This window comes from Micromonospora sp. DT227 (genome assembly GCF_049841835.1).
Taxonomy (GTDB): domain Bacteria; phylum Actinomycetota; class Actinomycetes; order Mycobacteriales; family Micromonosporaceae; genus Micromonospora.
On sequence record NZ_JBNCLA010000005.1, the window covers coordinates 576,045 to 628,610 of the forward strand.

The following is a 52,566-nucleotide window of genomic DNA, read 5'->3' on the forward strand; positions in this document are numbered from 1 at the left end:
ATCGCCGAGGACGAGGCGCTGATCCGGCTGGACCTGGCCGAGATGCTGGTCGAGGAGGGCTACGAGGTGGTCGGCGAGGCCGGCGACGGGGAGACCGCCGTCAAGCTCGCCGAGGAGCTCAAGCCCGATCTGGTCATCCTCGACATCAAGATGCCGATCATGGACGGGTTGGCCGCCGCCGAGCGGATCGCCGGCGCGCGCCTCGCCCCCGTGATCATCCTGACCGCGTTCAGCCAGCGTGACCTGGTCGAGCGGGCCCGGGCGGCCGGTGCGATGGCGTACCTGGTCAAGCCGTTCCAGAAGAGCGACCTGGTGCCGGCCGTGGAGATCGCGCTGTCCCGGTACTCGGAGATCTCCGCCCTGGAGGCGGAGGTGGCCGGCCTCACCGACCGGCTGGAGATCCGCAAGACCGTCGAGCGGGCCAAGGGCGCGCTGATGACGACGTACGGCATGACCGAGCCGCAGGCGTTCAAGTGGATCCAGCGCACCGCGATGGACCACCGGATGACCATGAAGGAGGTCGCCGAGCGGATCCTCGCGGAGACCGCCGGCGGCGAGGTGGCGCAGCAACCCGCCTCCTGACCCAAGGGGCGGGGGAGCGACCGATCGATAGGATCGGATGCATGCCTTCTCCGCGCCTCCGGTCGGTCCTCGCCGTGGTCGCCGGCGTGGCGGTGCTGCTGACCGCCTGCCGGTCGACGCCGGAGCGGCCCGCTGATCCGGCCCCGGTGCGTCCGGCCTGGCGGGCGGTCGAGTTGCCCGTGCCGGCGGGCGTCGCGGGTCGGCCGCTGCTGCGCGACGCGGCGCACTGCGGGAGCCGCTGGTACGCGGTCGGCGGGCTGGTCGACGGCGCGGGGGAGACCCGGCCGGCGGCCTGGTCCAGCGCGGACGGGCTGAGCTGGTCGGCGTTGCCGGTGCGGGCGCAGACGTTCTACGGCCGGCAGCACGTGCTCTACGCGGTGGCCTGCCGCGACGACGGAATGGCGGCGCTCGGCGCGAAGACGGGCGGCGTGCACGGCAATCCGCGTACCGGAACGTGGGTGTGGCGTCCGGGCGGGCCGGTGCGGGAGGTGCCGGCGGCGTTCGAGTTGTTCGGCGGGCCGCGCGCGGTGAGCGCGGCGCGGCTGGCGGCCGGGCCGGCGGGCTGGTTGATCGCCGGGGCGCGCGCCGACGGGGCGGCGGTGTGGTCGTCGCCGGACGCCGGCGGGTTCGTGCTGCGCGACGGGGTGCCGGAGCTGGCCGGCGATGCCCGGGGCCGGACGACGGCGTACGACGCGGTGGCGGTGGGTTCCGGCTGGCTGGTGGTGGGGTCGTTGCTGCCGACCGGCGGCGCCGCCCTGATGCCGTTGGCCTGGTCGTCGGTGGACGGCCGGTCGTGGCGGCGGTCGGCGCTGCCGGTGTCGGCGGGCGGCGGGGCGGCGGAGCGGGTGGTGACGCGCGACGGCGCGCCGACCGTGGTGGGTCCGGGCCGGGACGGCTTCGCGGTGTGGCGCGCGCCGGCGGGGTCGTCGGACGGTTGGCGGCGGGTGGGCGGGTTCGGCGCGGCCGGTCCCGGGGTGCTCTCGGTGGCGGGTCTGGTGGGCGTCGACGGCCGGCTGCTCGCGGCGACCGGGGACGGCGCGGATCGGCGGCTGTGGATTTCGGGTGACGGTGGCGCGTCGTGGCGGCCGGTGATCGTCCCGGCGTCGGTGCCGGACCGTGGGGACGCCGCGCTGGCGGTGGCCGCCGGTGATGCCGGAATGCTTGTGGTCGCCGACGACGGGAAAAGCTCCCGTGCCTGGTGGGCGGCGTTGCCGGCCGTCGATGAGTAGCGGGTGATGGCGGGTTGACCCGTTACCGATGAAACCTCGGTGAACGCCTTGTGCCGCCTTCGGTTCTTACGGGAAGCGTCGGGAATCCGCCACGGCGTGTAACGGTTCGGTCAACCCCGCTTTCCGGGTCTTACGCCACCGCTGGCCGGTGGGATAACGTCCCGGCCCAGACCGGCGACGACGGTCTGGTTCGTCCGCCCCCGCAAGTGCCAATCAGCAGCGGGTGGTTCGGACCATGGACGGAGGAGGGTTCGGGCCTTGAGGCAGAAGCTCGCACGCGTGATCGGCGGGGTCGCCATGCTGGCGCTCGTCGCCGGTGGTACCGCTTGTTCCAGCGGCAGCGACGACGAAGCGTCCGGGGGCAGCGCCTGCGGGAGCAAGATCGCTTTCTTCGGCGCGCTGACCGGTAGCTCGGCCGCGCTGGGCATCAACGAGAAGAACGGCGTCAAGCTGGCGGTCGACAAGTACAACAAGGAGAACGCCGACTGCAAGGTGGAGCTCGCCGAGCTCGACTCGCAGGGCAGCCCGGACCAGGCGCCCGGTCTGGCCCAGAAGGCGATCGACGACGCCAAGATCCTCGGCGTGGTGGGTCCGGCCTACTCGGGCGAGTCGGAGGCCGCCGGTCCGCTGTTCAGCGAGGCCGGCCTGGTCACCATCACCCCCTCCGCGACCCGGCCCAGCCTCGCCGAGCAGGGCTGGAAGACGTTCTTCCGCGCGGTCGGCAACGACTTCAGCCAGGGCCCGGCCGCCGGCAACTACATGAAGAACGTGATGAAGGCCGACCGGGTCTACGTCATCGACGACCAGTCGGCGTACGGCGCGGGCCTGGCCGACGAGGTCAAGAAGGTGCTCGGCCCGGCGGTCGTGGGTAGCGACAAGGTCCAGGGCGAGGGCAAGCAGACCGAGTTCTCCGGCGTGGTCACCAAGGTCAAGGCCGCGAACGTCAAGGCGGTCTTCTACGGTGGCTACTACCAGGAGGCCGGCCTGATCCGCAAGCAGCTCACCGCTGCCGGCGTCACCGCCCCGCTGGTCGCCGGTGACGGCGTCAACGACGGCGCGTACATCACCTCCGCCGGCGCGGCGGCTGCCGAGGGCACCATCCTCACCTGCCCCTGCCAGCCGTCCACCGAGGCGCGCGGCACCTTCGCCGCCGACTACAAGGCGCTCAACGGCGCCGACCCGGGCACCTACAGCGACACCGCGTTCGACGCGGCGAACATCCTGCTGGCGGGCATCAAGGCCGGCAAGTCCTCCCGCGCCGACCTGCTGGAGTTCGTGAAGGGCTACAGCGGCGAGGGCGTGGCGGCCAGCTACAAGTTCGTCGAGGGCGGCGAGCTGGACCCGGCGCAGGTCAAGGTCTGGGCGTTCAAGGTGCAGGGCGGCAAGGTTGTCCCGGACCAGGAGATCCCCAAGTCCTGATCGGTCGATCGCTGCGACTGGCGATTGAGTTGTGAATCGCGGGTGCGGCCGGGAGCTGGCTCCCGGCCGCACCCCCTTTTTCTCTTCAGCGACGGAGCGTCCCTCCCTTGAACTTCGACGGACTGTTCTCCAACTTCGGGGAACTCACCACGACCGGCCTGACGCAGGGCGCGATCTACGCCCTGGTCGCGCTCGGCTACACGCTTGTCTACGGCGTGCTCAGGCTCATCAACTTCGCCCACTCCGAGGTCTTCATCGCCGGCGCGTTCGCCGCGATCTGGACCTGGAACGGCTTCGGCCTCGACCAGGACTCGCAGGTCAGCGGCGTCGGCTCGATCCTGTTCTACCTGCTGGTGGCGATGATCGTGGCGGCCATCGCCTCGGCCGGCACCGCGACGGTGATCGAGCGGGTGGCGTACCGGCCGCTGCGCAAGCGCAACGCGCCGCCGCTGGCGTTCCTCATCACCGCGATCGGCGCCTCGATCGCGATCTCCGAGGCGTTCGGCGTCTACACCCGACGCCTGCCGCAGGGCGCGCCGTCGCTGGTCAGCTCCAAGCCGCTGTTCCACATCGCCGGGGTGCCGATCGACAGCATCCAGCTACTCACCATCGGCGCCGCGCTGGTGATGATGTTCGCGCTGGACCAGTTCATCAACCGCAGCCGCACCGGCCGCGGTATCCGGGCGGTGGCCCAGGACGCCAACACGGCGGCGCTGATGGGCGTCAACAAGGACCGGATCATCCTGATGGTCTTCATCGCCGGTGGCACCATGGCCGGTGTCGCGGGCCTGCTCTACGACGTCCGGATCCAGACGCTCACCTACAGCGTCGGCTTCCTGCTGGGCCTCAAGGCGTTCACCGCCGCGGTGCTCGGCGGCATCGGCAACCTCCGCGGCGCGCTGATCGGCGGCCTGCTGCTGGGCGTCGTGGAGAACTACGCCTCGGGCCTGTTCGGCAGTCAGTGGAAGGACTTCGCCGCGTTCGCGGTGCTGGTCGTGCTGCTGATGTTCCGGCCGACCGGTCTGCTGGGCGAATCACTGGGGAGGGCACGCGCATGACGACCACCATTGACCCGCCGGAGCGGCGGGAGACGGCGGTGGACAAGCTGCGGCACGGCCGGGCGGCGATCTCGGATCGTTGGCACCACGCCCCGCGCTGGGTGCGCTGGGTGCTGCTGGCCGCGGTGATCGTGTTCTTCTACGCGTTGCCGAACAAGGAGTTCTACCAGTACCTCGGGCCGATCCCGACGCCCGGGGCGAACTTCACCCAGGTGCTCTTCACCGTCTCGATCTACGTGTTGCTGGCGGTCGGGCTGAACATCGTGGTCGGCTTCGCCGGCCTGCTCGACCTGGGCTACTTCGGCTTCTTCGCGGTCGGCGCGTACACGGTCGCGGTGTTGACGTCGCCGAGCAGCAACGTCAAGACGCTGTGGCCGTGGCTGCTGGTGGTGCCGATCGCGATCGCCCTGACCATGGTCTCCGGCGTCATGCTGGGTACGCCGACGCTGCGGTTGCGCGGCGACTACCTGGCGCTGGTGACGCTCGGCTTCGCCGAGATGATCCGGATCGCGGCGGTCAGCTCCGAGTTCCTCAAGGGACAGCGGGGCTTCAACCAGATCCCGCACCCGCCCGGCAAGTACGCCGACGGCAAGCCGTTCTTCGGTGTGCTCGACGCCCGCCCCTACTACTGGCTGGTGCTCACGCTGATCATCCTGGTGGTGATCGGGGTGCGGAACCTGACCCACAGCCGGGTCGGCCGGGCCTGGATCTCGATCCGGGAGGACGAGGACGCGGCCCAGCTCATGGGCGTGCCGACGTTCAAGTTCAAGCTGTGGGCGTTCGCCTCCGGCGCGGCGATCGCCGGCCTGGCCGGCGCGTTGTTCGCCGGCAAGCAGAACTTCGTCAACTCGCAGAACTTCGAGCTGCTCAACTCGATCATCATCCTGGCCGCGGTCATCTTCGGCGGCTCCGGCAACATCGTCGGCGCGATCGTCGGCGGCGGCCTGGTGGCGTACATGATCGAGCGGTTCCGCGGCATCGAGCTGTTCGGCGTCGAGCTGTACGAGTACCGGTTCCTCTTCTTCGGTCTGGTGCTCGTGGTGATGATGATCTTCCGGCCGCAGGGCCTCATCCCGAACCGGCGACGAGCGGCGGAGTTCAAGGACCGTCGCAAGGAGGTGATCGTCGGTGAGTGACACCGAACAGACCCCGGCCGTTCCGGCCCAGGCCGCGGCGCCCGCCGTCGAGACGGTGGACAAGCGCGAGCCGTTGCTGGAGGTCGACCACGTCACGTTGCGCTTCGGCGGTGTGGTCGCGCTCAACGACGTGGACTTCACGCTCTACAAGGGCGAGATCCTCGGGCTGATCGGGCCCAACGGCGCGGGCAAGACCACCTGCTTCAACGCGATGACCGGCATCTACCAGCCCACCGAGGGGCAGATCCGGTTCCGGGGCGAGAAGATCAGCGGCAAGAAGCGCCACCAGATCACCCGGATGGGCATGGCCCGCACGTTCCAGAACATCCGGCTCTTCCCGGAGATGACCGCGCTGGAGAACGTCCAGGTCGGCGCGGACGTGCACCACAAGACCAGTGTGATCTCCGCGCTGCTGCGGCTGCCGCGGCACTGGCGGGAGGAGCGCGAGGGCCGGGAGAAGGCCGAGCGCCTGCTGGAGTTCGTCGGCATCCTGCCCCGGATGCACGAGTTCGCCCGCAACCTGTCGTACGGGGAGCAGCGGCGCCTGGAGATCGCCCGGGCGTTGGCCACCGACCCGGTGCTGCTCTGCCTGGACGAGCCGGCCGCCGGCTTCAACCCGGCGGAGAAGGAGGAACTGCTCCAGCTCATCCGGCAGATCCGCGACACCGGCGTGACGGTGCTGCTGATCGAGCACGACATGCGCCTGGTGATGGGCGTGACCGACCGGATCGTGGTGCTGGAGTTCGGAAAGAAGATCGCCGAGGGGCTGCCCGCCGAGGTGCGGGACAACCCGAAGGTGATCGCGGCGTACCTGGGGGTGCCGGACGATGCTGCTTGAGATCGAGGACGTGAGCCTGCTCTACGGGCGGATCCAGGCGCTGCACGGCATCAGCCTGACCGTGGACGAGGGCGAGATCGTCGCGCTGATCGGCGCGAACGGCGCCGGCAAGTCCACCACCATGCGGGCGATCTCCGGCATCCGGCCGATCGCCACCGGCAGCATCAAGTTCGCCGGTGAGGACATCTCCAAGCTCCGGGCCGACCTGCGGGTCCGGCGCGGGCTGTGCCAGGCGCCCGAGGGCCGGGGCATCTTCCCCGGCATGACGGTGCTGGAGAACCTCGACATGGGCGCGTACACCCGGCGGGACCGGGCCGGCATCGCGCAGGACCTGGCGCGGGTGCTGGACCTGTTCCCCCGGCTGGCGGAGCGGCGCAAGCAGGCCGGCGGCACGCTCTCCGGCGGCGAGCAGCAGATGCTCGCGGTCGGCCGGGCGCTGATGAGCCGACCGAAGCTGCTGCTGCTCGACGAGCCGTCGATGGGTCTCGCGCCGATGCTCATCCAGCAGATCTTCACCATCATCACGGAGATCAACCAGCAGGGCACCACCATCCTGCTGGTGGAGCAGAACGCCCAGCAGGCCCTGGCCCGCGCGCACCGGGCGTACGTGCTGGAGACCGGCCGGATCGTCAAGAGCGGCACCGGCGCGGACCTGCTGCACGACCCCTCGGTCAAAGAGGCCTACCTCGGCGTGGCCTGACCGACGCCCCCCTCGCAAAAGGAGTACCCCATGTTCCACTCCAGCCCCGGCCGTCGGGCGGCGCTCGGCGTCGCCGGCGCGGCCGCCCTCCTGCTCTCCCTCGCCGCCTGCGGTGAGGAGGAGCAGACCGAGCAGCCCGGCGGCGGCGCGAGCGTGACCGCCACCGCGGATTCCTCGCTGGCCGCCAAGGTGCCCGACGCCATCAAGTCCGACGGCAAGATCGTGGTCGGCACCGACTCCACGTACGCCCCGGCCGAGTTCCTCGACTCCGACGGCAAGACCGTCATCGGCTTCGACGTCGAGCTGTTCACCGCCGTGGCGGCCAAGCTCGGCCTGAAGGCGGAGTTCGTTTCGGCGCCGTTCGGCGACATCATCAACGGCGTCAACTCGGGCAAGTACGAGGTCGGCGTCTCGTCGTTCACCGTCAACGACGAGCGCAAGGGCCAGGCCAACATGGTCAGCTACTTCCAGGTCGGCACCCAGTGGGTGACCAAGAAGGGCAACCCGGCCGGGGTGGCGCTGGACAACGCCTGCGGCAAGAAGATCGCGGTGCAGAAGGACACGGTCCAGGTCGAGGACATCCAGAAGCGTTCCAAGACCTGCACCGACGCCGGCAAGCCGGCCATCACGATCGACCAGTTCCCGGGCCAGGACGCCGCCACCGCCGCGGTCGTCTCCGGCAAGGACGACGCGATGCTCGCCGACTACCCGGTCGGGGTGTACGCGGTGACCCAGTCCAAGGACGCCCTGGAACTGCTGGACAAGCAGTACGAGGCGGCCCCGTACGGCTACGTGGTGGCCAAGGAGCAGGCGCAGTTCGCCGAGGCGGTGCGCGACGCCACCAAGGCGCTGATCACCGACGGCTCGTACAAGCAGGTGCTCGACAAGTGGAAGGTGGGGGACGGCGCGATCACGGATCCCGCGATCAACCCGTGACGACATGACCACCGAGGAAGCGACAACCGCGCGGGCACGGCCGGAACCGATCAAGGCCGTGCCCGTGCGGCACCCGGGGCGCTGGATCGCGGTGGCGGTGCTCGCCGTGCTGACCGCGATGTTCGTCCATCTGTTGGTGACCAACAAGGCCTTCAACTGGCCCTTCATGGTCGACAAGATGTTCCGCCCGCCGATCATCGAGGGGCTGCTGCGCGGCACTGTGCTGATGACGGTCAGCGCGATGCTGATCGGCGTCACGCTCGGCGTGGTGATCGCGGTGATGCGGCTCTCCGACAACCCGATCCTGCGCGGCGTGGCCTGGCTGTACACCTGGTTCTTCCGGGCCGTGCCCCGGCTGGTGCTGCTGGCCGTCTTCGGCAACATCGGCATCCTGTGGAGCCGGGTCGAGTTCGGCGTGCCGTTCGACACCCAGCTCGGCCAGTTGTTCGGCATCGACAACCTGCAACTGCGGTTGTTCGGGTTCTCCTCCCGGGACATCCTCACCGGCTTCATGGCCGGCCTGCTCGGGTTGGCGCTCTCCGAGGCCGCGTACATGGCGGAGATCGTCCGGGCCGGCATCCAGTCGGTGGACCCGGGGCAGACCGAGGCGGCCCAGGCGCTCGGCCTGAGCCGGGGCCAGTTGCTGCGCCGGGTGGTGCTGCCGCAGGCGATGCGGGTGATCATCCCGCCGACCGGCAACGAGACCATCGCCATGCTCAAGGACACGTCGCTGCTGCTCTACGTGCCGGTGAGCGTGGAGCTGTTCTTCCAGCTCGACGCCGTCGGCAAGCGGACGTTCCAGATCTTCCCGATGTACGTCGCCGCCTGCCTGTGGTACCTGTTCCTGACCAGCATCCTGCTGGTCGGGCAGTATTTCCTGGAGCGACACTTCGGCAAGGGCTACGGGACCACGCAACGGGCCCGGGCGCGGCTGCGCACGCTGGCCGCGGAGACCGGTGGAGGCGGCGCCGGAGGGGCGGGGACACCATGACCGAGTTGATCGTGCCCACGCAGGCCACCGCGCCGACGGCCGGGTCCGACCTGATGGTGCGCGCCGAGCAGGTGCACAAGTCGTTCGGGCCGCTGGAGGTGCTCAAGGGCATCGACCTGGAGGTCCGCGCCGGCGAGGTGTGCTGCCTGCTCGGGCCGTCCGGATCCGGCAAGTCGACGTTCCTGCGCTGCATCAACCACCTGGAGAAGATCGACGCCGGCCGGATCTGGGTGGACGGCGACCTGATCGGCTACCGGGAGCGCGGCGGGAAGCTGCACGAGATGCGGGACAAGGAGGTGGCCGCGCAGCGCCGGGCGATCGGCATGGTGTTCCAGCGGTTCAACCTCTTCCCGCACATGACCGTGTTGCAGAACGTCATGGAGGCGCCGCTGCTGCTGCGGCAGGCGAAGAAGACGCAGGCCCGGGAGCACGCCGCGCAGTTGCTGGAGCGGGTGGGGCTGGGCGACAAGCTCGGCGCGTACCCGGGTCAGCTCTCCGGCGGCCAGCAGCAGCGGGTGGCGATCGCCCGGGCGCTGGCCATGCGGCCGAAGCTGATGCTCTTCGACGAGCCGACCAGCGCGCTCGACCCGGAGCTGGTGGGCGAGGTGCTGGACACGATGAAGGACCTGGCCCGCGACGGCATGACGATGATCGTGGTCACCCACGAGATCGGCTTCGCCCGGGAGGTCGGCGACCACCTGGTCTTCATGGACGGCGGGGTGGTCGTCGAGCAGGGCGACCCGCGCGAGGTGATCGCCGCGCCGAAGCACGAGCGGACCCAGGCGTTCCTGGCCAAGGTGCTCTGACGGGTCCGGTGCGGCGTGCGCCGCACCGGACCCTCCGGTCAGTTCACGAAGCCCCGGAGCAGCCAGCCGGGACTCTGCGACTCGCAGACGTAGGTCTGGTAGATGCCGCTGCTGACCCGGGACTGCCCGACCGAGATGCACTTCGACTGGGTCGCGTAGACCCCGCCGCTGACCCAGCCGGCGAACGCGGGCGCGCTGAACGCGGCCACCATGCCGGCGGTGGCGAGCGCCGGCGCCAGGATTCGGACACCCCATCGTCGCATCGGGTCCTCCTTGTGGATGCCATCGACTGATCTCCATACCGTAGCGGTCCGGTCGCGATCCGTGGGGGCCGCTGGTGCCGGGGATGTCGGGGTCACGGACTAGAGTCGCTGCCGTGACAGCTACGACGCCGCGCCTGCTCCTCGTCGACGGACACTCCCTGGCATACCGGGCGTTCTTCGCCCTGCCGGTGGAAAACTTCTCCACCACCACGGGGCAGCCGACCAACGCCGTCTACGGCTTCACCTCGATGTTGATCAACGTGTTGCGCGACGAGCAGCCGACCCACATCGTGGTGGCGTTCGACGTCTCCCGCCGCTCCTTCCGGACCGAGAAGTACTCCGAATACAAGGCCGGTCGCAGCGAGACCCCGACCGACTTCAAGGGCCAGGTCAGCCTGGTCAAGGAGGTCCTCGCCGCGCTGCGCGTGCCGGTGGTCGAGAAGGAGGGCTACGAGGCCGACGACGTCATCGCCACGCTCGCCTGCCAGGCCCGCGACCAGGGCATGGACGTGCTGATCACCACCGGCGACCGGGACGCGTTCCAGCTCGTCGGCGACCAGGTCACCGTGCTCTACCCGCGCAAGGGCGTCTCCGACCTGGCCCGGATGGACCCGGCGGCGGTCGAGGCGAAGTACGGCGTCACCCCCGGCCGCTACCGCGACCTGGCCGCGTTGGTCGGCGAGACCAGCGACAACCTGCCCGGCGTGCCCGGGGTCGGCCCGAAGACCGCAGCCAAGTGGATCAACCTGTACGACGGGGTCGAGGGCGTGGTGGCGCGCGCCGACGAGATCAAGGGCAAGGCGGGCGACAGCCTGCGCGAGCGGCTCGCCGACGTGATCCGCAACTACGAGATCAACTGCCTGGTCACCGACCTGGAGCTGCCGGTGCGTCCCGAGGACGCCCGCTGGCAGGGCTGGGACCGCGAGGCCGTGCACCAGGTGTTCGACACGCTCCAGTTCCGCATCCTGCGCGACCGGCTCTACCAGTACCTCGAAGCCGTCGAGCCGGAGGCCGAGGCCGGCTTCGATCTGGCCGGCGAGGTGCTGACCGAGCCGGGCGCGCTCGCCGGCTGGCTCGGCACGCACGCCCCGGCCGGCACGTCGGTCGGCCTGGCGGCCACGCTCGACACCGGGCCCAACCGCCGGCACACCGCGACCGTGACCGGGATGGCGCTGGCCACCACCGACGGCGCGGGCGCCTGGTTCGATCCGAGCCGGCTGGCCGCCGCCGACGAGGCCGCGCTGGCCGGCTGGCTGGCCGACGCCGGGCGGCCCAAGGTGCTGCACGACAGCAAGCCGGCGGTGCTGGCGTTCGCCGCGCACGGTTGGGAGCTGCGGGGCATCGCCCGCGACACCCAGATCGCCGCCTACCTGGCCCGTCCCGACCAGCGTTCCTACGACCTCATCGACCTGGCGCTGCGATACCTGCACCGGGAGCTGCGCGTCGACGCGCCGGAGACCGGCCAGCTCACCCTGGACGGGTTCGGCGACGACGACGCGGCCGAGCAGAACCTGATGCTCCAGGCCCGGGCCACGCTCGACCTGGCCGACGCGATCGACGCCGAGCTGTCCCGGGACGGCGAGCAGTCCGCCCGGCTGATGGCCGAGGTGGAGCTGCCGCTGATGCGGGTGCTCGCCGCCATGGAACGCACCGGCATCGCCGCCGACACCGACTACCTGTCCGAGCTGGAGGCGCACTTCGCCGCCGAGGTGAAGGCCGCGGCGCAGAGCGCGTACGCCGTGGTCGGCCGGGAGTTCAACCTGGGCTCGCCGAAGCAGTTGCAGGAGATCCTCTTCACCGAGCTGGCGCTGCCCAAGACGAAGCGGATCAAGACCGGCTACACCACCGACGCCGACGCCCTCCAGTGGCTCTACGCGCAGACCGAGCACCCGCTGCTGCACCACCTGCTGCGTCACCGCGACGTCGCCAAGCTCAAGTCGACTGTCGACGGGCTGCTCAAGTCCGTCTCCGACGACGGCCGGATCCACACCACGTTCAACCAGACGGTGGCCGCGACCGGGCGGCTGTCGTCCACCGAACCGAACCTCCAGAACATCCCCATCCGCACCGAGGAGGGGCGGCGGATCCGGCGCGCGTTCGTGGTCGGCGAGGGCTACGAATGCCTGCTCACCGCCGACTACAGCCAGATCGAGATGCGGATCATGGCGCACCTGTCCGCCGACGAGGCACTTGTCGAGGCGTTCAACTCCGGGCACGACTTCCACGCCGCGACCGCCTCCTCGGTCTTCACCGTCGAGGTCGGCGACGTCACCGCCGACCAGCGCCGCAAGATCAAGGCGATGAACTACGGCCTGGCGTACGGGTTGAGCGCGTTCGGCCTGTCCCAGCAGCTCGGCATCTCCGCCGAGGAGGCCCGCGGGCTGATGGAGAACTACTTCGCCGGGTTCGGTGGCGTCCGCGACTACCTCCACGAGGTGGTGGCCCGGGCCCGGCAGGACGGCTACACCTCCACCATCCTGGGTCGCCGCCGCTACCTGCCCGACCTGGTCAGCGACAACCGGCAACGCCGGGAGATGGCCGAGCGGATGGCGCTCAACGCCCCGATCCAGGGGTCGGCGGCCGACATCATCAAGGTCGCCATGCTGCACGTCGACAGCGCGCTGCGCGACGCCGGGCTGCGTTCCCGGATGCTGCTCCAGGTGCACGACGAGCTGGTCTTCGAGGTCGCCCCGGGGGAGCGGGAGGCGCTGGAGGCGCTGGTGCGCAAGGAGATGGGCGCGGCGTACCCGCTGTCGGTGCCGCTGGAGGTGTCGGTCGGCGAGGGCCGCGACTGGAACAGCGCCGACCACTGACCTCTTCGGGCCGTCCCGTGCCGCCAGCGCCCGAGTCGGACCAGGGAGTTCCGTCAGCGGGGTCAGCCCTTGAGCGGGTCGTGCCCCCAGTTCATCAGCGACCAGCGCCACCTCGTGTCGCGGATGTCGCCGGACGGGCGCTGGGCCAGGTGCCGGTGCACGTAGCCGACCACCTTGCGCATGTGCTTGTAGTCGGCGGCGGTGAGCTGGTCGCGCTTGCGGCGCAGCAGGTCCACGATCCGGCGCCCGGAGTCGTGCCCGACCGATTCGCCGCCCTTGGTGCCCGGCTTGTGCCAGCCGACGTGCTTGGACTCGTCGGTCTCCAGCCAGCGGGTCAGCTCGGCGGGTTTCATGTTCACCGCGTCGGTGAACTCGCGGTACGTCTGCTGCGGGTCCTCACTGCGACTCATCGCGGAGCACCTCCGGTCGGTGGGCGACGTCGCGGCCGGAGTCGTCGTTGGTGATCCGGTACTGCGGCTGCTCCGGCGAGGCGTGCACCGGATGCCCGCGGACGTGGGTGCGCTCGGTCAGCTTCTCCTTGACCACGCCGTACGCCCGACCGCTGTGGCTGGCCCAGGAGACGTGGTCGCCGGCGCGGAACTCCTTCTCGGCCATGCCGGCGGTTACCCGCCCGCCGGACCGAGTAACGGTGCGGTCAGGGCCGGATCTCGGCGATCGGCAGCTTGATGTCGAACGGCTCGGCCAACTCGACCACCTCGCTGCCGTCGGCCACCAGCTCGTACTGGCGCTCGCCGCCGGGGCCGATCCGGTCACCGAGGCGGTACGCGTACAGGTGCACCGGGTCCTGCTCGATCCGCCAGTAGAACGGGATGCCGGCGGCGGCGTACTCGCCCGGCTTGGCGAACCGGTCCACCAGCCGGGTGCCGGGCGAGACGATCTCCACGGCCAGCACGACGTCCACGGGGCGGAGCAGGCGGCAGCCGGGCGGCAGCACGGCGTGGTGGAGCAGCACGTCCGGCCGACGGCTTGCGTCGACGTCCAGCTCGATGCTCACCGCCTGGGCGGCGCGTAGGTGGGTCGGGGCGCGGCGCCGTAACCACATGGTCAGCAGGCCGGTGATGTGCTGGTGGCGGGGAGTGGGGAGCGGGGTCACGTGGAGGATGCCGTCGACCAGTTCGACGCGGGGCGCATCGGGGGGCAGCGTCAGCAGATCTTCCACCCGATGGTCGGCGCGCTGTTGCCGGACCGGGTCCGGGCGCCAGGGCGCGGCTTCCGTCATCGGTTCGGTGCTCACCGGGACAGCGTGCCGCGCCACCGCCGGCCCGGGTCGGACCGACGGTGCGACGCGCGCTCAGGTCGCCGGCTTCTCCGTCACGAAGATGGCGGTGCCGGGGAAGAGCCGGCCACGCAGCGGGCTCCACTGGCCCCAGATCCCCTCGTGGCCGGCCGGCCACTCCGGCTCCACCAGGTCGAGCAGGCGGAACCCGGCGCCGACCAGCTCCCGGATGCGGTCGCCCAGCGTGCGGTGCTGCTCGACGTAGGTGGCCACGCCGCGTGCGTCCTGCTCGACGTAGGGGGAGCGGTCGAAGTACGAGTGCACGGCGGTCAGCCCGCCCTCGCCCGGGTCGTCGAGGAAGATCCAGCGCATCGGGTGGGTGACCGAGAAGACCCACCGGCCGCCGGGGCGCAGCACCCGGGCCACCTCGCGCATCGCCGCCGCCGAGTCGTCGACGAACGGGATCGCGCCGAACGCGGTGCAGACCGTGTCGAAGGCGGCGTCGCCGAAGGGCAACGCCAGCGCGTCGGCCTGGACCAGCGGCACGCGTACCCCGCTGCGGTCGGCGGCGTCGGCGGCGTGCCGCAACATGCCGGCGGAGAGGTCCAGCGCGACCGGCCGGGCGCCCTGGGCGGCGAGCCAGCGGGCGGCGGCGGCCGCGCCGGCGCCGAGTTCGAGGATCCGACGGCCGGTGACGTCGCCGAGCAGCCGCGCGTCGGCCTCGCGCAGCCCCTCCGGGCACCAGACGAAGTCGACGTCACCGAGGAACGTGCCGTGCTCGGCCTGGTAGGCGTCGGCGTCGGTGTCCCACCAGCCGCGGTTGGCCCGGCGGATCTCGGCGGCCCCGACCCGCCGGCGGGTCACCCTGTCGTCGTCCACGGAGTCCACGCTAGGGCCGGTCGGGCACCGCGTCGCGGGCGGGCCGGGCGTGTCGCGGGTGGGGCGGATGTGACGGACGAGACAGGAGTGGCCCCTTACCGCGCGAAATCTCCGCTTTCGCAGCGGATGAGGTCGCACGGACCCGGGAGGGCTTGCACGCTGTGGTAATGCAGCGGGTAGGCTAGACGATGCGCTCGCGGATCGTGTGCCTCGGCAGGGAGCAGGTGTGCGGTCACCGGAGCCACTAATGATCTTCTTGCGTCGATCGTTCGGTGTGCCCGGCGACGGATCCGCTGGCGCGGAAGAGTCACCGCGACACCCATGCCCGCTGTGACAACCCATCCGACCGGAGCAACCGCCCACATGACGAGCAGCATCGAGGCCACCTCGAGCGCCAACAAGGTCACGCACGACGATCTCGGCTCTGAGGAAGCATTCCTCGCCGCTATCGACGAGACCATCAAGTACTTCAACGACGGCGACATTGTCGAAGGCACCGTCGTCAAGGTCGATCGGGACGAGGTCCTGCTCGACATCGGCTACAAGACCGAGGGCGTGATCCCCTCTCGGGAGCTGTCGATCAAGCACGACGTGGACCCGGCCGAGGTTGTTTCGGTTGGCGACCACATCGAGGCCCTCGTCCTCCAGAAGGAGGACAAGGAGGGTCGGCTGATCCTCTCCAAGAAGCGGGCGCAGTACGAGCGGGCCTGGGGCACGATCGAGAAGATCAAGGACGAGGACGGTGTCGTCCGCGGCTCGGTCATCGAGGTCGTCAAGGGTGGTCTCATCCTCGACATCGGCCTGCGCGGCTTCCTGCCCGCGTCGCTTGTCGAGATGCGGCGGGTGCGTGACCTCCAGCCGTACGTCGGCCGCGAGCTCGAAGCCAAGATCATCGAGCTGGACAAGAACCGCAACAACGTGGTCCTGTCCCGCCGGGCCTGGCTGGAGCAGACGCAGTCCGAGGTGCGCACCGAGTTCCTCAACAAGCTCCAGAAGGGGCAGGTCCGCAAGGGCGTCGTCTCCTCGATCGTCAACTTCGGCGCGTTCGTCGACCTGGGCGGCGTGGACGGCCTCGTGCACGTCTCCGAGCTGTCCTGGAAGCACATCGACCACCCGTCCGAGGTCGTCGAGGTGGGCCAGGAGGTCGAGGTCGAGGTCCTGGACGTCGACCTGGACCGCGAGCGGGTCTCGCTGTCGCTGAAGGCGACCCAGGAGGACCCGTGGCGTCAGTTCGCCCGCACCCACGCGATCCAGCAGATCGTGCCGGGTAAGGTCACCAAGCTGGTGCCGTTCGGCGCGTTCGTCCGGGTGGACGACGGCATCGAGGGCCTGGTCCACATCTCCGAGCTGGCCGAGCGCCACGTGGAGATCCCGGAGCAGGTCGTGCAGGTCGGCTCCGAGGTCATGGTCAAGGTCATCGACATCGACCTGGAGCGCCGCCGGATCTCGCTGTCGCTCAAGCAGGCCAACGAGGGCTTCGTCGAGGGCGAGGAGCACTTCGACCCGACCCTCTACGGCATGGCCGCGACGTACGACAACGAGGGCAACTACATCTACCCGGAGGGCTTCGACCCGGAGACGGGCGAGTGGCTCGAGGGCTACGACAAGCAGCGCGAGACCTGGGAGAACCAGTACGCCGAGGCGCGTCAGCGCTGGGAGGCCCACACCAAGCAGGTGCAGACCTCCCGCGCCGCCGACGCCGAGGCCGCTGCCAACCCGGCTCCGCCGGCCACCAGCACCACCACCTCGACCTCGTCGGCCCCGAGCCGTCAGGCCGAGGAGCCGGCCGGCACGCTGGCCACCGACGAGGCGCTCGCCGCACTGCGGGAGAAGCTCGCCGGCGGCAAGTGACCGGTCGCTGACGCCGGTTCGTCCACCCGGACGCACCAGCGGCTGCCTCTGACGACGGGCCCCGTCCCCGCGTTCCGCACCAGCGGAGCGCCGGGGGCGGGGCCCGCGTCGTGAACACGTGCGGACGCCGTTCGCATGCCTTCCCCGGTCGGCGCGGAAGCGTCGGCCTGTTTGGCATGTGTCCGGTGATCCGGTTGACTGTCCGGATGCTGAAGGTGGGGCTGACGGGCGGGATCGGATCCGGCAAGAGCGCGGTGGCGGCCCGCCTCGCCGCGCTCGGCGCGGTGGTCGTCGACTCGGACCGGATCGCCCGGGAGGTGGTCGCGCCCGGCACCGAAGGGCTGGCCGAGGTGGTCGCCACGTTCTCCGACCGGGTCCTGGGCCCGGACGGCTCGCTGGACCGGGCCGCGCTGGGCGCGCTGGTCTTCGGCGACGAGATCGCCCGCCGCCGACTGGAGGCGATCACCCACCCCCGGGTCCGGGCGCGGGCCGCCGAGCTGGTCGCCGCCGCGCCCGCCGACGCGGTGGTGGTCAACGACGTGCCACTGCTGGTGGAGGTCGGGCTCGCGCCCACGTACCACCTGGTGGTGGTGGTGCAGACGGCGGTGCCGACCCGGCTGGCGCGGTTGTCCCGGGACCGGGGCATGGACCCGGCCGAGGCCGAGCGGCGGATCGCCGCGCAGGCCGACGACGCGCGCCGGGCGGCGGTGGCGGACGTGCTGCTCACCAACGACGGCACGCTGACCGACCTGCACGACGCGGTGGACGACCTCTGGCGGGACCGGTTGCTGCCCTACGAGCGCAACGTCCGCGAGCGGCACGCCGTCCGGGCCGAACCGTCGACGCTGACCGAGCCGTCGACGCTGACCGAACCGGATCCGACCTGGCCCGCGCAGTACGCCCGGCTGGCCGCGCGGATCCACCACGCGGCCGGTGGCGACCTCCGGGTCGACCACGTCGGCTCCACCGCCGTGCCCGGCCTGGCCGCGCCGGACGTCATCGACATCCAGCTCACCGTCCCCTCGCTGGCGGAGGCGGACGGTCCGCTCGCCGACCGGCTGGCCGAGGCGGGCTTCCCCCGGCTGCCCGGCGAGTGGCGGGACGCGCCGCGTCGCCCCGACCGGGTGGAGTGGGTGAAGCGGCTGCACGGCGGCGCGGACCCGGGTCGCCCGGTGCTGCTGCATCTGCGGGTGGCCGGCTCGGCCGGTTGGCGGTACGCGCTGCTGATGCGCGACCACCTCCGCGCGGACCCGGCGCGCCGGGCCGCGTACCTCCAGATGAAGCGGGACCTGGTGGCTGCCGCGCCGGACAGCGCGGAGCACGGCACGCTCACCGATCCCTGGTTCGACGAGGAGCACCTGCGCGCCGAGGACTGGGCCACCCAGACCGGCTGGCGCCCCTGACCCCCACCACCCCCGCACCCCACCCCCACCCCCGCCCGCCGCCCCCAGATTCACGGAAAGTGTGCTCATTCCGCGTCGGATGGCCCCGCTTTCCGGGAATCTGCGCGCTTCGGCGGGGTGGGGGTGAGGGTGAGGTGGATCCACACGTTTCGGGTGGTGCGCAGTTCCAGGCGGCGGGGCAGTCCGGCCCGGTCCAGCCACCAGCGCAGGCCGCCCGGCACCTCGATGACGTCCACCGCACGGCCTGCGGTCGCGTCCGCCCGGATCCGCAGCGCCGGTTGGTCCGGTGGTCGGGTGCCGGCTCGTAGCGCGGCCTCGAGGAGCCGGTCGAGGGCGTCGGTGGGCGGCCGGGCGGCGGCCGTGAGCAGCCCGCCGGGCGTCGGCTGTGGCGGCGTGCCGGGCCCGTCCGGGGACGCCTGCGCGTGGGTCACCCCGCCCGGTCCGGCCCGGCGCAGCGTACGCCGGCCGGTGTCGTCGTCGGTCACCGTGAGGTACGCCGACGGCGTCGACCAGCTCAGCGTGCCCACCCCGTGCAGGGTGGTGGACGGGTCGAGCGGGGCGGCCACGGTCACCGCCGCGCCGCCGGCGCGCCGCAGCCGCGCGGGTAGGCCGGCCAACCGGTCCGCCTCGTCGTCGGTCAGCGGCCGGGGCTGCCCGGCCCGGCCGCCGAGCGCGTCCACCGGGTGCGGGGCGGGCCGGTCGGCGCGCTCCAGGTCGACGGTGACCGGCGTGCCGTCGGGCAGCCGCCCGGCCAACCGGTGCAGTCGGGCGTCCCGGTCCAGCCAGAGCGTCGGCCGCGGGTCGCCCGACGGGGCGGCCAGCGACGCCCGGAGCACGTCCACCGGGGCGCCGGCGAGGCTCTCCCGGCGCAGCCAACGGCCGTCCCGCGCGACCGGGTCGAGCCGGTCCGCGCCCAGTCCGAGCAGCAGGTCGCGGACGGCGGCCAGCCCTCGGCCGGCCGGCGGTTCGCGGAGCCGCCACCGGTCGGGCGGCGGCACCAGCGGTGGTCGCGCCGGCGTGGGCAGCGCGGCCGGGGCCGGCCGGACCAGCAGCGCCGCCGCGGTGGCCTGGACGAGCCCCCGGTCGGCGCCCGCGCCGGGACCGCCGACGTCCAGGTAGAGCAGCGGCCGGGCCCAGTCGACCCAGCCGAGCAGTTCGATCCGGTCCCGGCCGGCGCCGACCGTGCCCCGGACGCCGGCGCGCAGGTCCCGTACGTTGGTCACCCGCAGCGCGGCCACCCGCTCGGCCTCGTCGGTGGTGAGCGGGCGGCCCGCCGGGCCTGACCGTGGTGGGGACGCGCCGGGCAGCCCGGCGACCAGGAGGGTCGCCGAGGCGGCGGCGGCCAGCCCGAGCGAGGCCAGCGCGGCGCGTCGGCGGGTCGGCCGGTCCGGTGGGTCGCCCGCCCCGTCCAGCGCGGGATCGTCGTCCGCTCGGCCGGTGCCGGCCGGTCTCGGGCCGGTCGCGGCGCCGCCGCGCCGACGGCGGCCGACCGTGGTGCCGGGCCGGGTCGGGACACTTGTGCGGGATCGGCGATGGCCTCGGCCGGGCTCGCGCGGCACGTGCTGGTCGGCGTCGCCGCGCGCGGTGGCCCGGTGCGGGCGCGGCGGTGCGGGCGGCCGGCCGGGCTCCGGCGGCGGGGTGGACGCGCCGGTGCCGGGCGCGCGGTCACGGCGCGTCCGGCGGTCGGGAGAGGGCTCCACGAGGGGACAACGCGGCTGCGGGGTCACGGGTGACGACGCAGGGGCGCTCGCGGCGGCCGGTGAGCGCCTCTCGGCGCGACCACCATGGGCGCGCACGCCGGTCGTCCCGGGTGCTGCGGCCTTCGGCGCCGGGGGCGGCCGGGCCCCCGCGAGGGAGGCGGCCACCGGCCCGGTCGGCCGCCGCGAGCGGCCTACGGTACGAGGGTAGTCCGGTGAGATGAGCCACACAATGGGAATATCGAAGCCGGTCAGGGACGGCCCGTGGTCGGCGGGGAAGTGTCGGACCGCGGGCGTACCGTTGGTGGCATGGCGCTCGACATTCCCCGGCTCGACGGCCGCTTCCAGGTGGTCAGCGAGTTCCAGCCGGCCGGCGACCAGCCGGCAGCCATCGACGATCTTGAGCGTCGCGTGCGTCGCGGCGACCGCAACACGGTGCTGCTGGGCGCGACCGGCACCGGCAAGAGCGCCACCACGGCGTGGCTGGTCGAGCGGCTCCAGCGGCCCACGCTGGTGCTCGCGCCGAACAAGACGCTCGCCGCCCAGCTCGCCAAGGAGTTCGGCGAGCTGCTGCCGCACAACGCGGTGGAATACTTCGTCTCCTACTACGACTACTACCAGCCCGAGGCCTACATCCCGCAGACCGACACCTACATCGAGAAGGACTCCTCGATCAACGAGGAGGTGGAGCGGCTGCGGCACTCGGCGACCATGTCGCTGCTCACCCGGCGCGACGTCATCGTGGTGGCCACCGTGTCGGCGATCTACGGCCTCGGCACGCCGGAGGAATACCTCGACCGCGCGGTGCGGGCCAAGGTGGGGCAGGAGCTCGACCGGGACCAGTTGCTGCGCCGGCTGGTCGACATCCAGTACGCCCGCAACGACATGGCCTTCCAGCGCGGCACGTTCCGGGTCCGCGGCGACACGCTGGAGATCATCCCGGCGTACGAGGAACTCGCCGTCCGGATCGAGCTGTTCGGCGACGAGATCGAGAAGCTCTACTACCTCAACCCGTTGACCGGGGACGTGGTCCGGGAGGTCGACAGCCTGGTGATCTTCCCGGCCACGCACTACGCCGCCGGCCCGGAGCGGATGGAGCGGGCGATCCGCGACATCGAGGCCGAGCTGGCCGAGCGGCTGGCCGAGTTGGAGCGGCAGGGCAAGCTGCTGGAGGCACAGCGACTGCGCATGCGCACCACCTACGACATCGAGATGATGCGTCAGGTCGGCTTCTGCTCCGGCATCGAGAACTACTCGATGCACATGGACGGCCGGCTGCCCGGGAGCCCGCCGCACTGCCTGCTCGACTACTTCCCCGACGACTTCCTCACCGTGGTCGACGAGTCGCACGTCACCATCCCGCAGATCGGTGGCATGTACGAGGGCGACGCCTCCCGCAAGCGGATGCTGATCGACCACGGTTTCCGGCTGCCCAGCGCCGCCGACAACCGGCCGCTGCGCTTCGACGAATACCTGGAGCGGGTGGGCCAGTCGGTCTTCCTCTCCGCCACCCCGGGCCCGTGGGAGCTGGAGCAGGCCCAGGGCGAGTTCGTCGAGCAGGTGATCCGGCCCACCGGTCTGATCGACCCCGAGGTGGTGGTGAAGCCGACCAAGGGGCAGATCGACGACCTCATGCACGAGATCAAGCTGCGCACCGAGCGCGACGAGCGGGTGCTGGTCACCACGCTGACCAAGAAGATGGCCGAGGACCTCTCCGACTACCTGCTGGAGAACGGCATCCGGGTGCGCTACCTGCACTCCGAGGTGGACACGCTGCGCCGGGTCGAGCTGCTGAGTGAGCTGCGCAAGGGCGACTACGACGTGCTGGTCGGCATCAACCTGCTCCGGGAGGGCCTCGACCTGCCCGAGGTCTCGCTGGTGGCGATCCTCGACGCCGACAAGGAGGGCTTCCTGCGCAGCGGCCGGTCGCTGATCCAGACCATCGGCCGCGCGGCCCGGAACGTCTCCGGCCAGGTCCACATGTACGCCGACAAGATCACTCCGTCGATGGCGTCGGCGATCGACGAGACCGACCGGCGTCGGGCCAAGCAGATCGCGCACAACGAGGCCCACGGCATCAGCCCCGAGCCGCTGCGCAAGAAGATCCACGACATCCTCGACGACATCTACCGCGAGGCGGAGGACACCGAGGCCGCCACCGTCGGCGGCGCCGCGCGGCAGCTGTCCCGGGGCAAGGCGCCGGTCAAGGAGACCCGCAGCCGGGGTGGCCGGGGCGGCGCGGCGACCCCGTCCCGGGAGGGGATGGCCCGGGCCGATCTGGCCAACCTCATCCAGGAGCTCAACGACCAGATGCTGGCCGCCGCCCGGGAACTCCAGTTCGAGCTGGCGGCGCGGATCCGCGACGAGGTCGCCGACCTCAAGAAGGAGTTGCGCGGGATGGACGCGGCCGGGGTGCGGTGAGCGGCCCGCCGGCCGGGGGGACGGCATGCTGACCGAGGCGGTCGTCGGGCGTCCCGACGCGCGGCTGCGTCCCTGGGTGGACCGGTACCTCGGCTACCGGGAGGACGCGCCGGCGCCGCTGGTGCGCCGCGAGGTGGCCGGCGCGTTCGTGGTGCTGATCCTGGGCTGGGGCGACCCGCTCGACGTGCACGATCCCCGGGCGACCGGCCGCGGCACGTCCGGCAACGCGTTCCTGGCCGGCCCGTTCGACTGTTGGTGCGCCACCCGTACCGCTGGTACGGGAGTCGGCGTGCAGGTGGTCCTGACCGCCCCGGCGGCCCGTCGGGTGCTCGGGCTGCCGCTCGGTGAGCTGGCCAACCGGGTGGTCCCGGTCGACCGGGTCGCCGGCTGGCTGACCGACCTGCGGGACGCGCTGGCCGGCGCGGCCGGCTGGGCGGAGCGCTTCGCCCGGCTCGACGCCGCCCTCGCCGCCCGGCTGGCGGCCACCGACCCGGTCGACGGTCGGCTGCGGGCGGCGTGGCGGCGGCTCGACGTCAGCGGGGGAGCGGTCGGCGTCGCCGCGCTGGCCGACGAGATCGGCTGGTCCCGTCGTCACCTGGCGGTCCGGTTCCGTCAGGAGTTCGGGCTGCCGCCGAGGACCGTGGCCCGGCTCCTGCGCTTCCAGCGGGCGTACGCCGGTCTGGGCCGCACGGTGCTCACCGCGCCGGGCGCCGGTGCGGGCGGGGCGGGTTGGGCGGAGCGGGCGGCCCGCTGGGGCTACTACGACCAGTCGCATCTGATCCGGGAGTTCCAGGCGTTCGCCGGGGCCACGCCGGCGGTGCTGGCCCGGCCCGGATCACATCCGTCCTATCCGGGCTGACCGGCGCGCGGCAGGCTGGTGCCATGCGAAGCATCTACCCGGTCCTCCGGTACCCCGACGTCCACGCCGCTGTCGACTTTCTCCGGTCGGCGTTCGGTCTCACGGTCCACGAGCTGCACGCCGGGCCCGACGGCGCGGTGCGCCACGCCCAGCTCGGTCACGGCGACGGCCTCGTCATGATCGGGCCGGGGCCCGCACCGGCGAGCCGCCCGGCCGACGACGACTACCGCGTCTACCTGGCGGTCGACGACGTGGACGCGCACCACGAGCGGGCCCGCGCGGCCGGCGCGGAAATCGTCCGGTCGCCGTTCGACACCGACTACGGCTCCCGCGACTACGCCGCCCGTGACCTGGTCGGCATGGTCTGGTCGTTCGGCACGTACCGTCCCTGACCGCCCCGGCGTCTGTTGCTCTGCGCAAGCGAGGTATTGCCGTGTGTGATGGTCATGCGTACGCTCCCACCCTGGGAGGAGCGCATGCCGATGTCAGCAAGTCCGGTCGTTCGGCGGGTGCGGCTCGGCGTCGAGCTGCGCCGGCTGCGCCGCCGTGAGTCACTGACGCTCGAGCAGGTCTGCGCCCGGCTCGGTTGGGCGTCCACGTCGAAGTTGTCCCGCATCGAGCTGGGGCAGAGCCGGCCCGACCTGGCCGACGTGCTCGACCTGCTCGACGTCTACGCGGTGCCGCCGCACCAGCGCGACGATCTGATCGTCATCGCGCGTGACGCCGCCACCGGGCGTGGCTGGTCCAAGGCGCTGGGCGAGATGGGCGAGCGGCAGCGGGCGTACGCGGAGTTGGAGGCCGGCGCCGAGCGCATCGTGGAATACCAGCCGGCGTTCGTGCCCGGCCTGCTCCAGACCCCGGCGTACGCCCGGCTGCGGGTGTCGGCCGGCGCGTCGGTCGCCGACGAGGTGGACGTGGATGCCGACGTCCGCGCCCGGGCGGTGCGCCAGGAACTGCTGGTCCGGTCGGACCCGCCGCACTACACCGCGCTGATCGACGAGCGGGCCTGCGAGCCGGGCGGCCTGCCGGCCGAGGTGTGGCGGGAGCAACTACGGCATCTGCTGGCGCTGGCCGAGCGGTCGCACGTCACGGTCCGGGTGCTGCCGCGGGACGCCTCGTCCGGCGACGACCTGCACCCGCTGGCGCCGTTCTCCTACTACGCCTATCCGGACCCGGACGATCCCCGCACCGTGCTGGTGGAGACGCTCACCACCGACCTGCGCCTGGTCGGCGAGGCGGATGTGGCCCGCTACGAGCAGGTGATCCAGCGGCTGCTCGCGGCGGCGCTGCCGGAGGACGCGACGGCCGAGCTGCTGGCTCGACGGCTCGGCCCCGCGCCGGTGCCCCGGCCCCGCGACGCGCGCGAGCCGGGGTGAGGGGCGCCGCCCGCCCACCGGGCTGAAACGGGGCCGCCGCGCGCCCACCGGGCCCGGCGCCCCCGTTGCCCGCCGGGACCGGTGACCGCGCGTCGCGCGCAGGCTACGCGTGGGGTACGACAGTTCAGGCCGGCACGTCGACGAAGTGCTCGACCAGCGGCGGGCCGGCGAAGTACGGGCCGATCAGCCCGCGCCACCGCCCGAAGCGCTCGGTCTGCCGGAAGTTCACGTCGTGCGCCTCCACCGAGTCCCACTCGACCAGCAGCACGAACCGGGTGGGCGACTCCACCCCGCGGGTCATCCGCACCGAGCGGCACCCCTGCGCCTCGGCGAGGATCGGCCGGGCCTGCGCGTAGGCGGCGGCGAAGTCGTCCTCGTGTCCGGGCGTCACGTCGATCAGCGCGACCTCAAGAACCATGCCCGAAGCCTCCCATGCCCGGCCACCCCCGGTACGCTCCGGGGGCGCTCCGGCGGGCCGCGTCTCCACCAAGGCGCCGGCCTCCACCGTGGCACCGGCGGCGGGGGAGAGGGACACCCACATGCTCGACTGGCTCACCGGCACCGCGTTCACCGTGTTCGGCGCCGGCACCACCTGGGCGGAGCTGCTCGGCTTCGGCACCGGCGTGGTCAACGTCTGGTTGGTCGCCCGCCAGCACATCGCGAACTGGGCGGTCGGCATCGCCAACGTGCTGCTGCTGATGGTGCTGTTCTGGACCGCCGGCCTGTACGCCGACGCCGGCCTGCAACTCGTCTACGTGGTGCTCGGGATCTACGGCTGGTGGCACTGGCTGTTCGGCGGGGCCCGGCGCAGCCGGCTCACGGTGGCCCGCACCGGGCGGCGGGAGTGGTGGGCGCTGGGCCTGGCCGGGCTGCTGCTCACCGCCGGGCTGTGGGCGCTGCTGGACCGGGCCACCGACTCGACCGTTCCGCTGGCCGACGCGGTCACCACCGCGTTGTCGCTGCTGGCCACCTACGGCCAGACCCGCAAGCTGGTGGAGAGCTGGTGGCTGTGGATCGCCGCCGACCTGATCTACATCCCGCTCTACGCGTACAAGGGGCTGTGGCTGACCGGCGGCCTGTACCTGATCTTCCTGGCCCTCTGCGTGCTGGGGTTGCGGTCCTGGCGGGCGGACCTGCGCCGGCGCGCGGCGGCCACGCCGGTGCCGCCCGGCCCGGCGCCGGTGGCCGCATGAGCGCGACCGGGGCGGGCCCGCGCCGGTTCCGGCACGGCCTGGTGGTCGGCAAGTTCTATCCGCCGCATGCCGGGCACCACGCGCTCGTCGAGGCCGCCGCGGCCCGCTGCGCGGCGGTGACCGTGGTGGTGGCGCCGTCCCGGCGCGAGTCGATCCCGCTGGATCTGCGGTTGGCCTGGCTGCGCGAGGTGCACGCCGGCACGCCGTGGGTGCGGTTTGTCGGCCGGCACGACGATCATCCGGTCGACTACGCCGACCCGGCGGTCTGGGACCTGCACTGCGCGGTGTTCGCCGACGCGCTGGGCGGCGAGTCGGTGGACGCCGTCTTCTCCTCCGAGGTGTACGGCGGGGAGCTGGCCCGCCGGTTCGGCGCGGTCGCGGTCGACGTGGATCCGCAGCGGCGGGCGGTGCCGGTCTCCGGCACCGCGGTGCGCGCGGACCCGGCGGCGCACTGGCGGTGGCTGAGCGCGCCGGTGCGGGCGTGGCTGGTCCGCCGTGTCGTGGTGGTCGGCGCGGAGTCCACCGGCACCACGACCATGGCGCGGGCGCTCGCCGAGCGTTTCCGCACCGCCTGGGTCCCCGAGTACGGCCGTGAGCTGACCGCCCGCAAACTCGCCACGCTGCGCCGCTCCCGACCGGACGCGACCGTCTTCGACGTCACCTGGGACCGGGACGACTTCGTCGAGGTGGTACGCGAGCAGCAGGCCGCCGAGGACGCCGCGGCACGGGTCAGCGGCCCGCTGTTGTGCTGCGACACCGACGCCCGGGCCACCGCACTCTGGGAGGAGCGCTACCTGGGGTCGTCGTCGGCCGAGGTCCGGGCCGCCGCCCGCCGTCCGGCGCTCTATCTGCTCACCGACCACGAGGGGGTGCCCTTCGCCGACGACGGCCTGCGCGACGGGGAGCACCTGCGGGCGTGGATGACCGGGCGGTTCCGCGTGGAGCTGGCCGCCAGCGGGGTGCCGGTGGTCGAGCTGCGCGGCACGCACGAGGAGCGGCTGGCCACCGCGGTCGCCGCGGTCGAGGATCTGCTCGCCGCCGGGTGGGCGTTCACCGACCCGGTGCTGCCCGCCCACTGAGGCCCTCGTCCGCACGGACCGGACCGGATCGTGCCGGGCGCGCCGGCACCCGGCGGTGCGGTCCGCACCGCGAGCTGCCGGCGCCGGGACAGGGAGGCTAGCCTCCTAGGACGTCCCGCGAATACGTGAGGAGCGGCACCCGATGACGGCAGATCGGCGCCCGGAGATGCGCTACCGGGCCGGCATGGTGAACAATGGCGGCCGAGGAGGGGAGTATTCCCCCGTGACGGAGTCGTCAGCACGGAAGAGCGCCAGCACCCCCCGGTGGCTCGACCCGGCTCCGTCGGTCGGTGTCCACCCGGGCGCCGGCGGAAGAGACCTCCGACAGTCACCACAGTCAGCGTCGACGCACCCCGGCCCGACACCCGGCGTACGGTGTGCCCGACGCTGCGTGTCTGCCGGAGGATGGATTTGAACGTGTCCGCATTGGTGTGGGCGGTAACCCTGACCGCGATGATCGCGGTCCTGCTCGCCGACCTGTTCATCATCGGCCGCCGCCCGCACGAGCCCAGCGTCCGCGAGTCCAGCCTGTGGGTCGGCTTCTACGTGGTGCTGGCGCTGCTCTTCGGCGTGGTGCTCTGGGTGACGGCCGGGCCGAGCGTGGCCGGCCAGTTCTACACCGGCTGGCTGACCGAATACAGCCTCTCGGTGGACAATCTCTTCGTCTTCGTGATCATCATGGCCCGCTTCGGGGTGCCCCGGCAGTACCAGCAGAAGGTGCTGCTCATCGGCATCCTGTTGGCGCTGGTGATGCGCGGTGGGTTCATCGCCGCCGGCGCGGCGCTGATCTCCCAGTTCTCCTGGGTGTTCTACATCTTCGGCGCGTTCCTGATCTACACCGCGGTGAACCTGGCCCGACAGGGCGAGCCGGACGAGGACGAGTTCAGCGAGAACCTGCTGATCCGGTGGAGCCGCAAGGCGCTGCCGCTGTCCCGGGACTTCGACGGGGCGAAGATGACCACCCGGGAGCACGGGCGGCGACTGTTCACCCCGATGTTGATCGTGATGATCGCGATCGGCACCACCGACCTCATCTTCGCGCTCGACTCGATCCCGGCTATCTTCGGGATCACCCAGGAGCCGTACCTGGTGTTCACCGCGAACGTCTTCGCGCTGATGGGGCTGCGGCAGCTCTACTTCCTGCTGGGCGGTCTGCTGGACCGGCTCATCTACCTCAGCTACGGGCTGGCCGTGGTGCTCGGCTTCATCGGCGTGAAGCTGGTCCTGGAGGCGTTGGCCGACAACAACCTGCCGTTCATCAACGGCGGCGAGCACGTGGCCTGGGCGCCGCACATCCCGATCTGGCTCTCGCTGACGGTGATCCTCGGCACGCTGGCCGTGGCCACCGTGGCGAGCCTGGCCAAGTCGTCGCGGGACCGGCGCCGGGAACTGGCCGAGGCGCGTCGCTGACCGCACCGGGTGTCCGGGGCGACGACGCCCCGGACACCCGGGGTCAGACGCGGTGCGCGCCGACCAGGGTGGCGACCCGGTCCGGGGGCAGCTCCTCCTCGACCACCCGGCGGGTGAGGTAGCAGGCGTGCAGCATCCGGCGCCGGCCGCCGTGCGGCTCGGCCGTGACGATCCCGACGTGGTGGATGCGCCGGCCGGGGCGGGCGAAGAAGTAGAGGTCGCCGGGGCGCTCGTCGTCCAGCGCCAGCGGCGTGGTCGCCTCGGCCTGGTCGTCCGCGTCGCGGGGCAGCGTGACGCCGTACCGCCGCCAGGCCAGGTGCACCAGACCGGAGCAGTCGATGCCGTCGGTGGACAGGCCGCCCCAGACGTAGACCAGGTCGCGTAGCCGCTCGGCGACCGCGAGCACCTCCTTGGCCTCGGGCCGCTCGTCGGGCAGCGGCACCAGATCGTCCTCCGGGACCCAGAGCGGCTCGACCCGCCCGGGCGCCCGGACCGGCCGCCAGCCGTTCGCCGGCCGGCCGGCGGAGGTGAGGTGGGTGCCCAGGACCACCCCGGTGAGCGCCGGCGACCCGCCGGCGGCCTCGTGCAGTGCGGTCCGGCGGACGTCGACCACCAACGCGGACCCGGTCGGCCGGGTGTCGGCGGGCGCGGCCAGGTGGGCCGACCGCATCCAGCCCGGGTAGCCGCGAGGGTCCAGCTTGGCGGCGGGCTGCCCGAGCGCGACCACCCGGACCCAGCCGTCCGGCCCGGCCCCGGTGACCAGCACCGGCTCGCCGAGCAGCAACTGGGTCAGGACACAGTCGCCGACCCACTGGTCGCGATCCATCCCGGCAACCCAGGCGGCGACGTCGGGGCTGTCGCGCAGGGCGGGTCCGTCGATCGGGCGGACCGCGTCGGGGTCTGCCCACAGGGTCGCCACCGGGACCCGTACCACGGCCTGGTGGCCCGGTTGAGGCGCCATCCGCACCCCTCCTCCCACGCTCCTGTGGGGGACCCTATGAAAAAATCCAACCCCACTCAACCGTGGCGCTGAACCTTAGCTTCATTCACGTCGGCGATGCCGAGCCCCGGGGCGTCCGGCAGCAGCACGTCCGCGCCCTCGTACCGGAGCCCGCCGGTGACCGGCGACCAGGCCAGCCACCAGGCGGCGTCGAGATCCGACACGGCCGTGGTGCCGTGCGCGGCGGCCAGGCTGGCCGCGGCGCCCACGCCGACCGGGCCCTCCATCATCGAGCCGACGATCGTGCCCATGCCGTGCGCGGCGGCCAGGTCCAGCAGCGTGCGGGCCGGTTGCAGACCGCCGCACTTGGCCAGCTTCACGTTGACCATGTCGGCGGCCCGGCGGCGGATCACCTCGACCAGGTCGCGCACGTCGAAGACCGACTCGTCGGCGAGGATCGGCACCGCCACCCGGTCGCTGACCCAGGCCAGCCCGTCCAGGTCACGGCGGTGCACCGGCTGCTCGACCAGCTCGACGTCGAGCCCGGCGTCCTCGATGCCACGGATCACCCGGACCGCCTCGCGCGGCGTCCAGCCCTGGTTGGCGTCCAGCCGGATCCGCGCGTCCGGGCCGACGGCGGCGCGCACCGCGCGGACCCGGTCCAGGTCGCCCCCGGCGTCGGTGCCGACCTTGAGCTTCAGCACCGTGAAACCCTCGGCCCGGCGCCGACCGGCCGCCGCGGCCAGGTCGACCGCGTCGCCGGCGGCCAGCGTGACGTCCGTCGGGACGCGCAGCGCGGTGCCGCCGAGCAGCCGCACCAGGGGTACGCCGAGCCGCCGCGCGGCCAGGTCGTGCAGCGCCACGTCGACGGCCGCCTTCGCCGACTCGTTGCCCACCACGGCCCGGCGCACCTGCCCGCAGCGGGCCTGGAGGTCGTCCGCGTCGCGCCCGGTCAGCAGCGGGGTGAGCAGTTCGCGGACGCACGCCTCCGCGCCGCCGATCGACGCGCCGGTGACCTGCCAGACCTGCGGGGCCTCGCCGAACCCGGACCGGCCGTCGCTGTCGATCACCTCGACGATCAGGGTCTCCACGGTGGTGGTGCTGCGCAGCGCGGTGACGAACGGGGTGTGTAAGGGGGCCGAGAGCCGGTGGGTGCGTACCGCCGCGATCGTCATGTGGGGCACCCTATAGGCACTGGTGGCGAGCAGGGGAGGGCCGATGACCGGGCGGGACTGGGAGCTGGTGGGCGCGCCGAACGCCCGTGACCTGGGCGGGCTGCCGACGACCGACGGGCGGCGGGTCCGTGCCGGGCGGCTCGTCCGGACCGCGGCGCTGGGCCGGCTGACCGACGACGATCTGCCGGTGCTGGGCAAGCTCGGCACGGCCTGTGTGGTGGACCTGCGCGCCGTGCAGGAGCAGGAGGTGGCGCCGCCGGACCGGCTGGTGGGCGCGCCCCGCGTGGTGCACCTGCCGGTGTACGACGCGGCCCACCCGGTGTTCACCTACGTCTCGGCCGTGTTGCAGGGGCACGACCTGGCGGCGTACGCGGAGTTGGCCCGCGAGGGCATGCCGGGGGCGATGACGGCGATCTACCGCTGGTTCGTCACCGGGGAACCGGCGCGGGCGGGGTTCGGCGCGGCGGTGCGGCTGGCCGCGGACGGCGCGAACCTGCCGTTGCTGTTCCACTGCTCCGCCGGCAAGGACCGCACCGGATGGCTGTCGGTGGTGCTGCTGACCGCGCTGGGCGTGCCGGAACCGGCGATCCGGGCCGACTACCTGCGGCACAACGAGCTGACCGAGAGCCTGCGGGAGGTGCTGCTGGCGGCGATGACGCGCCGTCGGCCGGACCTCGACCCGGCGGTGGCCCGGCCACTGCTGGAGGTGCGCGCCGAGTACCTGGACGCCGCGTACGACGAGGTGCGCCGGGTGCACGGCTCGTTCGAGGCGTACCTGCGCGACGGGCTGGGCGTGACCGACGAGGTCCGGGCGGCGCTGCGGGAGCAGTTGCTGGAGTAGCCGCTCAGCCGGCCAGCTCGTGCCGGGCGTCCCACACCCGCGCGGAGACGTGCGCGATGAGCCGGCACGCGTCGTCCTCGACCTGCTCGCCGTCCGCGCCGCCGTCGGCCAGGTCGGTGGTCGTGCACACCACGATCGCGTACGGCGGCGCGTCGTCCGGGAAGACCACGCCGGCGCCGTGGCGGACGCCGCGTACCCAGCCGTTCTTGTGCGCGATGCGGGTGCCGTCGGGCAGCCCGGCGGCCAGGTCCTCGCGGTGTTCCTGGGCGACGAGCACGTCGAGCATGGCGGCGCAGCCGGCCGGCGAGGCGAGCGGGCCGGGCCGGGCCGCGCCCAGCGCCAGCTCGCCGAGGAGGGCGGCCAGGTCGGCGGCGGTGACCAGGTTGTCGATGCCGGCGTCGCGGGCGGCGAAGTCCTCGATGCCGCGGCCGGTGACGCTGTGCCGCGCGCCGGCCCGCGTCCAGGCGTCCGCCACGGCGGGCAGCCCGACCTGGCCGATGCACAGGTTCGTGGCCAGGTTGCTGGATCGGATGATCATGCGTTCGGCGAGCCAGCGCAGCGGCGCGGTGCCGCCGACGGCGTCCCAGACCGCCTCGTCGTTGTCGTAGTCGCGGGCGTTGGTGAAGCGGGGCGCGCCGGGCTGGGCGGAGTCGAACGCGTTGCGCACCGGCACCGGCGCGTCCAGGTCGAGCCGGCCGGCCTCGGCGGCCCGGTGCAGCGCCACCAGCACGGCCACCTTCATGGTGCTCGCCGCGTAGTGGGTGGCGTCGGCCTGTCGGGTCCAGGCGGGCCGGGCGCCGGGGCGTCCCACGTACGCGGAGACGGTGCCGGGCACCCGGTCCAGGTGTGCGTCGAGCTCGTCCCAGATCATGCAGGTGACCGTAGCGGATCTTCGTGGCGCGGGGCTGCGCCGGCATCGTGTCCGGGTCTAGCGTGCGGGGATGACGACCCCCCGGTACGACGAGATCGCCGACTGGTACGAGGAGTACGCCACGGTCGGTTCGGCGACCTACATGGACCGGGTCCGGTCGGTGCTGGCGGAGCTGCTGGGCGGCGGCTCGGGTCGTTGCCTGGACCTGTGCTGCGGCACCGGGGCGCACGCCGCGGAGCTGCGCCGGCTGGGCTGGACGCCGGTCGGCGTGGACCTGTCGGCCGGGCAGTTGCGGCACGCCCGGGCCCGGCTGCCGGTGGCCCGCGCCGACGCGACCGCGCTGCCGCTCGCCGACGGCGTGGTGCCGGCCGCGGTCTGCCTGCTGGCGCACACCGACATGCCGGACTATCCGGCGGCGGTCGCGGAGATGGCCCGGGTGTTGGCGCCGGGCGGCCGGCTGGTGCACGTCGGGGTGCACCCGTGCTTCTGCGGCGCGTTCGCCGACCGGTCCGACCAGGAGCGCATCGTGATCGACGGCGGCTACGCCGAGCGGGAGCGCACCGTCCGGTCGTGGAACTCGCACGGCGTGCGGGCCCGGGTGGGCGCCTGGCACCTGCCCCTGGCCGACCTGCTCACCGCCGTCACCGCCGCCGGCCTGGTGCTCGACCGGGTGGTCGAGTCCGGCTCCGGCCCGATCCCCGACGCCCTGGGCTTCGCCGCCACCAAACCCCACCCCCACCGGGTGTGCTGATTCACGGAAAGAGTGGCCATTCCCCGGGGAATGGCCACTCTTTCCGTGGAGGTGCGGGATGCGGAGCGGGTGGGTCAGCCGGCGTGCTTGCGGCGGGCCGCTGCCCGGCCGCGCTGCTGCTGGTCGAGGACCACCTTGCGGATGCGCACCGCGGTCGGGGTGACCTCGACGCACTCGTCCTCGCGGCAGAACTCGAGCGCCTGCTCCAGCGACAGCTTGCGCGGCGGGATCAGCTTCTCGGTCTCGTCGGAGGTCGACGCCCGCATGTTGGTGAGCTTCTTCTCCTTGGTGATGTTGACGTCCATGTCGTCGGAGCGGGAGTTCTCCCCGACGATCATGCCCTCGTACACCTCGGTGGTCGGCTCGACGAAGAGCTGACCCCGCTCCTGAAGGTTGATCATCGCGAACGAGGTGACCGCGCCCGCCCGGTCGGCGACCAGCGAGCCGTTGTTGCGGGTACGCAGCTCACCGAACCACGGCTCGTACGACTCGAAGACGTGGTGCAGGATGCCGGTGCCCCGGGTGTCGGTGAGGAACTCGGTGCGGAAGCCGATCAGGCCGCGCGCCGGGACCAGCCACTCCATCCGGATCCAGCCGGTGCCGTGGTTGACCAGCTGCTCCATCCGGCCCTTGCGGGTGGCGAGGAGCTGGGTGATCGCGCCGAGGTACTCCTCCGGGGCGTCGATGGTCAGCCGCTCGACCGGCTCGCAGGTCTTGCCGTCGATCTCCTTGGTGACCACCTGCGGCTTGCCGACGGTCAGCTCGTAGGACTCGCGGCGCATCTGCTCGACCAGGATCGCCAGGGCCAGCTCGCCGCGGCCCTGCACCTCCCAGGCGTCCGGCCGCTCGGTGGGCAGCACCCGCAGCGACACGTTGCCGACCAGCTCCTTGTCGAGCCGGTCCTTGACCATCCGCGCGGTGACCTTGGCGCCCTTGACCCGGCCGACCAGCGGCGAGGTGTTGGTGCCGATGGTCATCGAGATGGCCGGCTCGTCGACCGTGATCAGCGGCAGCGGGACCGGGTTCTCGGCGTCGGCCAGCGTCTCGCCGATCATGATCTCCGGGATGCCGGCGACCGCGATGATGTCGCCGGGGCCGGCCGAGTCGGCGGGCTTGCGCTCCAGACCCTCGGTCATCAGCAGCTCGGAGATGCGGACCCGCTGGGTGCTGCCGTCGGTGCGGCACCAGGCCACGGTCTGACCCTTGCTGATCGTGCCCTGGCGGACCCGGCACAGCGCGAGCCGGCCCAGGAACGGCGAGGCGTCGAGGTTGGTGACGTGCGCCTGCAGCGGCGCGCCGTCCTCGAACGCGGGCGGCGGGATGGTGTCCAGCAGGGTGCGGAACAGCGGCTCCAGGGAGGTGCTGTCGTCGGGTACCGAGCCGTCGGCGGGCTGGGTCAGCGAGGCGATGCCGTCGCGGGCGCAGGCGTAGACGATCGGGAAGTCGATCTGCTCCTCGTCGGCGTCCAGATCCAGGAAGAGCTCGTAGGTGTCGTCCACGACCTCCTTGATCCGGGAGTCCGGCCGGTCCACCTTGTTGATCACCAGGATGATCGGCAGCCGGGCGCGCAGCGCCTTGCGGAGCACGAACCGGGTCTGCGGCAGCGGGCCCTCACTGGCGTCCACCAGGAGCACCACGCCGTCGACCATGGTCAGGCCGCGCTCCACCTCACCACCGAAGTCGGCGTGGCCGGGGGTGTCGATGATGTTGATCGTCACCGGGTCGGAGCCGTCCGCCGGCAGGTACCGCACGCCGGTGTTCTTGGCGAGGATGGTGATGCCCTTTTCCCGCTCGAGGTCCCCCGAGTCCATGACCCGCTCGGTGTCCTCGCCGCGGGCGCCGTAGGCGCCGGCCTGCCGCAACATGGCGTCGACCAGGGTCGTCTTGCCGTGGTCGACGTGGGCGATGATGGCGACGTTGCGGAGGTCGGTGCGAAGCTGCATACCCTCCATACTCCTGTCTGCGGTTGCCGGGGCACGCCTCGGGGTCACCCCGAGATGGCCCGGATCTGTGTCGAAAGTGCTGGGCCGACCGTTCCAGCCACTGGCATGCTGGCTCCCGTGCGGGTGCCGAATGCCTGATCTGCTGAACTGGCTGCAAGGGCTGCCGCCCCTGCTGATCTACCTGGTCGCCGCGCTGATCGTCGCGGGCGAGACCGCGGTGATCTTCGGGCTGCTGGTGCCGGGCGAGGCGACCCTGCTGCTGGTCGGCTTCCTAGCGTACGCGGGGACGCTACGGCTCGCCCCCGTGCTGGCGGTGATGACGGCCGCCGCCGTGATCGGAGACACACTCGCCTACCGGGCCGGGCGGCGTCACGGGCCGCGGTTGCGCGCCTCCGGGCTCGGCGCCCGGATCGGGCCGCACCGGTGGCGACGCGCCGAGGAGTTGCTGGACCGGCTGGGCGGGCGCGGCATGATGGCCGCGCGCTGGGTCGCGTTCGCCCGCACGCTGGCACCCCGGCTGGCCGGCGGCGCCGGGATGTCGTACCGGCGGTTCGCGCCGTGGAACCTGGCCGGGGTGGTGAGCTGGGTCGGCGCGTCCGTGCTGGCCGGTTACCTGGCCGGCGAGTCGTACCGGCGGGTGTCGGACCTGCTCGGCCGCGCCACCGGCGCGGTGCTGGTGCTGCTGCTGTGCCTGCTCGGCGTGGTGCTGGCCGGCCGTTGGCTCGGGCGCAACCCGGACCCGGCCCGGGCGTTGGCGGCCCGCGCCGCCGCGCTGCCACCGCTGCGCTGGCTCCGGGCCCGGTACGGGGTGGTGTTCCTCCTGCTCGGCATGCGCGTCGGTCCGGTCGGCGCGTGGCTGGTCAACCTGGCGTTCGGGCTGGCGCTGCTGTTCGCCGCCGGGCTGGCGGTGGCGACCCTGCTGGCGGCGGTGGTCCGGCACAGCGGGCTCGGGGTGATCGACGGGCTGGTCGGCGACTGGTTCGCCGCCCGGCGTACCCCGGGGGTGGCGGACGCGGCGCTGGCCGTCGTGTCGGTGCTGCGCGGCTGGGTGCTGATCACCGCGGTGGCCCTGGTGGCGGCGGTGGTGGCCCGGCGGCACCGGCCCTGGCGGGCGGACCTGCTCGGGGTGGTCGGCACGGTCGGTGCGGCGGTGCCGCTGGTGCTGCTGGTGGGGGTGGTCGACCTGACCGGTCCGGCCGTCCCGGACCGGGTCCGTGACCTGTTCCCCGGCCAGAACGCGGTGGTGACGGCGAGTTTCGGCACGCTGGCCTGGCTGCTGTCGCGCGGGGCGCGCTGGCCGGTCGGGGTGGCGGTCTGGACGGCCGCCTCGGCCGGGGTGGTGGCGGTCACCGGCGCGCGGCTCTACCTGGGCTGGAGCGCAGCCAGCGGCACCGCCTCGTCGGTGCTGCTGGGCGCCGCCTGGACCGCCGTGTTCGTGATCGCCTGGTCGACCCGGAACCGGGCGGCGAGCGGGGACGGCCGGGCCGACCCGGCGGACGCCGGCCTGCCGGCGGGCGTCGACCAGTCCGGCCCGGCGGCGGTCGCTGATTCGTCGGGCCCGGCGGACGCCGGCCCGGACGGCCCGGACGCGGGGGAGGGGCCGCCGCGGCCCCGGGCTCGCCGGCCGGCGTCGCGGGGGCCCCGGACCCCCGTCGATCCCTGCTAGGGTGCGCCGGACGGGGACCACGGGGAGGATCGATGCGGCGAGGAGTCGGCCGGTGGGCCGCGGCTGCGGTGGCGGCACTGCTGGCGGCGGGCACGGTGACCGGGTGCGGCGGCGAGGAACGGCCGGTCCGCGGGGTGGCGGCGGAACTGCCCACGGCGGCTCCGGTCGAGGAGCCGGCGGAGGCGCCGGCCGACGCGCCGAGCGAGGCCCCGCCGGCGGTCGAGGCGATCGGTGGCAAGCCCAGCCCCAGCGCGAAGGCGAGCGGGAAGCCACGGCCGAAGCCGTCCCGCACGTCGACGGCGCCGTTGGCCCGGCCGAAGCCGCCGACCGAGACGCGGGTGCCGCCGCCCCCGCCGAAGCCGGCGCCCAGCGGCTGCAAGCCCACCCACCGGGGCACCAAGGCGACGCAGAGCCAGGTCAAGGCGGCGCTGGCCGACGCGGCGGCCCGCACCTACTGGCCCACCTCCGCGCCCGACATCCGCATCCCGTCGACGCTGATGAAGGCGACCGCCTGGCAGGAGAGCGGCTGGCAGTCGACAATCGTGGCCTGCGACGGCGGCGTGGGGCTGATGCAGGTCATGCCGGCCACCGCGGAGTGGATGAACCAGCGGTTCGAGCAGTCGTACGACATCGACGACTACCGGGACAACGCCTACCTGGGCGGCACCTACCTGGCCTGGTTGACCAAGTACATCGGCGACATGTACTTCGAGTCGGACTACCGGCTGGACGCCTCGCTGTGCACCGCCGAGCTGAACTCCTGCCTGCTCAACGCCGTGATCTCGGCGTACAACTACGGGCACGGCGCGGTGGCCCGGGAGGGGCAGCCGCTGGCGATCCCCAACCCGCAGTACGTCCACAACGTCCGCGAGCTGATGACCAGCTGCGAGTGCCTCGGCTTCTGAGCGGTCCGCGGCGACCGGGCGTCGGCGTGCTGCCGACGCCCGGTCACCGGGTCAGTCCCGCGCGGTGACCGGCTCGGCCGGTGCGTGGGCCGCCTCGGTGGGCGCGTCGGGGTCGCGGGTGATCCGCCCGGGCCACCAGAACCGGTCGCCGAGCAGGAACGCCAGCGCCGGCACCAGCACGGTACGGACGAGCAGCGTGTCCAGCAGCACACCGACGCAGACGATGATCCCGATCTGGGTGAGCGTGATCAGCGGAAGCACGCCGAGCACCGCGAAGACCGCGGCCAGCAGCACGCCGGCGCTGGTGATGACGCCGCCGGTGACCCGCAGCGCGGACAGCATGCCGTCCCGGGTCCCGGTCCGGCGGGCGTCCTCCCGGGCCCGGGTGACCAGGAAGATGTTGTAGTCGACGCCGAGTGCGACCAGGAACACGAACGCCAGCAGCAGCACGCCGCTGTCCAGCGCCGGGAAGCCCAGCACGTGGTCGAAGAGCAGCCAGGCGGCGCCGAGGCTGGCGAAGAACGACGCGATCACGGTCAGCACCAGCAGCAGCGGGGCCAGCAGGCCACGCAGCAGCAGCACCAGCACGGCGCCGACCAGCAGCAGGATGATCGGCAGGATCAGCCGCAGGTCCCGGGTGTTGGCCTGGTCGGAGTCGTAGGTGGCGGCGACCGTGCCGCCGACCAGCGCGCCGTCCGGGGCGTCCGCCCCGGCGACGGTGGGGGGCGCGGAGTCGGGCACGGCGGCGACCGCGTCGCGCAGCGCTGTCACGGCCCGGTCGGAGGCGGCGGTGCCGGGCTCGGCGGTGAGCACCACGTCGACCTGGGCGACCCGGTCCCCGGCGAGGCCGGGCCGGGCCGAGGCGACACCGTCGACCGCGCCGGCGGCGGCGAGCACCGCGGGCGCCGCCTGCGGGTTGGTGAGCACCGCGACCGGCTGGGTGCTGCCGGCCGGGAAGGCGCGGGCGAGCGTCTCCGCGCCGGCGACCGCCTCGGGCCGCTCCCGGAACTGCTCGGTCTCGGACAGACCGGTGCGGATGCCCAGCCCGCCGAGCGCGAGGCCGGCGAGCAGCAGCGTGGCCAGCACCGCGACCGGCAGGGGCCGGCGGACGACCAGCTCGCCGAGGCGGCCCCAGAGCCGGCCCTCCCGGGCGGCGCTGCCGACGCGCGGAACGAACGGCCAGAACAGGCCCCGGCCGAACAGCACCAGCGCGGCGGGGAGCACGAACAGGGCGGAGAGCATGGCGAACACCACACCGATGGCGCACGCCACCGCGAGCGCCCGGTTGGTCTCCTGCTCGGACAGCAGCAGCGTGAGCACGCCGAGGACGACGGTGCCGCCGCTGGCCAGGATCGGCTCGGCGGTGCGGCGCAGCGCGGCCCGCATGGCGGTGAACCGGTTCTCCTCGCGGCGCAGCTCCTCGCGGTAGCGGGCGATGAGCAGCAGGGCGTAGTCGGTCGCGGCGCCGAAGACCAGCACGCTGGCGATGCCGGTGACCTGGCCGCTGGGCAGGTAGATGCCCAGCGCGGGCACGACGGTCTCGACCGTGCGTAGGGTGAACTGCTCGGCGGCGGCCACCACGAGCAGCGGCACGAGCCACAGGAACGGGCTGCGGTAGGTGATCAGCAGCAGCAGCGCCACGACGGCGGCGGTGACCAGCAGCAGCGTGGTGTCGGCGCCCTGGAAGACCTTGCTCAGGTCGGCGGTGAAGGCGGGACCGCCGGTGACCTCGACGGTCAGGTCGTCGGGCAGGTCGGCCACCGCGTCGCGCACCTTGCCCACCTCGTCGACCACGGCCTGCTGGTCGCCCGCGGTGGACAGCGGCACGGCGACCAGCGCCACGGTGCCGTCGGGGGAGAGCTGGGCGGGGGCGACCCGGCCGCCGACGGCGAGCGGGCCGAGCCTGCCGGCCGCGGCGTCCAACGCGGACCGGTCGGACGCGCTGAGCGGAGCCCGGTCGGCGCGGCTGACCACGACCAGCGCGGGCTGGGTGTCCCGCGACGGCAACTGCTCTTGGAGGCGCTCGACCTGGGTGGACTGCCACTCGACGGACAGGCCGGTGGCGGAGACCGGTTCGGGGTTGTCCGGCCGGGGTAACCCGAAGACCACCGCACCGACGACGAGTGCGGCGGCCACGGTGAGCCAGGCGGCCAGCCGGCCCCGGGCGACGCGGGTGAACAGTGACATCGGATGCCCTCTTGATCCTGCGGGATGATTCTCGCCAACCGAGTATCTTGATGAGCGAGATTATCCGGCAAGGCTCTATGCTGCAAGCCGGACCGAGGGGATGGCGGCGAGCGGTGACGGGGCACGGCATGTACCGGCGACGGAACGACCCACGGGGACGCATGGTCGCGGAGATCACCAACGACCTGCGTCGCTACTCGGTGGACGCCCAGCACGTCGGGCACGCGTTCGCCGGGCTGCACGGGTTGAACCCCACCGACCTCCAGGCGCTGATCGCGGTGATGGAGGCCGAGCTGGTGGGCGAGCCGATCACCCCCGGCCGGCTCGGCGAGGTGCTCAACCTCTCCTCCGGCTCGGTGACCGCGCTCGTCGACCGGCTGGAGCGTGCCGGCCACATCCGGCGTGACCGGGACACCACCGACCGCCGCAAGATCCTGCTGCACTACGCCGACCGCGGCGCGACGCTGGCGCAGAGCTTCTTCGGCCCGCTGGGCCGGCGCACCGACCAGGTGATGGACCGGTTCACCGACGAGGAGCTGGCCGTGGTGCACCGGTTCATGGGCGAGATGGTGCACAGCATGCGGGCGCACCGCGACGAGGTGCGCGCCGCCCGCGGCACCGCCACCGAACCGTCCGGCGACCGCTGACCGTGCGGCTCGTCACCCGGCTCGCCGCGGCCGCGCTGCGGCTGCCCGCCGCCCGCGCCGGAAGGGTCACCGTCACCCGGGACGCCCCGGTGCGGGTCCGCGACGGGGTCACCCTGCGCACCGACCACTACGCGCCGGACCTGCCGGGCGCGGCCTGCGTGCTGATCCGCACCCCGTACGGGCGGGGTGGCCCGATGCGGCTGCTCGGTCGCCTGGTCGCCGAACGCGGTCACCACGTGGTGATCCAGTCCTGCCGTGGCACGTACGGCTCCGGCGGCGAGTTCGACCCGCTGGTGCACGAGCGCGACGACGGCCTGGACACGCTCGACTGGCTGCGCCGCCAACCCTGGTGGACCGGCGTGTTCGGCATGTTCGGCGTCAGCTACCAGGGCTTCGTGCAGTGGGCGGTGGCCGCCGAGGCGGGTGACGAGCTGCGCGCGATGGTCGCCGTGGTGACCGCCTCGGCCACCCGCGACTCGACGTACGCGGGCGAGTCGTTCGCGTTGGACACGGTGCTCACCTGGGCGGAGCTGCTCCAGGCGCAGACCGTGCCCTGGTTGGCCCGGCAGTGGGAACTCAAGCGCGGCCAGCCCCGGCTGGTCCGGGCGCTGGCCCACCTGCCGCTGGTCGAGGCGGACCGGGTGGCCACCGGCGGGACCGTGCCGTTCTTCCAGGAGTGGCTGCGCCACCACACGCCGGGCGCGGACTACTGGCGCGCCCGGGTCTTCGGGGACCGGATCACCGAGGTGCGGGCGCCGGTCGCCATGGTCAGCGGCTGGCAGGACATCTTCCTCCCGGCCCAGCTCGACGACTACGCCCGGCTGCGCGCCGCCGGCGCCCGGCCACGGCTGACCGTCGGCCCGTGGACCCACGGCAGTCCGGGTCTGCTGGTCGCGGCGCTGCGCGAGGGGCTGGACTGGTTCGACGAGCACCTGGCCGGTCGACCGGCGTCCCCCGGCGCGGAGGTGGCGCGCGCGCCGGTGCGGGTGCACGTGGGCGGCGTCGGGGGCGGGTGGCGTGACCTGCCCGACTGGCCGCCGCCCGGCACGCCGACGCGCTGGCACCTGCGTCCCGGCGGTGGCCTGTCGCCCGCCCCGCCGGTGGGCGGCCCGCCGGACCGGATCCGGTACGACCCGGCCGACCCGACCCCGTCGCTGGGCGGCCCGCTGCTGGTGGCCCAGCGGGCGGGCGCGGTGGACAACCAGCCGGTGGAGTCCCGCCCGGACGTGCTGACCTACACCGGCGAGCCGCTCGACGACCCGGTCGAGGTGATCGGGCCGGTGCACGCCGAGATCCACCTGCGCAGTGAGCTGTCCTACCTGGACGTGTTCGTGCGGCTGTGCGACGTGGACCGGCGCGGTCGGTCCTGGAACGTCTGCGACGGCCTGGTCCGCGTCGAACCGGGCCGGTTCCCGGCCGGTGCGTCGGGTGTGGTGCGGGTGCCGGTCACGCTCTGGCCGACCGCGTACCGGTTCGCGCCGGGGCACCGGCTGCGCCTCCAGGTCTCCGGCGGCGCCCACCCGCGCTGGGCGCGTAATCCCGGCACCGGGGAACCGCTCGGCACCGCTGTCACGCTGCGTGCGGGATGGCGCGAGGTGGTGCATGATCCCGAGCATCCCTCGGTGTTGCTGCTGCCCGTCGTGCCGCCCGCGTCCACACCGGGCAGATAATCGTAAATATTGCCTCTGAGCTGGGATTTTCCCGCTAGTGGGGATACGCTCCGAGCAAGTGCCCGTTGCTGTGCAGCCATCCGGCAGGGGCGCGTCCGCAGATCTCACGCCATCACACGTAGTGATGGTCGCTCCCTTGCCGACATCGCTCGAAAGGGGATCCGCCATGACGTCGGCTCCGGCGAACCTGCTGGCCGTCCGCAGCCTGCTACTCACCTACCTCAACGTCGACAAGAACGTCGTCCGGGATCAGGATCTCGAGCCGGCGGAGGTCGGCATCGTCGGTGATCCCAGCCACCGGGGCGGCTACCACTGCGGCTCGGACCGGGTGGTGACCAACGACTACTCGGTGGTGGAGTCCACCCGGGACCGTGCCGGGCTGACCCTGTACGCGTCCGCGTTGGACGTCGGCACGTTCTCGGTCCGCTCCGGCGGCGCCACCCACACGTTGCGCACGTTCTCCACCTGGCTGGTGGCGCAGTGCGCGGCGAACGCGGCCGACACCCGGGACATCCGGGAGGTCATCTACTCCCCGGACGGCCGCACGGTGCGGCGCTGGGACCGGCTGGGTCGGCGCACCAGCGGCGACAGCAGCCACCTGTACCACACCCACATCAGCTTCTTCCGCGACTCGACCAGGGCGGGCCGGGACCAGACCCCGCTGTTCCGCCGCTATCTCACCGCCATCGGGCTGATCACCCCCGCGACACCGGAGGACGACATGGAACAGACCGACAAACTCGTCGGGAACACCGGCTCGACCAGCCGTACGGTCGGCGACGTGCTGGCCGACCTGCAGAACCTGCGTAACTGGCTGATCTCGCCGGCCAACACGGTCGGGTTGGTCAACCCGCCGCTGGCGAACTCCCCGCTCCAGCAGATGCTGGCGATGCTGCGGGCCTGGCCGGCGCTCGTGGCGCAGGTGACCGAGCTGTCCGGCAGGGACTTCACCGACGAGCAGCAGATCGTCACCGGCGTGCTCGCCGGGCTGCCGCCGGAGAAGATCGCCGAGGCCATTCCGCCGCAGATCGCCCGCGACGTCGCCGACGAGCTGTCCCGGCGGCTGACCGCCTGACCGTCCGCGCCGCGACGACTGCCGCGTCGCGGCGCCCGGCATTCGGCAACAGTCATTGCGCAACAGCTCTTGCGAATGTCAGACTCGGTCGCATGGACCAACCCACCGTGCGCCAGGTCACCGACTCGCGGGTGCTCGCCGCGCTCGCCCATCCGCTGCGCCGCCGCCTCATGGACGTGCTCAAGGTGTACGGCCCGTGCACCGTCGGCCTGCTCGCCGAGCGCACCGACCAGGCCCCGGCGAACGTCAGTCACCACCTGAAGGTGCTGGCCGCCGCCGACCTGCTGGTCGAGGCGCCCGAGCTGGCCCGCGACCGGCGGGAACGCTGGTGGAAGCTGCGGAGCAGAGGCGTGCGGTGGTCCGAGTCCGACTTCGACGACGACCCGTCCACCCGGGTCGTGGCCGACGCGGCCGGCTCGCTCAACCTGGAGCGGCACACCGCCCTGGTGCGGGCCTGGCACGCCGCCGCCGACGAGACGCACGCCGCCTGGGGCGATGCCCCGTTCAGCACCGACCACTGGCTGCGCCTGACCCCGGACGAGTTGGCCGAGCTGAGCCGCGAGGTGATCGCGCTGTTCAGCCGCTGGGCCGACCGTCCGGTCCCCGACGACGGACAGCGCCGCGAGCCGGTCTTCGTGTTCAGCCACGGCGTCCCGGCCCGGCCGTGACCGCCCCGGCCGGCGCCGCCGCGCCGCCCGCTGTCGCGCCGTCCGGCGGCCTGTTCCGGCAACGCGACTTCCGGTTGCTCTGGACCGGCCACACCATCAGCGCGGTGGGCAGCAACATGACCGCCGTGGCGCTGCCGCTGGTCGCCGTGGCCGTGCTCGACGCCAGCACGTTCCAGGTGGCGGTGCTGACCGCCGCCGCCTGGCTGCCCTGGCTGCTGGCCGGCCTGCCGGTCGGAGCGTGGGTCGACCGGGTCCGTCGTCGGCCCGTGATGATCGCCGCCGACCTGGTCGCCGCCGCGTTGTTCGCCAGCGTCCCGGTCGCCGCGCTGCTCGACCTGCTCACCGTCGGGCACCTGCTGGTCGTGGCGCTCGGCGCCGGCCTGGCCCGGGTCTTCTTCGAGACCGCCGACCAGGTCTACCTGCCCACCCTGCTGCCGCCCGAGCAGGTGCCGCCGGCCAACGCCCGGCTGCACGCCACCCAGACCGCGAGCTACCTGCTCGGCCCCGGGCTGGCCGGGCTGATCGCCCAGCTCGCCGGCGCGGTGACCGCGGTGGCGCTGGACGCGGTGAGCTTCCTGGCGTCCGCGCTGTGCCTGCACCGCATCCGCGCGGTCGAGCCACACCCGTGCCGGGCCACCGGGACGGCGTCCCTGCGCCGGGACGTGGCCGACGGGCTGCGCTTCGTCGCCCGGGATCCGTACCTGCGGGTGCTGACCGTCTTCGGCGCGGCGAGCAACATCGGGCTCACCGGCTACCAGGCGGTGCTGGTCGTCTTCCTGGTCCGCTCGGCCGGGCTGCCGGCCGGCCTGGTCGGCCTCCTGATCGGCCTGGCCAGCGTCGGCGGGGTCGTCGGCGCGGCGCTGGCCGCCCGGCTGGCCCGGCGGCTCGGCACCGCCCGCGCGCTGCTGCTCGCCGGCGCGCTCACCGGGCCGCCCGCGCTGTTGATCCCGCTCGCCGGCCCCGGCGCGCGGGTGGCCTGGCTGGTGCTCGGCGGCGCGCTGGTGAGCCTGGGCGTGGCGGTCGGCAACGTGGTCAAGGGCAGCTTCCGGCAGACGTACACGCCGCACCGGCTGCTCGGCCGCGTCACCGTGAGCATGCACCTGCTCAACTACGGCACCATCCCGCTCGCCGCGCTGGTCGCCGGCGGGGTGGGCGCCGCCTGGGGGCCGGGAGGCGCGATACGGCTGATGACCGCCTGGCTGGCGCTCACCCCGTTGATCCTGCTGATCGGGCCGCTCCGCCGGCGACGTGAGCTGCCGGCGGCACCCGCCTGACGACGCGCTGCGGCGGCGGTCGGAGCCCGACCGCCGCCACCGGCACTACGTCACATCGGACGGACGTTGTCCGCCTGCGGGCCCTTCTGGCCCTGCGTCACCTCGAACTCGACCTTCTGGCCCTCGTTCAGCTCGCGGTAGCCACCGCTCTGGATGGCCGAGTAGTGGACGAACACGTCCGGGCCTCCGCCGTCCTGCTCGATGAAGCCGAAGCCCTTTTCCGAGTTGAACCACTTGACCGTGCCGGTTGCCATGCGTCTCTCCCTGTTCAATGCGGGTGAGCACCGACCCGCGGTCGGTGATCGCCCCTGTACCTCCTCGACAGTAACCGCCCGAACCCGGATCCGCTGGCGGAAGTGCCGGCGTGGCTCACGAATACCTGCGAACCGGAAACCCTCCCCGACCCGACCCGGGGCACGGCATGCTTGCCCGGATGAGCACAACAACGGCGCTGACCGACCTGGAACGGGAGATCACGGCGCCCGGTGCGGGCCCGGACCGCCTGCGCCTGGTGGCCACGCCGTTCGTGCCCGAGGTGCGGCTGCACCTGGCCGAGGACGCCATCCTGTGGTGGGCGCGGATGGAGGCCGCCGCCGGGCGGCCGCTCCCGCCGCCGTACTGGGCCTCGGTCTGGGCCGGTGGGCAGGCGTTGGCCCGGCACCTGCTCGACCATCCCGAACTCGCCGCCGGGCGGCGCGTGCTCGACCTGGGCGCCGGTTCCGGGCTGGTCGCCATCGCCGCGGCGCTCGCCGGCGCCGACCGGGTGGTCGCCAACGACGTCGACCCGTACGCGGTGGCCGCCGTCACCGTCAACGCGCGGGCGAACCGGGTCCGGGTGGCCGTCGACAGCGACGACCTGCTCGACGGGGTGGCCGGCGTCGACCTGCTGGTCGCCGGCGACGCCCTCTACGACGCCGAGCTGGCCGCGCGGGTGCTGCCCTACCTGCGACGGAGCGCGGACCGGGGCGTCGAGGTGCTGGTCGGCGACCCGGACCGGGGCCACCTGCCGCCGGCCGGGCTGGAACTGGTGGCCAGCTACCCGGTGCCCACCACCGAGCCCTCGGTCGACTCCCCGGTACGCCGGGTCCAGGTGCTGCGCCCCCGCTGACCCTCGGGGACCATCCGGAGGGGATCTCCGGGGCGGCTGGGGGATCACGCCCGATGTGCCGGGTGGCCGGCCGGGCATGGCGTGCTCGGCATGACGGCCCCGCCCACCCGGTCCGGCCGCCACGGGGGAGGCCGGACCCGGCGCGGGTCACCAGCCGCGGGCCCGCCACTGCGGCACGGCGGGCCGCTCGGCGCCGAGCGTGCTGTCCTTGCCGTGACCCGGGTAGAACCAGGTGTCGTCCGGCAGCCGGTCGAAGAGCTTCGCCTCGACGTCGTCGATGAGCCGGCCGAAGCGCTCCGGGTCCTGGTCGGTGTTGCCGACACCACCGGGGAAGAGCGAGTCCCCGGTGAAGAGGTGCGGGGTGCCGGACGGGTCGCGGTGGAGCAGCGCGATCGACCCCGGCGTGTGCCCGCGCAGGTGGATCACCTCCAGCTCGCAGTCGCCGACCCGGACCGTGTCGCCCTCGTGCAGCGGCTCGGCGGCGATCGGCAGGCCCTCGGCGTCGTCGGCGTGCACCAGCGCGCGGGCGCCGGTCTTCGCGACCACCTCCTCCAGCGCGACCCAGTGGTCCATGTGCCGGTGGGTGGTCACCACCGTCGCCAGCCCGCCGTCGCCGACCAGCTCCAGCAGCCGGGGCGCCTCGTTGGCGGCGTCGATCAGCGCCTGCTCGCCGGTGGCGCGGCAGCGCAGCAGGTAGGCGTTGTTGTCCATCGGGCCCACCGACAGCTTGGTCACGGTGAGCCGGTCGAGTTCGCGCACGGCCGGCGGGCCGCCGGGCGTGACGTCTCCGGTGTAGGTCATGACGGGGTTCAGATCCATTCCGGTGGGTTCGGCAGGGGGCCGTCGGGATCGACGGTGAGCAGCTCGCCCGTGCCCCGGCCGGTCAGCCAGGCGGCGAGTTCCGGCGCGGGGCCGGTGATCGTGGGCGCGCCCTCGGGGTCGCCCACGACGAGGTCGCGCGCCGGGCCGTCGGGCCGCAGCAGCATGGCCGGCGCGGCCGGGTCGTCGGCCAGCCCGGTGGCCACCTCGTGCAGCAGCCGCTGGGCGAACGCCTCCGGCCAGTCCGCCGGCCGGTAGCCGGCGGCCAGGTCGACGTGGTGCACCTCGATCTCGCGCAGCCGGGCCCAGACCAGCAGCGCCGCCGGCCACGGGCCGCGCCGGGTCTGCACCGTGGCGCCCCACGCCCCGGGCGGCATCTCCGCCACCGCCACGTCGAAGCGCTGACCGCTGCGACGCAGGTCGTCCAGGAGGTCGGCCGGGCCGCGCCCGGCGCCCGCCTCGATGTCGGCGTTCCGCGCCTCGACCGAGGCGTACATCGGGATGTCCGCGCCGGTGCGCGCGGCGGTGAGCAGGTTGACGAACCCGTCGGCGTTGCGGGCCAGGTGGGTGAGCACGTGCGCGCGGGTCCACCCCGGCAGCAGCGACGGCGCCGCGACGTCCGCGGCGGCCAGGGCGGTCACGGTACGCAGCAGCCGGTCGTTCGCCTCGGCCAGCTCGCCGGTCAGCAGCAGGGGGTCAGTCGTCATCGGGTTCGACAGTAGCGGGCCGGCCCGCGCCGCGCCGCCGGGGAAATCGCTTTCGGCGCGTCGCCGCGCGTCCTACCGTCGGGGCCGACGGCTTCGCGCCGTGACGCCGGGAGTCGGAGGGAGGTGGTGCGCATGCCGGTCCCCGCGCGTGTGTCCGCCCTGATCCCCACGAGCCCGATGAGGACGCCATGACCCTCGACCTGACCGCCCTCGGCTGGGACGCCGACTGGGCGACCCACCTCGATCGACGCGCCGACCACCGACCCGGGCGGGTGGCCCGGGTGGACCGCGGCGTGTGCACCGTGCTGCGCCCGGAGGGGCCGGTACGGGCGAGTCTCGGCGGCGGCGTGCTCGCCGCCGCGGCCCGCGACCTGACCGCGTTGCCCTGCGCCGGTGACTGGGTGCTGCTGGCCACCTGGCCGGACGGCCCGGTCACCGTGGAGACGGTGCTGCCCCGGCGCACCGCGCTGGTGCGGCGCACCGCCGGCAAGGACGCCAGCGGCCAGGTGCTGGCCGCCAACCTCGACACCGCCGCGGTGATCGAGCCGGTGCACCCGGCGCCGGACGCCGCCCGGATCGAGCGTCTGCTCTCCCTCGTCCACGAGTCCGGCGCCGAGCCGCTGGTGGTGCTCACCAAGGCCGACCTGGCCGCCGACCCGGCGGCGGTGGCCCGGCAGCTCGCCGAGCTGGCCCCGGGGGTGCCGGTGCTGCCGGTCAGCGCCGAGCGCGGCACCGGCCTGGCGCCGCTGCGCCGGCACGTCGCGCCGGGGCGCACGCTGGGCCTGCTCGGCCCGTCCGGGGCGGGCAAGTCGAGCCTGGTCAACGCGTTGGCCGGGGCGGCCGTGATGCCCACCCAGGCGATCCGCCGGGTCGACGGCAAGGGGCGGCACACCACCACCTGGCGGGCGCTGGTGCCGGTGCCGGGCGGGGGCGCGGTGCTGGACACCCCCGGCGTCCGGGCGGTCGGCCTGCTGGACGGCGCCACCGGCCTGGACCGGGCGTTCGCCGACATCGCCGAGCTGGCCACCGGCTGCCGGTACGCCGACTGCGCGCACGACGCCGAGCCGGCCTGCGCGGTGCGGGACGCGTTGGACAGCGGCGCGTTGCCGGCCCGCCGCTGGGAGAACTGGCGCCGGTTGCAGCGGGAGCTGGCGTACGAGAGCGGTCGCCGCGCGGCCCGGGTGGCCGCCGAGCGGCGGGGCGGCTGGCGCGGTGGGCGGCGACGCACCGGGCGTCCGGCGACGCCGCCCACTCCCGGCGCACTCTGAGCTGGGGGAATGTCCGCGCGCCGGAAGTTGTCACACCTCGGGGCTAGAGTTGCCGGGGCGCTTTCCCCGCGCCCCGCAATTCGGGAAAAACAGACTTCGCCTCACATTCTTCTTCCGGGAGCACACGCACCGTGGCCGACCGTCTGATCATCCGTGGCGCGCGCGAGCACAACCTGCGTGACGTCAGTCTCGACCTGCCCCGGGACGCCCTGATCGTCTTCACCGGGCTCTCCGGCTCGGGCAAGTCCAGCCTGGCGTTCGACACCATCTTCGCCGAGGGGCAGCGCCGTTACGTCGAGTCGCTGTCGTCGTACGCCCGGCAGTTCCTCGGTCAGATGGACAAGCCTGACGTCGACTTCATCGAGGGTCTCAGCCCCGCCGTCTCCATCGACCAGAAGTCCACCTCGCGCAACCCGCGCTCCACCGTCGGCACCATCACCGAGGTCTACGACTACCTCCGGCTGCTCTTCGCCCGCATCGGTGAGCCGCACTGCCCGATCTGCGGCGAGCGGATCTCCAAGCAGAGCCCGCAGCAGATCGTCGACCGGGTCCTCGCGATGCCCGAGGGCACCAAGTTCCTGGTGCTCGCGCCGGTGGTGCGCGGCCGCAAGGGCGAGTACGTCGACCTCTTCGCCGAACTCCAGGCCAAGGGCTACGCCCGGGCCCGGGTCGACGGCGTGGTGCACCCGCTGACCGAGCCGCCGAAGCTCAAGAAGCAGGAGAAGCACACCATCGAGGTGGTCATCGACCGGCTCAGCGTGAAGCGGAGCGCCAAGCAGCGGCTGACCGACTCGGTCGAGGCCGCGCTCGGCCTCTCCGACGGCCTGGTGCTGCTCGACTTCGTCGACCTGCCGGAGGACGACCCGGCCCGGGAGCGCCGCTACTCCGAGCACCTGGCCTGCCCCAACGACCACCCGCTCGCGATCGAGGACCTGGAACCCCGGGTCTTCTCCTTCAACGCGCCCTACGGCGCCTGCCCGGAGTGCACCGGTCTGGGCACCAAGAAGGAGGTCGACCCCGAGCTGATCATCCCGGACCCGGAGCGCACGCTGCGCGAGGGCGCGATCCAGCCCTGGGCCACCGGGCACAACCTGGAATACTTCCTGCGCCTGCTGGAGGCGCTCGGCGAGAGCCAGCACTTCGACGTCGACACGCCGTGGCGCGCGCTGCCGTCGCGGGCGCAGAAGACGATCCTGCACGGCTCCGACGACCAGGTGCACGTCCGCTACCGCAACAAGTACGGTCGCGAGCGCTCCTACTACACCGGCTTCGAGGGCGTGGTGCAGTGGATCGAGCGCCGGCACACCGACACCGAGTCCGAGTGGTCCCGCGACAAGTACGAGGGGTACATGCGGGACGTGCCGTGCGCGGCCTGCGGGGGCGCCCGGCTCAAGCCGGAGGTGCTCGCGGTCACGCTGGCCGGCAAGAGCATCGCCGAGGTCTGCAACCTCTCCGTGGGCGAGGCGGCCGACCTGCTCGCCGGCATCGAGCTGACCGACCGGCAGAAGATGATCGCCGAGCGCGTGCTCAAGGAGATCAACGCCCGGCTGAAGTTCCTGCTCGACGTCGGTCTGGACTACCTCTCCCTGGATCGGCCGGCGGGCACGCTCTCCGGCGGCGAGGCGCAGCGCATCCGGCTCGCCACCCAGATCGGCTCCGGTCTGGTCGGCGTGCTCTACGTGCTCGACGAGCCGTCGATCGGCCTGCACCAGCGGGACAACCACCGGCTCATCGAGACGCTGCTGCGGCTGCGCGGCCTGGGCAACACGCTGATCGTGGTCGAGCACGACGAGGACACCATCCGGGTGGCCGACTGGATCGTCGACATCGGCCCGGGCGCGGGCGAGCACGGCGGCAAGATCGTGCACAGCGGCTCGGTGCCGGCGCTGCTCGAGAACGAGGAGTCGGTCACCGGCGCGTACCTGGCCGGTCGCCGGGCCATCCCGACGCCGGCCACCCGCCGTCCGCAGACGCCGGGCCGGGAACTGGTGGTGCACGGCGCCCGCGAGCACAACCTGCGCAACCTCACCGTCAGCTTCCCGCTCGGTCAGCTCATCGCGGTCACCGGGGTGAGCGGCTCGGGCAAGTCGACGCTTGTCAACGACATCCTTTACACGGTCCTCGCCAACCAGATCAACGGCGCCCGGCTGGTGCCCGGCCGGCACACCCGGATCACCGGCCTGGAGCACGTGGACAAGGTCGTCGGCGTGGACCAGTCACCGATCGGGCGCACCCCGCGCTCCAACCCGGCCACCTACACCGGCGTCTGGGACCACGTCCGCAAGCTCTTCGCCGAGACCACCGAGGCCAAGGTCCGGGGGTACGGTCCGGGCCGGTTCTCGTTCAACGTCAAGGGCGGGCGCTGCGAGGCGTGTTCCGGCGACGGCACCATCAAGATCGAGATGAACTTCCTGCCGGACGTCTACGTCCCCTGCGAGGTGTGCAAGGGCGCGCGGTACAACCGCGAGACGCTCGAGGTGCACTACAAGGGCCGCACGGTCGCCGAGGTGCTGGACATGCCGATCGAGGAGGCGGCCGAGTTCTTCTCCGCCATCCCGGCCATCCACCGGCACCTCAAGACGCTCGTCGACGTCGGCCTGGGCTACGTGCGTCTCGGCCAGCCCGCGCCGACGCTCTCCGGCGGCGAGGCGCAGCGTGTGAAGCTCGCCTCCGAGCTGCAGAAGCGCTCCACCGGGCGGACGGTCTACGTGCTCGACGAGCCCACCACCGGCCTGCACTTCGAGGACATCCGCAAGCTGCTCATGGTGCTGGAGGGCCTGGTCGACAAGGGCAACACGGTGATCACCATCGAGCACAACCTCGACGTGATCAAGACGGCCGACTGGCTCATCGACATGGGCCCGGAGGGCGGTCACCGGGGCGGCACGGTGCTCGCCACCGGCACCCCGGAAGAGGTCGCCGAGGTGCCCGAGAGCCACACCGGTGAGTTCCTGCGGCCGATCCTCAAGCTGGCCGGCGACGCCAAGGGCGCCAAGGCGGCCACCACCCGGGCGGCCAAGGCCAACGGCGCCACCAAGTCGCGGGCCCGTAAGGTGCCGGCGGGGGCGCGCTGACCGACGCGTACGCGCGGGCGGGCCGGACCCGGCCCGTCCGTGCTGACCGACGCGGGCCCGGCCGGGCCGCCATGGCCGGTCCGGCCGCGGGGATACGCGGTTCGTGACGCGCCGGTATGAACCGTGCGCCACCCTGGTGCGTGTATCGCAGTGTGGCCACGGATCATGAAGCCGGTGGCGACAGCCGAGAGAGAGGCCGGAGATGACTGACGACCAGGTGCCGACCGGACCGGTCACCCAGAGCCGCCGGGCCCTGCTCGCGGGCGCCGGCGCGGTCGGCGCGGCCGTGGTGCTGGCGGGCTGCGGCGGCGACGACGCCACCCCGGGGGCGGCCCCGACCAGCGGCGGACCGCCCGGCGCCAGCGCCACCGGCGACGCGGGCGGCGGCAACCGGGACAGCAGCGGTCCGCTGGCCCGCACCACCGACATCCCGGTCGGTGGCGGCGCGGTGTACGCCAGCAAGGGCGTGGTGATCACCCAGCCCGAGGCGGGCCAGTTCAAGGGCTTCGACCCGATCTGCACGCACCAGGGCTGCCCGGTGTCGAACGTCGACGGCGGCACCATCAACTGCACCTGCCACAACAGCCGGTTCTCGATCAGCGACGGGTCGGTGAAGCAGGGACCGGCCACGAAGCCGCTCGCGGCCAAGGAGATCAAGGTCAGCGGCGACCAGATCACGCTGGCCTGACCGGGCGTGGGGGGCCCCCCCCCCGGGGGGGGGGGCGGCGCCGGGGGGGGGGGGGGGGGGGGCGGAAGCCTGGGGGGGGGGGGGCCCCACCCACCAACCACCCCCCCCCCCGC

General features: G+C 73.1%; 47 protein-coding genes and 1 pseudogene (1 of these 48 cut by a window edge). 33 read left to right on the plus strand and 15 right to left on the minus strand.

Going from position 1 to position 52,566, the window contains the following annotated elements; genetic code table 11:
• From ACLQ2W_RS20805 to ACLQ2W_RS20850, 10 genes are all read left to right on the plus strand, one after another.
• Nucleotides 1-582: the 3' portion of an ANTAR domain-containing response regulator gene (locus ACLQ2W_RS20805; RefSeq protein WP_405090445.1), read on the plus strand. It extends 42 nt beyond the left edge of the window; only the last 582 of its 624 coding nucleotides appear in the window; its start codon lies beyond the left edge, outside the window; its stop codon occupies nt 580-582.
• A gap of 41 nt (nt 583-623) precedes the next feature.
• Nucleotides 624-1,811, plus strand: coding sequence for a hypothetical protein (locus ACLQ2W_RS20810; protein WP_425787837.1), 1,188 nt, complete (start codon nt 624-626; stop codon nt 1,809-1,811).
• A 258-nt stretch (nt 1,812-2,069) separates the two neighbouring features.
• A complete protein-coding gene (locus tag ACLQ2W_RS20815; RefSeq protein WP_281936428.1) occupies nt 2,070-3,230 on the plus strand; it encodes a branched-chain amino acid ABC transporter substrate-binding protein in 1,161 nt (386 codons plus the stop codon).
• A 107-nt stretch (nt 3,231-3,337) separates the two neighbouring features.
• Nucleotides 3,338-4,288 carry a branched-chain amino acid ABC transporter permease gene (locus tag ACLQ2W_RS20820; RefSeq protein ID WP_405090442.1) on the plus strand — a complete coding sequence of 317 codons (951 nt, stop codon included), beginning with the start codon at nt 3,338-3,340 and terminating at the stop codon, nt 4,286-4,288.
• On the plus strand, nt 4,285-5,424 hold the full coding sequence (locus ACLQ2W_RS20825; RefSeq protein WP_425787838.1) for a branched-chain amino acid ABC transporter permease: 1,140 nt from the start codon (nt 4,285-4,287) through the stop codon (nt 5,422-5,424). The genes ACLQ2W_RS20820 and ACLQ2W_RS20825 overlap by 4 nt, the downstream gene beginning before the upstream one ends.
• Entirely contained in the window at nt 5,417-6,262 is an 846-nt protein-coding gene (locus ACLQ2W_RS20830) for an ABC transporter ATP-binding protein (RefSeq protein WP_425787839.1), read from the plus strand. The genes ACLQ2W_RS20825 and ACLQ2W_RS20830 overlap by 8 nt, the downstream gene beginning before the upstream one ends.
• The gene (locus tag ACLQ2W_RS20835) at nt 6,252-6,962 is read left to right on the plus strand and encodes an ABC transporter ATP-binding protein (RefSeq protein ID WP_405090441.1); all 711 of its coding nucleotides are present in this window, start codon (nt 6,252-6,254) and stop codon (nt 6,960-6,962) included. Before ACLQ2W_RS20830 ends, ACLQ2W_RS20835 begins: the two co-directional genes overlap by 11 nt.
• Before the next feature lie 30 nt (nt 6,963-6,992).
• Nucleotides 6,993-7,898: an ABC transporter substrate-binding protein gene (locus ACLQ2W_RS20840; RefSeq protein ID WP_425787840.1), complete on the plus strand. Its 906-nt coding sequence runs from the start codon at nt 6,993-6,995 to the stop codon at nt 7,896-7,898.
• Between the two features lie 4 nt (nt 7,899-7,902).
• On the plus strand, nt 7,903-8,889 hold the full coding sequence (locus ACLQ2W_RS20845; protein WP_357304321.1) for an amino acid ABC transporter permease: 987 nt from the start codon (nt 7,903-7,905) through the stop codon (nt 8,887-8,889).
• Nucleotides 8,886-9,695, plus strand: a complete 810-nt coding sequence (locus tag ACLQ2W_RS20850; RefSeq protein WP_425787841.1) for an amino acid ABC transporter ATP-binding protein — start codon at nt 8,886-8,888, stop codon at nt 9,693-9,695. Before ACLQ2W_RS20845 ends, ACLQ2W_RS20850 begins: the two co-directional genes overlap by 4 nt.
• 38 nt (nt 9,696-9,733) lie before the next feature.
• Here the strand turns inward: ACLQ2W_RS20850 and ACLQ2W_RS20855 are convergent, their stop codons facing one another.
• The gene (locus ACLQ2W_RS20855) at nt 9,734-9,958 is read right to left on the minus strand and encodes a hypothetical protein (protein ID WP_281936416.1); all 225 of its coding nucleotides are present in this window, start codon (nt 9,956-9,958) and stop codon (nt 9,734-9,736) included.
• A 113-nt stretch (nt 9,959-10,071) separates the two neighbouring features.
• Here ACLQ2W_RS20855 and polA point away from each other — a divergent pair, with 113 nt between their 5' ends.
• Nucleotides 10,072-12,771, plus strand: a complete 2,700-nt coding sequence (gene polA / locus ACLQ2W_RS20860) for a DNA polymerase I (RefSeq protein ID WP_425787842.1) — start codon at nt 10,072-10,074, stop codon at nt 12,769-12,771.
• Nucleotides 12,772-12,836: 65 nt separating this feature from the next.
• On the opposite strand, the pseudogene ACLQ2W_RS20865 reads toward polA, so the two are convergent.
• From ACLQ2W_RS20865 to ACLQ2W_RS20880, 4 genes and pseudogenes are all read right to left on the minus strand, one after another.
• Nucleotides 12,837-13,181: pseudogene (locus ACLQ2W_RS20865) on the minus strand (DUF3140 domain-containing protein); the annotation flags it as partial.
• The gene (locus ACLQ2W_RS20870; protein WP_281936414.1) at nt 13,168-13,386 is read right to left on the minus strand and encodes a DUF2945 domain-containing protein; all 219 of its coding nucleotides are present in this window, start codon (nt 13,384-13,386) and stop codon (nt 13,168-13,170) included. The pseudogene ACLQ2W_RS20865 and the gene ACLQ2W_RS20870, both read right to left, overlap by 14 nt.
• A 40-nt stretch (nt 13,387-13,426) precedes the next feature.
• A complete protein-coding gene (locus tag ACLQ2W_RS20875; protein ID WP_425787843.1) occupies nt 13,427-14,026 on the minus strand; it encodes a Uma2 family endonuclease in 600 nt (199 codons plus the stop codon).
• A gap of 57 nt (nt 14,027-14,083) precedes the next feature.
• Nucleotides 14,084-14,887 (minus strand): class I SAM-dependent methyltransferase, encoded by an 804-nt coding sequence (locus tag ACLQ2W_RS20880; RefSeq protein WP_425787844.1) that lies wholly within the window; start codon nt 14,885-14,887, stop codon nt 14,084-14,086.
• 321 nt (nt 14,888-15,208) lie between these two features.
• Between ACLQ2W_RS20880 and rpsA the strand changes: the two genes are divergently transcribed.
• Complete coding sequence (gene rpsA, locus ACLQ2W_RS20885; RefSeq protein WP_107157503.1) at nt 15,209-16,738, plus strand: 30S ribosomal protein S1; 1,530 nt, start codon at nt 15,209-15,211, stop codon at nt 16,736-16,738.
• Nucleotides 16,739-16,944: 206 nt separating this feature from the next.
• The gene (gene coaE / locus ACLQ2W_RS20890) at nt 16,945-18,141 is read left to right on the plus strand and encodes a dephospho-CoA kinase (RefSeq protein WP_425787845.1); all 1,197 of its coding nucleotides are present in this window, start codon (nt 16,945-16,947) and stop codon (nt 18,139-18,141) included.
• Between the two features lie 65 nt (nt 18,142-18,206).
• On the opposite strand, the gene ACLQ2W_RS20895 is transcribed toward coaE, so the two are convergent.
• Complete coding sequence (locus tag ACLQ2W_RS20895) at nt 18,207-19,841, minus strand: hypothetical protein (RefSeq protein ID WP_425787846.1); 1,635 nt, start codon at nt 19,839-19,841, stop codon at nt 18,207-18,209.
• A gap of 306 nt (nt 19,842-20,147) precedes the next feature.
• Between ACLQ2W_RS20895 and uvrB the strand changes: the two genes are divergently transcribed.
• The 4 genes from uvrB to ACLQ2W_RS20915 all read left to right on the plus strand — a co-directional run bounded on the left by uvrB (nt 20,148) and on the right by ACLQ2W_RS20915 (nt 24,494).
• Nucleotides 20,148-22,259, plus strand: coding sequence for an excinuclease ABC subunit UvrB (gene uvrB, locus ACLQ2W_RS20900; RefSeq protein WP_425787847.1), 2,112 nt, complete (start codon nt 20,148-20,150; stop codon nt 22,257-22,259).
• A 25-nt stretch (nt 22,260-22,284) separates the two neighbouring features.
• The gene (locus tag ACLQ2W_RS20905) at nt 22,285-23,118 is read left to right on the plus strand and encodes a helix-turn-helix domain-containing protein (protein ID WP_425787848.1); all 834 of its coding nucleotides are present in this window, start codon (nt 22,285-22,287) and stop codon (nt 23,116-23,118) included.
• 23 nt (nt 23,119-23,141) lie between these two features.
• On the plus strand, nt 23,142-23,510 hold the full coding sequence (locus tag ACLQ2W_RS20910) for a VOC family protein (RefSeq protein ID WP_405090430.1): 369 nt from the start codon (nt 23,142-23,144) through the stop codon (nt 23,508-23,510).
• Nucleotides 23,511-23,594: 84 nt separating this feature from the next.
• Nucleotides 23,595-24,494 carry a DUF5753 domain-containing protein gene (locus ACLQ2W_RS20915; protein ID WP_405090429.1) on the plus strand — a complete coding sequence of 300 codons (900 nt, stop codon included), beginning with the start codon at nt 23,595-23,597 and terminating at the stop codon, nt 24,492-24,494.
• Between the two features lie 124 nt (nt 24,495-24,618).
• Here ACLQ2W_RS20915 and ACLQ2W_RS20920 read toward each other — a convergent pair whose 3' ends face one another.
• Complete coding sequence (locus ACLQ2W_RS20920; protein WP_107162472.1) at nt 24,619-24,912, minus strand: antibiotic biosynthesis monooxygenase family protein; 294 nt, start codon at nt 24,910-24,912, stop codon at nt 24,619-24,621.
• Nucleotides 24,913-25,033: 121 nt separating this feature from the next.
• Between ACLQ2W_RS20920 and pnuC the strand changes: the two genes are divergently transcribed.
• From pnuC to ACLQ2W_RS20935, 3 genes are all read left to right on the plus strand, one after another.
• Complete coding sequence (pnuC, locus tag ACLQ2W_RS20925; RefSeq protein WP_425787849.1) at nt 25,034-25,687, plus strand: nicotinamide riboside transporter PnuC; 654 nt, start codon at nt 25,034-25,036, stop codon at nt 25,685-25,687.
• Complete coding sequence (locus ACLQ2W_RS20930; protein WP_425787850.1) at nt 25,684-26,766, plus strand: AAA family ATPase; 1,083 nt, start codon at nt 25,684-25,686, stop codon at nt 26,764-26,766. Before pnuC ends, ACLQ2W_RS20930 begins: the two co-directional genes overlap by 4 nt.
• 411 nt (nt 26,767-27,177) lie before the next feature.
• The gene (locus tag ACLQ2W_RS20935; protein ID WP_107162469.1) at nt 27,178-28,176 is read left to right on the plus strand and encodes a TerC family protein; all 999 of its coding nucleotides are present in this window, start codon (nt 27,178-27,180) and stop codon (nt 28,174-28,176) included.
• 43 nt (nt 28,177-28,219) lie between these two features.
• Here ACLQ2W_RS20935 and ACLQ2W_RS20940 read toward each other — a convergent pair whose 3' ends face one another.
• Together ACLQ2W_RS20940 and ACLQ2W_RS20945 are read right to left on the minus strand one after the other, a co-directional pair.
• Entirely contained in the window at nt 28,220-29,137 is a 918-nt protein-coding gene (locus tag ACLQ2W_RS20940; protein ID WP_425787851.1) for an NlpC/P60 family protein, read from the minus strand.
• A 56-nt stretch (nt 29,138-29,193) separates the two neighbouring features.
• Nucleotides 29,194-30,291 carry a mandelate racemase/muconate lactonizing enzyme family protein gene (locus tag ACLQ2W_RS20945; protein WP_425787852.1) on the minus strand — a complete coding sequence of 366 codons (1,098 nt, stop codon included), beginning with the start codon at nt 30,289-30,291 and terminating at the stop codon, nt 29,194-29,196.
• 43 nt (nt 30,292-30,334) lie between these two features.
• Between ACLQ2W_RS20945 and ACLQ2W_RS20950 the strand changes: the two genes are divergently transcribed.
• Nucleotides 30,335-31,132 carry a tyrosine-protein phosphatase gene (locus ACLQ2W_RS20950; protein WP_405090423.1) on the plus strand — a complete coding sequence of 266 codons (798 nt, stop codon included), beginning with the start codon at nt 30,335-30,337 and terminating at the stop codon, nt 31,130-31,132.
• Between the two features lie 4 nt (nt 31,133-31,136).
• Here ACLQ2W_RS20950 and ACLQ2W_RS20955 read toward each other — a convergent pair whose 3' ends face one another.
• The gene (locus ACLQ2W_RS20955) at nt 31,137-32,003 is read right to left on the minus strand and encodes a serine hydrolase (protein ID WP_425787853.1); all 867 of its coding nucleotides are present in this window, start codon (nt 32,001-32,003) and stop codon (nt 31,137-31,139) included.
• Between the two features lie 70 nt (nt 32,004-32,073).
• Here ACLQ2W_RS20955 and ACLQ2W_RS20960 point away from each other — a divergent pair, with 70 nt between their 5' ends.
• Nucleotides 32,074-32,754: a class I SAM-dependent methyltransferase gene (locus ACLQ2W_RS20960; protein WP_425787854.1), complete on the plus strand. Its 681-nt coding sequence runs from the start codon at nt 32,074-32,076 to the stop codon at nt 32,752-32,754.
• A 74-nt stretch (nt 32,755-32,828) separates the two neighbouring features.
• Here ACLQ2W_RS20960 and typA read toward each other — a convergent pair whose 3' ends face one another.
• Nucleotides 32,829-34,697, minus strand: coding sequence for a translational GTPase TypA (gene typA, locus ACLQ2W_RS20965; protein WP_405090420.1), 1,869 nt, complete (start codon nt 34,695-34,697; stop codon nt 32,829-32,831).
• Between the two features lie 130 nt (nt 34,698-34,827).
• Here typA and ACLQ2W_RS20970 point away from each other — a divergent pair, with 130 nt between their 5' ends.
• Together ACLQ2W_RS20970 and ACLQ2W_RS20975 are read left to right on the plus strand one after the other, a co-directional pair.
• Nucleotides 34,828-36,363 (plus strand): DedA family protein, encoded by a 1,536-nt coding sequence (locus ACLQ2W_RS20970; protein ID WP_425787855.1) that lies wholly within the window; start codon nt 34,828-34,830, stop codon nt 36,361-36,363.
• Nucleotides 36,364-36,395: 32 nt separating this feature from the next.
• Nucleotides 36,396-37,268, plus strand: a complete 873-nt coding sequence (locus tag ACLQ2W_RS20975; RefSeq protein WP_425787856.1) for a transglycosylase SLT domain-containing protein — start codon at nt 36,396-36,398, stop codon at nt 37,266-37,268.
• 51 nt (nt 37,269-37,319) lie between these two features.
• Here ACLQ2W_RS20975 and ACLQ2W_RS20980 read toward each other — a convergent pair whose 3' ends face one another.
• A complete protein-coding gene (locus ACLQ2W_RS20980; protein WP_425787857.1) occupies nt 37,320-39,455 on the minus strand; it encodes an MMPL family transporter in 2,136 nt (711 codons plus the stop codon).
• A 128-nt stretch (nt 39,456-39,583) separates the two neighbouring features.
• On the opposite strand from ACLQ2W_RS20980, the gene ACLQ2W_RS20985 reads away from it, so the two are divergent.
• The 5 genes from ACLQ2W_RS20985 (at nt 39,584) to ACLQ2W_RS21005 (ending at nt 44,789) form a co-directional block, all read left to right on the plus strand.
• Nucleotides 39,584-40,102, plus strand: coding sequence for a MarR family winged helix-turn-helix transcriptional regulator (locus tag ACLQ2W_RS20985; protein WP_425787858.1), 519 nt, complete (start codon nt 39,584-39,586; stop codon nt 40,100-40,102).
• 2 nt (nt 40,103-40,104) lie between these two features.
• On the plus strand, nt 40,105-41,772 hold the full coding sequence (locus ACLQ2W_RS20990) for a CocE/NonD family hydrolase (RefSeq protein ID WP_425787859.1): 1,668 nt from the start codon (nt 40,105-40,107) through the stop codon (nt 41,770-41,772).
• Nucleotides 41,773-41,938: 166 nt separating this feature from the next.
• Nucleotides 41,939-42,847 (plus strand): hypothetical protein, encoded by a 909-nt coding sequence (locus ACLQ2W_RS20995; RefSeq protein WP_425787860.1) that lies wholly within the window; start codon nt 41,939-41,941, stop codon nt 42,845-42,847.
• Between the two features lie 92 nt (nt 42,848-42,939).
• The gene (locus ACLQ2W_RS21000) at nt 42,940-43,515 is read left to right on the plus strand and encodes an ArsR/SmtB family transcription factor (protein WP_425787861.1); all 576 of its coding nucleotides are present in this window, start codon (nt 42,940-42,942) and stop codon (nt 43,513-43,515) included.
• Entirely contained in the window at nt 43,512-44,789 is a 1,278-nt protein-coding gene (locus ACLQ2W_RS21005; RefSeq protein WP_425787862.1) for an MFS transporter, read from the plus strand. The genes ACLQ2W_RS21000 and ACLQ2W_RS21005 overlap by 4 nt, the downstream gene beginning before the upstream one ends.
• A 50-nt stretch (nt 44,790-44,839) precedes the next feature.
• Here the strand turns inward: ACLQ2W_RS21005 and ACLQ2W_RS21010 are convergent, their stop codons facing one another.
• Complete coding sequence (locus tag ACLQ2W_RS21010; RefSeq protein WP_091059998.1) at nt 44,840-45,043, minus strand: cold-shock protein; 204 nt, start codon at nt 45,041-45,043, stop codon at nt 44,840-44,842.
• A gap of 179 nt (nt 45,044-45,222) precedes the next feature.
• On the opposite strand from ACLQ2W_RS21010, the gene ACLQ2W_RS21015 reads away from it, so the two are divergent.
• Complete coding sequence (locus tag ACLQ2W_RS21015) at nt 45,223-45,897, plus strand: class I SAM-dependent methyltransferase (RefSeq protein ID WP_425787863.1); 675 nt, start codon at nt 45,223-45,225, stop codon at nt 45,895-45,897.
• A gap of 147 nt (nt 45,898-46,044) precedes the next feature.
• On the opposite strand, the gene ACLQ2W_RS21020 is transcribed toward ACLQ2W_RS21015, so the two are convergent.
• Both ACLQ2W_RS21020 and ACLQ2W_RS21025 read right to left on the minus strand, forming a co-directional pair.
• Complete coding sequence (locus tag ACLQ2W_RS21020; RefSeq protein WP_425787864.1) at nt 46,045-46,698, minus strand: MBL fold metallo-hydrolase; 654 nt, start codon at nt 46,696-46,698, stop codon at nt 46,045-46,047.
• 8 nt (nt 46,699-46,706) lie between these two features.
• The gene (locus tag ACLQ2W_RS21025) at nt 46,707-47,423 is read right to left on the minus strand and encodes a maleylpyruvate isomerase family mycothiol-dependent enzyme (RefSeq protein ID WP_405090406.1); all 717 of its coding nucleotides are present in this window, start codon (nt 47,421-47,423) and stop codon (nt 46,707-46,709) included.
• A gap of 188 nt (nt 47,424-47,611) precedes the next feature.
• Between ACLQ2W_RS21025 and rsgA the strand changes: the two genes are divergently transcribed.
• From rsgA to ACLQ2W_RS21040, 3 genes are all read left to right on the plus strand, one after another.
• A complete protein-coding gene (gene rsgA / locus ACLQ2W_RS21030) occupies nt 47,612-48,691 on the plus strand; it encodes a ribosome small subunit-dependent GTPase A (protein ID WP_405090405.1) in 1,080 nt (359 codons plus the stop codon).
• 131 nt (nt 48,692-48,822) lie between these two features.
• On the plus strand, nt 48,823-51,765 hold the full coding sequence (uvrA, locus tag ACLQ2W_RS21035) for an excinuclease ABC subunit UvrA (protein ID WP_425787865.1): 2,943 nt from the start codon (nt 48,823-48,825) through the stop codon (nt 51,763-51,765).
• Between the two features lie 202 nt (nt 51,766-51,967).
• Nucleotides 51,968-52,453 (plus strand): Rieske (2Fe-2S) protein, encoded by a 486-nt coding sequence (locus ACLQ2W_RS21040; protein WP_425787866.1) that lies wholly within the window; start codon nt 51,968-51,970, stop codon nt 52,451-52,453.
• The last annotated feature ends 113 nt before the right edge of the window (nt 52,454-52,566 follow it).

Excerpts from the sequence above, each read along its gene's own strand:
- ACLQ2W_RS20870 (WP_281936414.1), bottom strand. The coding sequence starts at position 13,386 with ATGGCCGAGAAGGAGTTCCGCGCCGGCGACCACGTCTCCTGGGCCAGC.
- ACLQ2W_RS20950 (WP_405090423.1), top strand. The coding sequence starts at position 30,335 with ATGACCGGGCGGGACTGGGAGCTGGTGGGCGCGCCGAACGCCCGTGAC.
- ACLQ2W_RS21020 (WP_425787864.1), bottom strand. The coding sequence starts at position 46,698 with ATGACCTACACCGGAGACGTCACGCCCGGCGGCCCGCCGGCCGTGCGC.
- rsgA (WP_405090405.1), top strand. The coding sequence starts at position 47,612 with ATGACCCTCGACCTGACCGCCCTCGGCTGGGACGCCGACTGGGCGACC.
- ACLQ2W_RS20910 (WP_405090430.1), top strand. The coding sequence starts at position 23,142 with ATGCGAAGCATCTACCCGGTCCTCCGGTACCCCGACGTCCACGCCGCT.
- ACLQ2W_RS20825 (WP_425787838.1), top strand. The coding sequence starts at position 4,285 with ATGACGACCACCATTGACCCGCCGGAGCGGCGGGAGACGGCGGTGGAC.
- ACLQ2W_RS20845 (WP_357304321.1), top strand. The coding sequence starts at position 7,903 with ATGACCACCGAGGAAGCGACAACCGCGCGGGCACGGCCGGAACCGATC.
- typA (WP_405090420.1), bottom strand. The coding sequence starts at position 34,697 with ATGCAGCTTCGCACCGACCTCCGCAACGTCGCCATCATCGCCCACGTC.
- ACLQ2W_RS20930 (WP_425787850.1), top strand. The coding sequence starts at position 25,684 with ATGAGCGCGACCGGGGCGGGCCCGCGCCGGTTCCGGCACGGCCTGGTG.
- ACLQ2W_RS20810 (WP_425787837.1), top strand. The coding sequence starts at position 624 with ATGCCTTCTCCGCGCCTCCGGTCGGTCCTCGCCGTGGTCGCCGGCGTG.
- ACLQ2W_RS20960 (WP_425787854.1), top strand. The coding sequence starts at position 32,074 with ATGACGACCCCCCGGTACGACGAGATCGCCGACTGGTACGAGGAGTAC.
- ACLQ2W_RS21000 (WP_425787861.1), top strand. The coding sequence starts at position 42,940 with ATGGACCAACCCACCGTGCGCCAGGTCACCGACTCGCGGGTGCTCGCC.
- pnuC (WP_425787849.1), top strand. The coding sequence starts at position 25,034 with ATGCTCGACTGGCTCACCGGCACCGCGTTCACCGTGTTCGGCGCCGGC.
- coaE (WP_425787845.1), top strand. The coding sequence starts at position 16,945 with ATGCTGAAGGTGGGGCTGACGGGCGGGATCGGATCCGGCAAGAGCGCG.
- ACLQ2W_RS20995 (WP_425787860.1), top strand. The coding sequence starts at position 41,939 with ATGACGTCGGCTCCGGCGAACCTGCTGGCCGTCCGCAGCCTGCTACTC.
- rpsA (WP_107157503.1), top strand. The coding sequence starts at position 15,209 with ATGCCCGCTGTGACAACCCATCCGACCGGAGCAACCGCCCACATGACG.
- ACLQ2W_RS20855 (WP_281936416.1), bottom strand. The coding sequence starts at position 9,958 with ATGCGACGATGGGGTGTCCGAATCCTGGCGCCGGCGCTCGCCACCGCC.
- ACLQ2W_RS20985 (WP_425787858.1), top strand. The coding sequence starts at position 39,584 with ATGTACCGGCGACGGAACGACCCACGGGGACGCATGGTCGCGGAGATC.
- ACLQ2W_RS21025 (WP_405090406.1), bottom strand. The coding sequence starts at position 47,423 with ATGACGACTGACCCCCTGCTGCTGACCGGCGAGCTGGCCGAGGCGAAC.
- ACLQ2W_RS21010 (WP_091059998.1), bottom strand. The coding sequence starts at position 45,043 with ATGGCAACCGGCACGGTCAAGTGGTTCAACTCGGAAAAGGGCTTCGGC.
- ACLQ2W_RS21015 (WP_425787863.1), top strand. The coding sequence starts at position 45,223 with ATGAGCACAACAACGGCGCTGACCGACCTGGAACGGGAGATCACGGCG.
- ACLQ2W_RS20835 (WP_405090441.1), top strand. The coding sequence starts at position 6,252 with ATGCTGCTTGAGATCGAGGACGTGAGCCTGCTCTACGGGCGGATCCAG.
- ACLQ2W_RS20850 (WP_425787841.1), top strand. The coding sequence starts at position 8,886 with ATGACCGAGTTGATCGTGCCCACGCAGGCCACCGCGCCGACGGCCGGG.
- ACLQ2W_RS20905 (WP_425787848.1), top strand. The coding sequence starts at position 22,285 with ATGCTGACCGAGGCGGTCGTCGGGCGTCCCGACGCGCGGCTGCGTCCC.
- ACLQ2W_RS20975 (WP_425787856.1), top strand. The coding sequence starts at position 36,396 with ATGCGGCGAGGAGTCGGCCGGTGGGCCGCGGCTGCGGTGGCGGCACTG.
- ACLQ2W_RS20970 (WP_425787855.1), top strand. The coding sequence starts at position 34,828 with ATGCCTGATCTGCTGAACTGGCTGCAAGGGCTGCCGCCCCTGCTGATC.
- ACLQ2W_RS21040 (WP_425787866.1), top strand. The coding sequence starts at position 51,968 with ATGACTGACGACCAGGTGCCGACCGGACCGGTCACCCAGAGCCGCCGG.
- ACLQ2W_RS20840 (WP_425787840.1), top strand. The coding sequence starts at position 6,993 with ATGTTCCACTCCAGCCCCGGCCGTCGGGCGGCGCTCGGCGTCGCCGGC.
- uvrB (WP_425787847.1), top strand. The coding sequence starts at position 20,148 with ATGGCGCTCGACATTCCCCGGCTCGACGGCCGCTTCCAGGTGGTCAGC.
- ACLQ2W_RS20915 (WP_405090429.1), top strand. The coding sequence starts at position 23,595 with ATGCCGATGTCAGCAAGTCCGGTCGTTCGGCGGGTGCGGCTCGGCGTC.
- ACLQ2W_RS20940 (WP_425787851.1), bottom strand. The coding sequence starts at position 29,137 with ATGGCGCCTCAACCGGGCCACCAGGCCGTGGTACGGGTCCCGGTGGCG.
- ACLQ2W_RS20945 (WP_425787852.1), bottom strand. The coding sequence starts at position 30,291 with ATGACGATCGCGGCGGTACGCACCCACCGGCTCTCGGCCCCCTTACAC.
- ACLQ2W_RS20920 (WP_107162472.1), bottom strand. The coding sequence starts at position 24,912 with ATGGTTCTTGAGGTCGCGCTGATCGACGTGACGCCCGGACACGAGGAC.
- ACLQ2W_RS20980 (WP_425787857.1), bottom strand. The coding sequence starts at position 39,455 with ATGTCACTGTTCACCCGCGTCGCCCGGGGCCGGCTGGCCGCCTGGCTC.
- ACLQ2W_RS20955 (WP_425787853.1), bottom strand. The coding sequence starts at position 32,003 with ATGATCTGGGACGAGCTCGACGCACACCTGGACCGGGTGCCCGGCACC.